This is a genomic window from Undibacterium sp. GrIS 1.2, from assembly GCF_040544435.1.
Classification (GTDB): Bacteria; Pseudomonadota; Gammaproteobacteria; order Burkholderiales; family Burkholderiaceae_D; genus Undibacterium.
The window spans coordinates 1-57,671 of the sequence record NZ_JBEONP010000010.1 but is presented as its reverse complement, the minus strand read 5'-3'; the positions used below and the strand labels follow the sequence as shown (position 1 = coordinate 57,671).

55 protein-coding genes, 1 tRNA gene and 1 riboswitch (1 of these 57 running past the window's edge) are annotated in these 57,671 nt (G+C 46.0%); of the genes, 45 read left to right on the top strand and 11 right to left on the bottom strand.

Annotated elements, in window-relative coordinates; genetic code table 11:
• The 15 genes from motB to lepB all read left to right on the top strand — a co-directional run.
• Nucleotides 1–472, top strand: the 3' portion of a protein-coding gene (gene motB, locus AAKU61_RS06140) for a flagellar motor protein MotB (RefSeq protein ID WP_322119058.1). It extends 458 nt beyond the left edge of the window; 472 of the gene's 930 nt are visible here — the last part of the coding sequence; its start codon lies off the left edge, out of view; it ends in the stop codon at nt 470–472.
• Between the two features lie 49 nt (nt 473–521).
• On the top strand, nt 522–1,070 hold the full coding sequence (locus tag AAKU61_RS06135; protein ID WP_354330530.1) for a chemotaxis protein: 549 nt from the start codon (nt 522–524) through the stop codon (nt 1,068–1,070).
• A 53-nt stretch (nt 1,071–1,123) separates the two neighbouring features.
• A complete protein-coding gene (locus AAKU61_RS06130; protein ID WP_322119056.1) occupies nt 1,124–1,489 on the top strand; it encodes a response regulator in 366 nt (121 codons plus the stop codon).
• Nucleotides 1,490–1,539: 50 nt separating this feature from the next.
• The gene (gene cheA, locus AAKU61_RS06125) at nt 1,540–3,591 is read left to right on the top strand and encodes a chemotaxis protein CheA (protein WP_354330528.1); all 2,052 of its coding nucleotides are present in this window, start codon (nt 1,540–1,542) and stop codon (nt 3,589–3,591) included.
• 39 nt (nt 3,592–3,630) lie between these two features.
• Nucleotides 3,631–4,143: a chemotaxis protein CheW gene (locus AAKU61_RS06120; RefSeq protein WP_322119054.1), complete on the top strand. Its 513-nt coding sequence runs from the start codon at nt 3,631–3,633 to the stop codon at nt 4,141–4,143.
• A gap of 91 nt (nt 4,144–4,234) precedes the next feature.
• Nucleotides 4,235–5,941, top strand: coding sequence for a methyl-accepting chemotaxis protein (locus AAKU61_RS06115; protein WP_354330526.1), 1,707 nt, complete (start codon nt 4,235–4,237; stop codon nt 5,939–5,941).
• A gap of 207 nt (nt 5,942–6,148) precedes the next feature.
• Nucleotides 6,149–7,042, top strand: coding sequence for a CheR family methyltransferase (locus tag AAKU61_RS06110; protein ID WP_354330524.1), 894 nt, complete (start codon nt 6,149–6,151; stop codon nt 7,040–7,042).
• 3 nt (nt 7,043–7,045) lie between these two features.
• Nucleotides 7,046–7,654, top strand: a complete 609-nt coding sequence (gene cheD / locus AAKU61_RS06105) for a chemoreceptor glutamine deamidase CheD (RefSeq protein WP_322119051.1) — start codon at nt 7,046–7,048, stop codon at nt 7,652–7,654.
• Between the two features lie 40 nt (nt 7,655–7,694).
• Nucleotides 7,695–8,771, top strand: coding sequence for a protein-glutamate methylesterase/protein-glutamine glutaminase (locus tag AAKU61_RS06100; protein ID WP_354330522.1), 1,077 nt, complete (start codon nt 7,695–7,697; stop codon nt 8,769–8,771).
• Nucleotides 8,772–8,870: 99 nt separating this feature from the next.
• The gene (gene cheY, locus AAKU61_RS06095) at nt 8,871–9,266 is read left to right on the top strand and encodes a chemotaxis response regulator CheY (protein WP_354330520.1); all 396 of its coding nucleotides are present in this window, start codon (nt 8,871–8,873) and stop codon (nt 9,264–9,266) included.
• 239 nt (nt 9,267–9,505) lie between these two features.
• Nucleotides 9,506–10,720: an EAL and HDOD domain-containing protein gene (locus AAKU61_RS06090; RefSeq protein ID WP_354330519.1), complete on the top strand. Its 1,215-nt coding sequence runs from the start codon at nt 9,506–9,508 to the stop codon at nt 10,718–10,720.
• A 687-nt stretch (nt 10,721–11,407) separates the two neighbouring features.
• Nucleotides 11,408–13,411: a transketolase gene (gene tkt / locus AAKU61_RS06085; protein ID WP_354330518.1), complete on the top strand. Its 2,004-nt coding sequence runs from the start codon at nt 11,408–11,410 to the stop codon at nt 13,409–13,411.
• A gap of 11 nt (nt 13,412–13,422) precedes the next feature.
• A complete protein-coding gene (locus tag AAKU61_RS06080; protein WP_354330516.1) occupies nt 13,423–14,013 on the top strand; it encodes a GNAT family N-acetyltransferase in 591 nt (196 codons plus the stop codon).
• Nucleotides 14,014–14,180: 167 nt separating this feature from the next.
• Entirely contained in the window at nt 14,181–15,194 is a 1,014-nt protein-coding gene (gene gap / locus AAKU61_RS06075; RefSeq protein WP_354330514.1) for a type I glyceraldehyde-3-phosphate dehydrogenase, read from the top strand.
• Between the two features lie 132 nt (nt 15,195–15,326).
• Entirely contained in the window at nt 15,327–16,010 is a 684-nt protein-coding gene (gene lepB / locus AAKU61_RS06070) for a signal peptidase I (RefSeq protein ID WP_354330513.1), read from the top strand.
• Between the two features lie 170 nt (nt 16,011–16,180).
• Here the strand turns inward: lepB and AAKU61_RS06065 are convergent, their stop codons facing one another.
• Nucleotides 16,181–16,789, bottom strand: a complete 609-nt coding sequence (locus AAKU61_RS06065; RefSeq protein ID WP_354330511.1) for a TetR/AcrR family transcriptional regulator — start codon at nt 16,787–16,789, stop codon at nt 16,181–16,183.
• Nucleotides 16,790–16,927: 138 nt separating this feature from the next.
• Here AAKU61_RS06065 and AAKU61_RS06060 point away from each other — a divergent pair, with 138 nt between their 5' ends.
• A complete protein-coding gene (locus AAKU61_RS06060) occupies nt 16,928–17,677 on the top strand; it encodes an ABC transporter ATP-binding protein (protein WP_354330509.1) in 750 nt (249 codons plus the stop codon).
• Nucleotides 17,674–20,094: an ABC transporter permease gene (locus AAKU61_RS06055; RefSeq protein WP_354330507.1), complete on the top strand. Its 2,421-nt coding sequence runs from the start codon at nt 17,674–17,676 to the stop codon at nt 20,092–20,094. Before AAKU61_RS06060 ends, AAKU61_RS06055 begins: the two co-directional genes overlap by 4 nt.
• 8 nt (nt 20,095–20,102) lie before the next feature.
• On the opposite strand, the gene AAKU61_RS06050 is transcribed toward AAKU61_RS06055, so the two are convergent.
• Together AAKU61_RS06050 and AAKU61_RS06045 are read right to left on the bottom strand one after the other, a co-directional pair.
• Nucleotides 20,103–20,885 carry an IclR family transcriptional regulator gene (locus AAKU61_RS06050; RefSeq protein WP_354330505.1) on the bottom strand — a complete coding sequence of 261 codons (783 nt, stop codon included), beginning with the start codon at nt 20,883–20,885 and terminating at the stop codon, nt 20,103–20,105.
• Between the two features lie 129 nt (nt 20,886–21,014).
• Nucleotides 21,015–21,623, bottom strand: coding sequence for a hypothetical protein (locus AAKU61_RS06045; protein ID WP_354330503.1), 609 nt, complete (start codon nt 21,621–21,623; stop codon nt 21,015–21,017).
• A gap of 253 nt (nt 21,624–21,876) precedes the next feature.
• Here AAKU61_RS06045 and AAKU61_RS06040 point away from each other — a divergent pair, with 253 nt between their 5' ends.
• From AAKU61_RS06040 to cobD, 13 genes are all read left to right on the top strand, one after another.
• Complete coding sequence (locus AAKU61_RS06040) at nt 21,877–22,275, top strand: diacylglycerol kinase (protein ID WP_322118842.1); 399 nt, start codon at nt 21,877–21,879, stop codon at nt 22,273–22,275.
• 321 nt (nt 22,276–22,596) lie between these two features.
• Nucleotides 22,597–23,631 carry a nicotinate-nucleotide--dimethylbenzimidazole phosphoribosyltransferase gene (gene cobT / locus AAKU61_RS06035; protein WP_354330501.1) on the top strand — a complete coding sequence of 345 codons (1,035 nt, stop codon included), beginning with the start codon at nt 22,597–22,599 and terminating at the stop codon, nt 23,629–23,631.
• Nucleotides 23,632–23,658: 27 nt separating this feature from the next.
• A complete protein-coding gene (locus AAKU61_RS06030) occupies nt 23,659–24,420 on the top strand; it encodes an adenosylcobinamide-GDP ribazoletransferase (RefSeq protein ID WP_354330623.1) in 762 nt (253 codons plus the stop codon).
• Entirely contained in the window at nt 24,405–24,971 is a 567-nt protein-coding gene (locus tag AAKU61_RS06025) for a histidine phosphatase family protein (protein WP_354330500.1), read from the top strand. Before AAKU61_RS06030 ends, AAKU61_RS06025 begins: the two co-directional genes overlap by 16 nt.
• A gap of 79 nt (nt 24,972–25,050) precedes the next feature.
• Nucleotides 25,051–25,407, top strand: coding sequence for a PilZ domain-containing protein (locus AAKU61_RS06020; protein ID WP_354330498.1), 357 nt, complete (start codon nt 25,051–25,053; stop codon nt 25,405–25,407).
• Nucleotides 25,408–25,506: 99 nt separating this feature from the next.
• A riboswitch (cobalamin riboswitch) is annotated at nt 25,507–25,779 on the top strand.
• Between the two features lie 105 nt (nt 25,780–25,884).
• Entirely contained in the window at nt 25,885–27,774 is a 1,890-nt protein-coding gene (locus AAKU61_RS06015; RefSeq protein WP_354330496.1) for a TonB-dependent receptor domain-containing protein, read from the top strand.
• Nucleotides 27,775–28,015: 241 nt separating this feature from the next.
• On the top strand, nt 28,016–29,044 hold the full coding sequence (locus tag AAKU61_RS06010; protein ID WP_354330622.1) for a FecCD family ABC transporter permease: 1,029 nt from the start codon (nt 28,016–28,018) through the stop codon (nt 29,042–29,044).
• Nucleotides 29,044–29,838, top strand: coding sequence for an ABC transporter ATP-binding protein (locus tag AAKU61_RS06005; protein ID WP_354330494.1), 795 nt, complete (start codon nt 29,044–29,046; stop codon nt 29,836–29,838). Before AAKU61_RS06010 ends, AAKU61_RS06005 begins: the two co-directional genes overlap by 1 nt.
• 3 nt (nt 29,839–29,841) lie before the next feature.
• The gene (gene cobO / locus AAKU61_RS06000) at nt 29,842–30,468 is read left to right on the top strand and encodes a cob(I)yrinic acid a,c-diamide adenosyltransferase (protein ID WP_354330492.1); all 627 of its coding nucleotides are present in this window, start codon (nt 29,842–29,844) and stop codon (nt 30,466–30,468) included.
• Nucleotides 30,469–30,589: 121 nt separating this feature from the next.
• On the top strand, nt 30,590–31,960 hold the full coding sequence (locus tag AAKU61_RS05995) for a cobyrinic acid a,c-diamide synthase CobB (RefSeq protein ID WP_354330490.1): 1,371 nt from the start codon (nt 30,590–30,592) through the stop codon (nt 31,958–31,960).
• Nucleotides 31,957–32,511, top strand: a complete 555-nt coding sequence (gene cobU, locus AAKU61_RS05990; RefSeq protein ID WP_354330488.1) for a bifunctional adenosylcobinamide kinase/adenosylcobinamide-phosphate guanylyltransferase — start codon at nt 31,957–31,959, stop codon at nt 32,509–32,511. Before AAKU61_RS05995 ends, cobU begins: the two co-directional genes overlap by 4 nt.
• A 129-nt stretch (nt 32,512–32,640) precedes the next feature.
• The gene (cbiB, locus tag AAKU61_RS05985; protein ID WP_503012586.1) at nt 32,641–33,585 is read left to right on the top strand and encodes an adenosylcobinamide-phosphate synthase CbiB; all 945 of its coding nucleotides are present in this window, start codon (nt 32,641–32,643) and stop codon (nt 33,583–33,585) included.
• Between the two features lie 16 nt (nt 33,586–33,601).
• Nucleotides 33,602–34,654: a threonine-phosphate decarboxylase CobD gene (gene cobD, locus AAKU61_RS05980; protein WP_354330486.1), complete on the top strand. Its 1,053-nt coding sequence runs from the start codon at nt 33,602–33,604 to the stop codon at nt 34,652–34,654.
• 91 nt (nt 34,655–34,745) lie between these two features.
• Here cobD and AAKU61_RS05975 read toward each other — a convergent pair whose 3' ends face one another.
• Complete coding sequence (locus AAKU61_RS05975) at nt 34,746–35,921, bottom strand: ABC transporter substrate-binding protein (RefSeq protein WP_354330485.1); 1,176 nt, start codon at nt 35,919–35,921, stop codon at nt 34,746–34,748.
• Between the two features lie 169 nt (nt 35,922–36,090).
• On the opposite strand from AAKU61_RS05975, the gene AAKU61_RS05970 reads away from it, so the two are divergent.
• Nucleotides 36,091–37,257, top strand: a complete 1,167-nt coding sequence (locus AAKU61_RS05970; protein ID WP_354330483.1) for a hypothetical protein — start codon at nt 36,091–36,093, stop codon at nt 37,255–37,257.
• A gap of 331 nt (nt 37,258–37,588) precedes the next feature.
• Here the strand turns inward: AAKU61_RS05970 and AAKU61_RS05965 are convergent, their stop codons facing one another.
• Entirely contained in the window at nt 37,589–39,340 is a 1,752-nt protein-coding gene (locus tag AAKU61_RS05965; protein WP_354330481.1) for a methyl-accepting chemotaxis protein, read from the bottom strand.
• Nucleotides 39,341–40,031: 691 nt separating this feature from the next.
• Between AAKU61_RS05965 and AAKU61_RS05960 the strand changes: the two genes are divergently transcribed.
• Entirely contained in the window at nt 40,032–41,018 is a 987-nt protein-coding gene (locus tag AAKU61_RS05960; protein ID WP_354330479.1) for a fumarylacetoacetate hydrolase family protein, read from the top strand.
• A 91-nt stretch (nt 41,019–41,109) separates the two neighbouring features.
• Here AAKU61_RS05960 and AAKU61_RS05955 read toward each other — a convergent pair whose 3' ends face one another.
• Nucleotides 41,110–43,380, bottom strand: a complete 2,271-nt coding sequence (locus AAKU61_RS05955; RefSeq protein WP_354330477.1) for a patatin-like phospholipase family protein — start codon at nt 43,378–43,380, stop codon at nt 41,110–41,112.
• Nucleotides 43,381–43,625: 245 nt separating this feature from the next.
• Here AAKU61_RS05955 and AAKU61_RS05950 point away from each other — a divergent pair, with 245 nt between their 5' ends.
• The 3 genes from AAKU61_RS05950 to AAKU61_RS05940 are packed head-to-tail and all read left to right on the top strand — an operon-like array spanning nt 43,626 to nt 46,012.
• Complete coding sequence (locus AAKU61_RS05950; RefSeq protein ID WP_354330475.1) at nt 43,626–44,567, top strand: CysB family HTH-type transcriptional regulator; 942 nt, start codon at nt 43,626–43,628, stop codon at nt 44,565–44,567.
• Entirely contained in the window at nt 44,564–45,373 is an 810-nt protein-coding gene (locus tag AAKU61_RS05945) for an HAD family hydrolase (protein ID WP_354330474.1), read from the top strand. Before AAKU61_RS05950 ends, AAKU61_RS05945 begins: the two co-directional genes overlap by 4 nt.
• Before the next feature lie 9 nt (nt 45,374–45,382).
• Complete coding sequence (locus AAKU61_RS05940; protein ID WP_354330472.1) at nt 45,383–46,012, top strand: class I SAM-dependent methyltransferase; 630 nt, start codon at nt 45,383–45,385, stop codon at nt 46,010–46,012.
• Between the two features lie 76 nt (nt 46,013–46,088).
• On the opposite strand, the gene AAKU61_RS05935 is transcribed toward AAKU61_RS05940, so the two are convergent.
• Nucleotides 46,089–46,556, bottom strand: coding sequence for a VOC family protein (locus tag AAKU61_RS05935; protein WP_354330470.1), 468 nt, complete (start codon nt 46,554–46,556; stop codon nt 46,089–46,091).
• Between the two features lie 64 nt (nt 46,557–46,620).
• Between AAKU61_RS05935 and AAKU61_RS05930 the strand changes: the two genes are divergently transcribed.
• Entirely contained in the window at nt 46,621–46,917 is a 297-nt protein-coding gene (locus AAKU61_RS05930; protein ID WP_322118502.1) for an SCP2 sterol-binding domain-containing protein, read from the top strand.
• Between the two features lie 136 nt (nt 46,918–47,053).
• Here AAKU61_RS05930 and AAKU61_RS05925 read toward each other — a convergent pair whose 3' ends face one another.
• Entirely contained in the window at nt 47,054–47,392 is a 339-nt protein-coding gene (locus AAKU61_RS05925; protein WP_323492583.1) for a hypothetical protein, read from the bottom strand.
• A gap of 145 nt (nt 47,393–47,537) precedes the next feature.
• Here AAKU61_RS05925 and AAKU61_RS05920 point away from each other — a divergent pair, with 145 nt between their 5' ends.
• Nucleotides 47,538–47,855, top strand: coding sequence for a 2Fe-2S iron-sulfur cluster-binding protein (locus AAKU61_RS05920; RefSeq protein ID WP_354330468.1), 318 nt, complete (start codon nt 47,538–47,540; stop codon nt 47,853–47,855).
• A gap of 92 nt (nt 47,856–47,947) precedes the next feature.
• Here AAKU61_RS05920 and AAKU61_RS05915 read toward each other — a convergent pair whose 3' ends face one another.
• Both AAKU61_RS05915 and AAKU61_RS05910 read right to left on the bottom strand, forming a co-directional pair.
• Nucleotides 47,948–48,970, bottom strand: coding sequence for a CapA family protein (locus tag AAKU61_RS05915; RefSeq protein WP_354330466.1), 1,023 nt, complete (start codon nt 48,968–48,970; stop codon nt 47,948–47,950).
• Nucleotides 48,967–49,323: a hypothetical protein gene (locus AAKU61_RS05910; protein ID WP_354330464.1), complete on the bottom strand. Its 357-nt coding sequence runs from the start codon at nt 49,321–49,323 to the stop codon at nt 48,967–48,969. Before AAKU61_RS05910 ends, AAKU61_RS05915 begins: the two co-directional genes overlap by 4 nt.
• A gap of 448 nt (nt 49,324–49,771) precedes the next feature.
• On the opposite strand from AAKU61_RS05910, the gene AAKU61_RS05905 reads away from it, so the two are divergent.
• The gene (locus tag AAKU61_RS05905; RefSeq protein ID WP_322118507.1) at nt 49,772–49,975 is read left to right on the top strand and encodes a cold-shock protein; all 204 of its coding nucleotides are present in this window, start codon (nt 49,772–49,774) and stop codon (nt 49,973–49,975) included.
• A gap of 133 nt (nt 49,976–50,108) precedes the next feature.
• On the opposite strand, the gene AAKU61_RS05900 is transcribed toward AAKU61_RS05905, so the two are convergent.
• Entirely contained in the window at nt 50,109–51,014 is a 906-nt protein-coding gene (locus AAKU61_RS05900) for a LysR family transcriptional regulator (RefSeq protein WP_354330462.1), read from the bottom strand.
• A 202-nt stretch (nt 51,015–51,216) separates the two neighbouring features.
• Between AAKU61_RS05900 and aceB the strand changes: the two genes are divergently transcribed.
• From aceB to AAKU61_RS05865, 7 genes are all read left to right on the top strand, one after another.
• A complete protein-coding gene (aceB, locus tag AAKU61_RS05895) occupies nt 51,217–52,803 on the top strand; it encodes a malate synthase A (protein ID WP_354330460.1) in 1,587 nt (528 codons plus the stop codon).
• 483 nt (nt 52,804–53,286) lie between these two features.
• Entirely contained in the window at nt 53,287–53,976 is a 690-nt protein-coding gene (aqpZ, locus tag AAKU61_RS05890; protein ID WP_323492576.1) for an aquaporin Z, read from the top strand.
• 199 nt (nt 53,977–54,175) lie between these two features.
• Nucleotides 54,176–54,742, top strand: a complete 567-nt coding sequence (locus AAKU61_RS05885) for a DUF1415 domain-containing protein (protein ID WP_354330458.1) — start codon at nt 54,176–54,178, stop codon at nt 54,740–54,742.
• A 458-nt stretch (nt 54,743–55,200) separates the two neighbouring features.
• Nucleotides 55,201–56,451 (top strand): aspartate kinase, encoded by a 1,251-nt coding sequence (locus AAKU61_RS05880; RefSeq protein ID WP_354330457.1) that lies wholly within the window; start codon nt 55,201–55,203, stop codon nt 56,449–56,451.
• Between the two features lie 99 nt (nt 56,452–56,550).
• A tRNA-Ser gene (locus AAKU61_RS05875) sits at nt 56,551–56,644 on the top strand.
• 243 nt (nt 56,645–56,887) lie between these two features.
• Nucleotides 56,888–57,121, top strand: coding sequence for a hypothetical protein (locus AAKU61_RS05870; protein ID WP_354330455.1), 234 nt, complete (start codon nt 56,888–56,890; stop codon nt 57,119–57,121).
• Nucleotides 57,122–57,291: 170 nt separating this feature from the next.
• The gene (locus AAKU61_RS05865; protein WP_354330453.1) at nt 57,292–57,591 is read left to right on the top strand and encodes a hypothetical protein; all 300 of its coding nucleotides are present in this window, start codon (nt 57,292–57,294) and stop codon (nt 57,589–57,591) included.
• Nucleotides 57,592–57,671: the final 80 nt, after the last annotated feature.

Here is a 57,671-nt window from a genome sequence, read left to right as displayed (position 1 = left end):
TATTACGACCGACGGTTTGCGTATCCAGATGGTTGACGAGCAAAACAGACCGATGTTTGCCTCTGCAAAAGCTGATTTGCAACCCTATACAAGAGAAATTCTGCATGAGATTGGTAAGGCATTAAACGATGTGCCAAACAGAATCAGTTTGTCTGGGCATACCGATGCCGCACCTTATGGCAGTGGCGAGAAGGGATATAGTAATTGGGAGCTGTCTGCTGACAGAGCAAACGCGTCTCGTCGTGAACTGATTTACGGCGGTATGGATGAAACTAAGGTCCTAAGGGTCGTCGGTTTATCATCATCGGTTTTGTTTGATAAAGAAGATCCTCTTAATCCGATTAATAGACGCATAAGTATCATCGTTATGAATAAAAAAGCTGAACAATCTGCTTCACAAGATGGTGGTTCAATTGAACTGACAAATCCTTCTGAGCCCTCAGCTGAAGTTCCTGTCAAAGTGGTGCAATAGTTACACGGGCATAATCGGATCAGATGAATAGAAAATTGGGATGCTGAATATGTCAAAAAAGAAAGTATTAGGGTCTCATGTAAAAGAGCTCTTGTCTGGCGTCTCAAGTCATGGGAACGAGCATCTGCTCGAAGTAGAGACTGATCTAGTTCAAACTACTATTCTGCTCGCTGAGGCGATCGAAAAACTAGGGGCGAGTTTTTTGGCCTTGCATGCAGCCATCACCAGTCAGCAAGAAGAAATTGACCTAGTTATTTCTTCTGGCGCCGCGCCAGTTGCCAGTATTGATCGACTTAAAGCAATACAAGTTGACATTGCCGTCCATATTAATGCTGCTGTTACTAGCCTTCAATTCCAGGATCTTACTAGCCAGCTTATTTCCCGAACTGTTCAACGCAGTGCCGGTTTGCGAGAGGTTTTGAGTAATCTCGGTTTGGTTGGCGATGGCATTCCGCTTGATAGTGAAACGGATGAAATAGCGTTATTGCTCAAAGATATAACTCAGCGTTTAGAAAAACAAAGCATTGAATTAAAAAGTTTATTGCGTAAAGCTGTAAATCAAAAACATTTAGATAGTGGTGACATTGAGTTATTTTAACTACTCAATGATGATGGGATGCGTGTCCCTTTAATCTGTATAACGGAGTGATGATGGCCAAGACAATTTTAGCAGTGGATGATTCTGGTTCTTTAAGACAAATGGTGGCGTTTAGTCTCAAAGCAGCTGGTTATCTAGTTATTGAGGCGGTCGATGGGCAAGATGGTTTAGAGAAAGCGAGAAATCAAGTAGTTGATCTCGTTTTAACTGATCAAAATATGCCAAGAATGGATGGCTTAACCTTGATTAAGTCCTTGCGTGCTCTGCCAACCTATCAGCGAGTACCCATCCTTATGTTGACTACGGAGTCGAGTGACGATATGAAGGCAAAAGGTCGAGCTGCCGGTGCAAACGGTTGGTTGGTAAAGCCTTTTGATCCTCAGAAGTTAACTGAGGTCGTTAAAAAAGTCATTGGATAAACCTCCTTTGAGACTACTTTTTTAATGCGAGCCAATCACGGAGTACGACAATGACGATTGACATGAGTCAGTTTTTTCAAGTTTTTTTCGACGAGGCAGAAGAGCTGCTTGCGGAGAAAGAAAAACTATTGCTGGCCGTCGATATTTCCTCCCCCGATCCTGAGGATCTGAATGCCATATTTCGTGCAGCACACTCCATCAAAGGTGGCGCCTCTACGTTTGGCTTAACTGATATGACTGAAGTGACACATATACTTGAGTCACTTTTAGATAAGATCAGAAAAGGGGAGATGGCCTTAACATCTGAACATGTCGACGCTTTTTTGATTGCAAAAGATATCTTAAAAATGCAATTGGATGGACATAAGCATGGCAGCCCAGTGGATCAGGATGCCGTAGCAGATGTCAGAATGTTGCTGCAATCTTTGTCGCAAGACGCTGTACCCATTGCTGCGCCAGTTGCTAGTTTTGCGGATAGATCGAGAGATGTAGACCACGAGAACGTAATTTACACGTCTTGTTTTCGGGTAGAGCTACCTCCGATATCTGCCGATGACATTAAAGCTATCGTGTCTGAATTAGGTTTACTCGGATTTATTAGCAAAGAGGAAGTTGAAAAAGGTCGTACGGTCGTTACGTTGAACACCAACGAAAGTCAGGACGACATTGTTGCAATATGTTCTTTTATCTTGAACCCTGATGATTTAAAAATTACTAGAACCGATTTTGTTTCAGCTAAAGCTAGTTCAAAAAATAATCAATCTGACGACGATTTAGGTTATGGCTTTTTCGAGCCTATTGAATCAATGTTTCCTCCTCTGGCGGGTGGTGAACAAGCGCCGGCAGCTACTAATAAAGAGCCTGTATCCGGTTCTAATCTTGTCGGTGCCGATAAGAAAAATTTAGTTAAGAAAGAAGTTGAAAAAGCATCGGTATCTCAGGAGTCGTCGACGATCAGGGTTGGTATTGAAAAAGTGGATCAGCTGATCAATTTGATCGGTGAGCTAGTGATTACGCAAGCGATGTTGGAGCAACGCACCCAAGTACTGGATCCTATTGAGCACGAGCGCTTAGTTAGTAGCGTGGCACATCTGACCAGAAATACGCGTGATCTGCAAGAGGCAGTGATGTCTATACGCATGATGCCTATGGACTATGTTTTTTCCCGTTTCCCGCGAATGGTGCGTGACTTAGCGAGCAAACTAGGTAAGAAAGTTGAGTTCGTCACTTATGGTGCCTCTACAGAATTAGACAAAGGATTGATCGAAAGAATCGTTGATCCCTTAACTCATCTGGTCAGAAATAGCATTGATCATGGTATTGAGATGCCAGCGTCCAGGCTAAAGGCGGGTAAACACGAGGCCGGTAAGTTATCGTTATCTGCAGTTCACCAAGGCGGTAATATTGTCATCGAAGTTAGTGATGATGGCGGTGGATTGCACCGTGAAAAAATACTCGCTAAAGCCAAGCAAAATGGTTTGCCCGTATCTGATGCTATGTCTGACAGCGAAGTTTGGTTGCTTATTTTTGCGCCAGGATTTTCAACTGCGGAGGCCGTTACCGATGTTTCTGGGCGTGGTGTTGGTATGGACGTGGTTAAACGCAATATTACTGCCATGGGCGGCGTGGTCGATATTCGATCAGCTAAAGGATTTGGTACGACCATCACTATCTCGTTGCCGCTGACACTGGCAATCTTAGATGGCATGTCGATTAAGGTTGGTGAGGAAGTTTATATACTACCTCTTGGCTTTGTGATGGAGTCATTGCAGCCTGCGATGCAAGATATCAAAGAAATTATTGGTAAGGGGCGAGTAGTTAAAGTGCGTGGAGAATACTTACCTTTAATTCCTCTATATGAATGTTTTGATATCCAACCTAAATTTACACAGCCTTCTGATGGTATTGCTGTAATCGTAGAAGTTGATGGGAAAAAAGCAGCGCTATTTGTTGATGATTTAGTAGGGCAGCAGCAGGTAGTCGTTAAAAATATTGAATCCAATTATCGTAAAATCCCAGGAATTTCTGGTGCTACTATTTTGGGTGATGGTGGCGTATCTTTGATTCTTGATGTTGCTGCTTTATTGAGATCAGCTAGGTAGTTTTAGTATTTACAGTTAATAACAAGGGGTAGAAATATGATGCAGTCTGCGCAAACATCTGACAATAAAGATGCCAAACTCGATGCTTCGGGATCAGATATAGCTACACACGAATTTTTAGCGTTTACTCTCGGCAACGAGGAATACGGAATTGATATTCTGAAGGTTCAGGAAATTCGTGGATACGAGGCCGTAACACGTATTGCTAACGCACCAAATTTTCTTAAAGGTGTTATCAATCTGCGCGGAATTATCGTTCCGGTTGTTGATATGCGGATTAAATTTAATTTGGGTGAGCCAACTTACGATCAGTTCACGGTCGTTATTATTTTAAATATTGGCGGACGTATTGTCGGTATGGTTGTTGATAGTGTCTCCGATGTGACAACTTTGTTGCCAGAGCAAGTACGACCGGCACCAGAGATGGGAACAACATTTAGTTCAGATTTTCTGATTGGTTTAGGCACCTTAGAAGAGCGCATGCTCATTTTGGTCGACATCGATAAATTAATGTCGAGTCCAGAAATGGGGCTTGTTGATTCTCAAGTTTAGAAGTGTAGACGTGTAATTAAGCACGGTATTTTTGTCTAGTTGCAACAAGTGTCTGTAAAAATTAAACCTAAAAAATTGAGAGACTCGGGCTATGAATTTACGTCATTTTCGAATTGGTGCAAGACTAGGTATAGGTTTTGGCTTCATTATCGGCGGACTGATTATTGTATTGATATTGGCTAGTCTTTTATCTTCACAAAACAGAAATACCATGATTCAAGGCTTAAATACAGCTAGCCAAAAGCAGGCCTTGGTTAATTCTATGAAAAGCTCTTTGCTCGAGGGTGGTATTGCGATGCGAAATATTGGCATTCAATCCGATGTCTCAGAGATGCAGAAAGAAGATGCCAAAGTAAAACTGCAACGCAAACGCTACGACGACGCAAAGGATAAACTTTCAAAGCTTGGGTTGAATGATGATGAGAAGAAAATTCTTGCAGAGATTGCGAGAATTGATCAGGAAATAGACAAACCGTTTAAAGACGCTGTCGGTCAGGCTCTAGCGTTTAATGCTGAAGGCGCAATTAAAATTATCTCCTCGGTTATCGATCCATTAAGTACTAAATCTATCTTGGAAATGAACAAGTTAGTTGATCTGCAGGAGTCTGCATCAAAGCAGGTATTTGAAATCTCAGGTGCCAACAGTACCAAACTAAATTTTTGGTTGTTCGTTGTATTAGCTGGCGCGTTGGTCATTGCTGTGTTTTTTGCATGGATTATTACTAAGAGTATTACGCAGCCTTTAAAAGAAGCTATTTCTGTTACTGAACAGGTCGCATCTGGTGATTTATCTGCCCATGTTAGTGTGAGTGGTAAAGACGAAGTTTCATCTCTTTTATTCGCTTTAAAAGAGATGACAGAAAGTTTGGCTAATACTGTTGGTCAAGTACGAACTGGCACAGAAACGATCACAGTCGCATCCCAAGAGATTGCCTCAGGCAACGCCGATCTCTCCAGCAGAACAGAATCCCAAGCCAGCTCGCTAGAAGAAACTGCCAGCTCCATGGAAGAGCTCACCAGCACCGTCAGACAAAATGCCGATAACGCCCGGCAAGCCAATCAACTCGTTGTCTCCGCCACTGGTGTTGCCGTCAAAGGTGGTGCTGTTGTCAATCAAGTCGTTAGCACCATGGGCTCGATTAAAGAAAGCTCCCGCAAGATTGTCGACATTATCAGCGTCATCGACAGTATTGCCTTCCAGACCAACATCCTCGCCCTCAATGCCGCAGTAGAAGCTGCCAGAGCCGGAGAGCAAGGAAGAGGATTTGCCGTTGTTGCCTCAGAGGTGCGTAATCTCGCCCAACGCAGTGCCAGCGCCGCCAAAGAAATCAAATCTCTGATCGATGACTCGGTCGACAAAGTCAATCAAGGTGGCAAACTGGTAGACGAAGCAGGCAAAACCATGGACGAGATTGTCACCAGCGTCCAGCATGTCGCCGACATCATGAGTGAGATCACCGCCGCCAGCCAAGAGCAAAGTGCAGGGATAGAACAAGTCAATCTAGCGATTACGCAGATGGACGAAATGACGCAACAAAATGCAGCGTTAGTAGAGCAGGCAGCAGCGGCAGCAGAGAGTATGGAGGAGCAGGCGCAGGCCTTGGCGCAGGCAGTTAGCGTATTTAAACTCGTATCAGCGAGTAACGCTCCCCCGGCAAAATCAATGCGAGTGAATCCTGTGGTTCAGAAAAAAGACCTTAAGCCAAAATTAAAACAAATTGCCTCTCGGGCAGAGCCTTCCGTATCAACTGGCAAAAGTGCAAAAAAGGAGAATACGGATGACTGGGAGGAGTTTTAATTTAGTATTTAATAATGACTAAAATGATTAAATTTACTTTTTTTGTTATATCGAATTTTGGTTAATCATAAAAATTAAAACACTTAAGCATCAAAGTGCAAATTTAATCTGATTAACTACCCTAGGCAGGTATATGCATATTTTTCTGAAATTAACTTAATCTAAGATGATGAGTTAATCAATATGCTTAATATTAAGGATAATTTAATGACCAAGTCTGCTGAAAAGGGTAAGAGCGAGACCTCAAAGGAATTTGACTTTAATGCAAAAGACTTTAATCGCGTCAGAGACTTGATTTATCAAAAGGCTGGAATTTCTCTTGCTGATAGTAAACAAGAGATGGTTTACAGCCGCTTAGCTCGTCGTCTTCGGGCAACAGGAATGAACTCGTTTTCTATTTACCTAGATAGCTTGGAGACCGATAATTCTGAAGCTGAGTGGGAGGCTTTTACTAACGCGCTTACTACCAATCTGACCTCTTTTTTTCGGGAGGAGCATCACTTTCCCTTACTTGCCGAACACGTTAAAAAAATAAAAGAACCAATTAATGTCTGGTGTTCTGCTAGCTCTACTGGCGAGGAGCCTTATTCAATCGCAATGACCTTGTGTGAGGCATTTGGTACCCTGAAGCCTCCGGTGCATATTACCGCAACCGACATAGATACCAACGTATTAGCTACCGCCTCAAGAGGAGTCTACAACCTTGATCGCTTGGATAAGATGTCGCCAGATAGAGCGAAGAAATTTTTCCTACGAGGGAAGGGCGCGCAAGATGGATTGGTTAGAGTTAGGCCGGAGTTAAGAGATTTAATCACTTTTAAACAGCTGAATCTGTTAGCAGATGTTTGGCCAATTAATGGTGTTTTTGATGCTATTTTTTGTCGCAATGTGATGATCTACTTCGATAAGCCGACCCAAGGTGCAATTCTAAAAAAATTCGTCCCATTAATGAAATCAGATGGTTTACTCTTTGCTGGACATTCTGAGAATTTTTTGTACGTATCTGATGACTTCAAACTTAGAGGCAAAACAGTCTACGAGCTGGCAAGTGAACATGAAGTACGTAGTAAAGCAGTTTCGCGCCATTCGAACAAAGGTTAAGCCATGAGCCAGTTAAGTGAAGAGCATTTCGCTACGAATATTTATTACGACCGCACCTTTGATTGTGACGCTGCAAAAATTTTGCCTGGTGAGTTTTATTTCACAGGAAAAGATATGTTGATTGTTACCGTTCTTGGTTCTTGCGTCTCCGCTTGCATAAGGGATCGTGTTTCTGGTGTCGGAGGGATGAATCATTTCATGCTGCCAGATGGCGGAGCAGATTCTGATAATCCTGTTTCTGCATCAATGCGCTACGGTACCTATGCAATGGAAGTTCTGATCAATGAATTATTAAAAGCGGGTGCTAAACGCGAAAACATGGAGGCCAAAGTATTTGGCGGGGGTAATGTGTTGCGAGGGTTTACTGCGATCAATGTTGGTGAAAGAAACGCGAAATTTGTGCTCGATTATTTGCGCGCTGAGCGAATGCGTGTCATTGCTGAGGACTTAAACGACATCTACCCTCGCAAAGTATATTTTTTTCCAAAGACAGGTAAGGTTCTTGTGAAGAAACTCAAAGTTGAACACAATGATACGCTGAGGAAACGCGAAAATGATTACGCCAGTCGACTCAAAGCCACACCTGTTAGTGGTGAAATTGATTTGTTTTAAGCAAAAATAATAAGAGACTGTTGTACGCGCGGAGTATGTGATGAAAATTAAAGTATTGATTGTGGATGATTCGGCGCTAATACGGAGCGTTCTCAGTGAGATCATTAGCAGACAGCCCGATATGGAAGTCGTTGGCGTCGCGCCCGATCCGTTGGTCGCCAGGGATTTGATCAAGCAAACAAATCCAGATGTTTTGACGCTTGATGTTGAAATGCCAAAGATGGATGGGCTGGATTTTTTAGAAAAACTTATGCGCCTCAGGCCGATGCCAGTCATTATGGTTTCGTCTTTGACTGAGCGTGGATCTGAAATCACCATGCGAGCGCTAGAACTGGGCGCCGTCGATTTTGTTACCAAACCAAAGCTATCGATTCAAAGCGGTATGTTGGAATATGCAGAACTGATTGCCGATAAAATTCGTGCTGCTTCAAAGGCTCGAATTCGACCACGGGCAGTTCATGCAAGTGATTTGAATAAAGGCGAGTTAACTGCACTGCCAATGGTGAAAAATCCGCTGACCAGTAGTGAAAAACTCATCATCATTGGCGCTTCTACTGGTGGAACAGAAGCGATCAAGAATTTTTTAGTTCAAATGCCCTCAGATTGCCCGGGGATTTTAATCACTCAACATATGCCTGAGGGTTTTACTCGCTCTTTTGCTAAAAGATTAGACGGGCTTTGTAAAATTTCAGTTAGTGAGGCCGCTGGTGGCGAGCGTGTATTGCCAGGTCATGCTTATATTGCGCCTGGTCATTCACATTTGCTCTTGGCCAGGAGTGGTGCAAATTATGTGACCCAGCTAGATGCCGGGCCGGCAGTAAACCGACATCGTCCCTCTGTAGATGTTTTGTTTCGCTCGGCGGCTACCTATGCCGGTAAGAATGCAGTTGGCGTTATTCTGACCGGAATGGGCAAGGATGGTGCGGTCGGTATGTTGGAGATGAAAAACGCAGGCGCCTATAATTTTGCCCAAGACGAAGCAACTTGTGTAGTATTTGGAATGCCTCGTGAAGCAATCGCAATCGGTGCAACACATGAAGTTGGCCCCTTAAATGAGTTGCCAACCAAGGTTTTGCATTATCTTGCGTTACACGGTAGTCGAGCCTTGCGCGTTTAAGTGAGCAAAATTTATATTCTTGTGGATTTTGCTCACCACTTTGTATTAATTTGACCGATAATGTTTATAACTATCCTTAAAGAAATAATGGAGTAATTTATGGCCGATCAGAATCTCAAATTTTTAGTTGTTGATGACTTTTCAACGATGCGCCGTATTGTACGTAATTTGCTTAAAGAGCTTGGTTACTCTAATGTCGATGAGGCAGAGGATGGTGCCATGGGATTAGCCAAATTGAAAAGTGGCGATTTCGATTTCGTGATTTCTGACTGGAATATGCCTAACATGGATGGGTTGACGATGTTGCAACACATTCGTGCTGATCCAGCGCTGGCTAAGTTGCCAGTATTAATGGTGACCGCCGAGGCGAAAAAAGAAAATATTATTGCGGCTGCTCAAGCAGGTGCAAATGGTTATGTTGTGAAACCATTTACAGCAGCGACTCTCGATGAGAAGTTATCGAAAATTTTTGAAAAATTAGGAAAAACTGCATAGCTGAACTTGTATTTATTAAGGAGTAAATATGAGTACAGATATGCACGAAATTATTCCACAAGATGAGCTCTTTACCAGAGCCGGGATATGACTAGGCTGTTGCACGACTGCCTTCGTTATCTAGGTTTAGATAAGTTACTTGAACGAGCTGTATAAAAATTGCTTGATCGCTTTGCTTTTTAACCACTGAAGCTCGTATGTTTTTTTCTGTTTAATCCCACCATACCAATTATTGCCTTATGAGTGACGCAAATTTCATTGTCAGAGAGCCGTTGCTTGATCCCAAACAGCGCGTTATCGGTTTTCAGTTATCTTGGCAAAATCCAAATCAATCTGCAACGCTAAGCGTCGAAGATCTTGATTCCTTGATGGAGTTTGTCGCTCAAAATTTGAACGATGAAGAAACTGGATTTTTGCTAGGAGATAGCGTCTTATTTTTAGAGGCAGCGCCAGAATTATTGCTTACCGACGGCCTGAAATTATTACCACCTAAAAACACGGTATTGATATTGTCAAAACGTGATTTTACTAACCCGACTACCTTAGAAGCGATAAAAGAACTACGTGCTTTGGGTTATGGTATTTGTATGCGTGGCGCTGATCTGAGCACCTTGGAGAGATCTTTCTTCACGCAGATTTCTCATATTGAAGTCCAGTTGAACGCGTCTAACTTTGCATCTCAGGCAAAGGTGTATGCAGCGTTAAAGCAATCCGCCATACATATGGTTGCTCGCAATGTGTCAACTTGGCAGGATTTTGATGCATGCTCTGCGCTTGGCTTAGAGTCGTTCGTTGGTAAGCTACATTTAACGCCTCGCCCTAGCGCGGACAAAAAAGGATTAAATACAGCGCAGACGACCATTTTGCAGTTAATGGAAATGATCAGGAAAAACGCTGACATTCAACAATTAGAATCTGTTGTAAAAAGAGATGCTACCTTAGCGTATAAATTATTGCGGTACATCAACTCTGCTGGTTTTGGTTTGCGTACAGAAGTGCAATCCCTCAAGCATGCTGTGCAGATACTAGGTTATAGCCCTTTATATCGCTGGCTATCTGTATTGCTGGCGACCGCAAGTACCAGCGGTTACTCACCAGTTTTATTAGAAACAGCCATTGTCCGTGGTCGATTTGCAGAGTTACTTGGACAGCCTCACATGTCCAAATCTGAAGCTGAAAATCTTTTCGTTGCAGGTATGTTCTCTTTGCTGGATAGATTGCTGGGCGTGCCTATGGATGAAGTTTTATCAACGATCCAATTACCAGAAGCTGTTACCGAAGCGCTGATTTCCAGAGGCGGAAGCTATGGCCCTTATTTGGCATTAGCCGAGGCTTGTGAGTTAAATAGTATGTTGGTTGGCTCTTTAGCAGAGTCGCTGCGTATTACACCAACAGATGTCAACACGGCACATCTTGCGGCTTTAGTTTGGGCTAAAAACATTGCATCGCTTTAACAGAGACACGCAAAACAAGTCTTAATTACAAATATCTTAATTGCAGAGATGAGGAGCCATGTTTTTCCTCATCTCGCGCAAGCTGTAACACTTCTTTTTTTAAATCAAAATTTTCCAGTAGAACAACGCAAGGCAGTTCGCCAAAGGTGCAATTGTAGGTGTAGCGTTTGTACTTAAACCGTGATGGCGTTAATCCCCTGGGCGCCATACGCTATCTGGGTTGCAAAGAAGTGGTAGCGGTCTAATAGAAAGTCTGAATTTAATATACGCCCCACCATTTTTAATAAATATCTAAAGCTGGACTGATCGTTGGAAAAAGATCAAATTACCTTATCGCAACGAGTTAAAGGTGCGCTTGTATATTCGTTCAACTTGGGCTGATGTTGATGATTTTATAAACTCATATCAAAACTCCCTGACAATAAAATTGTCTTAATGGTATTAACTGTAAAAATTGATAGGAATAAATTGCGAGAGGTGAATATGACAGTTCGCATAGTTCTCCACTCCCGCTCTGTTAAAATAACGGACTTCGCAGAATCTGTTGCATATTTCTAGCCTGTTCGTCGTAGTTTTTCGCTCAGTATTTTCTGCTGGTTGTGTTCAAAGCATGACTCAACAAAGCATTACCTAAGTATTTAAAGCTATAAAGATTTTCCCAGACACTCTTAGCCCAATCTAATCGCCATGACCACATCTATACAGCCAGCTATGCTTACTAAAATGGCCAACGCCATCCGCGCTTTGTCTATGGACGCCGTACAAAAGGCCAATTCTGGCCATCCTGGTATGCCTATGGGGATGGCAGATATTGCCGTAGCACTGTGGAGTGGTCACTATCGCCATAATCCATCCAATCCTCAATGGATCAACCGTGATCGCTTTTTGCTGTCGAACGGCCATGGTTCTATGCTGCATTATTCTTTACTGCATTTGACTGGCTATGATCTCAGCATGGACGAGATCAAAAATTTTCGTCAATTGCATTCTAAAACTGCGGGGCATCCAGAAGTCCACATCACACCTGGTGTAGAGACAACCACCGGTCCGCTAGGGCAAGGGATTACCAATGGTGTCGGTATGGCCTTGGCTGAGAAATTGCTGGCGGCGGAATTTAATGAGCCTGGCTTAAATATCGTCGATCACCACACGTATGTATTCATGGGCGATGGCTGTTTGATGGAAGGTATTTCTCACGAGGCCTGTTCCTTAGCGGGCACCTTGCGTCTGAACAAACTGATTGCTTTTTGGGATGACAACGGTATTTCTATCGATGGTCATGTCGAGGGCTGGTTCACCGATGACACGCCTAAACGGTTTGAAGCGTATGGCTGGAATGTTGTAAGAGCAGTCGATGGTCACAATCCCGCTGCCGTGTCTGCCGCAATTGTTGCTGCCAAGGCCTCTGATAAACCAACACTGATTTGCTGCAAAACGGTGATCGGTAAGGGCTCTCCGAACATGGAAGGCACGCATAACGTCCACGGTGCTGCCTTGGGCGATAAAGAAATCGCTGCAGTTCGCGCCAATATCGATTGGCCATATCCACCATTTGAGGTACCTGCTGACATCTACGCAGCCTGGGACGCAAAAGCCAGTGGTAATAAAATGGAAGGCGAGTGGAATGCGCAATTTGCTGCGTACGCAGAGCAGTTTCCGCACAAAGCGGCTGAACTGACTCGTCGCATGAAGGGTGAATTGCCAGCCAATTTTGACGAAGTCGTCGCTAGTGCTATTAATTCTTGCGTAGAGAAAAAAGAAAACATCGCTACCCGTAAAGCCAGCCAAAATGCGATTCAGGCCTTTGCGCCTTCATTGCCAGAATTCCTTGGTGGTTCTGCTGATTTGACGGGTTCTAACCTGACAAACTGGAAAGAATGTGTTGCGGTACGCGGTAATCAAGCCGGTAATCACATTAATTACGGTGTGCGTGAATTTGGTATGAGCGCGATGATGAACGGTATCGCTTTGCATGGCGGTTACATTCCTTTTGGCGCTACCTTCCTGACTTTCTCTGATTACAGCCGTAATGCGATCCGCATGGCGGCGCTGATGAAAATCCGTACCTTATTTGTCTTTACACATGACTCTATCGGTTTGGGTGAAGATGGTCCTACGCATCAATCAGTTGAGCACATTTCTAGTATGCGTTTGATCCCTAATCTGGATAACTGGCGTCCATGCGACACAGTGGAATCTGCAGCGGCCTGGGCTTTTGCAGTGAAGCGCCACGATGGTCCATCGACGCTGATTTTCTCGCGCCAAAACTTACCTTACCAAGAACGTAGCGCACAGCAAATTGCCGATGTTTCTCGCGGTGGTTATGTATTGCAAGATGTTGCCGATGCTAAAGCCGTGCTGATCGCCACTGGTTCAGAAATTGAACTCGCGGTGAAATCAGCCGCCGAGCTGGCACAGCAAGGCGTACCTGTACGCGTCGTGTCTATGCCGTCAACCGATGTCTTTGATCGTCAGGACGCAGCGTATAAAGCCAGCGTTCTTGGCAACGGCTTGCCACGGATTGCAATCGAAGCTGGTGTAACTGACTTCTGGTACAAATATGTCGGCTTGGAAGGTGCTGTTGTTGGCATCGATATTTTTGGTGAATCAGCGCCTGCCAGCGTCTTGTTTAAATACTTCGGTTTTACAGTAGAAAACGTGATTGCTAAAGTGAAAGCGACTTTAGTGTGAGTAAGCAAAGTATGAGCGACGCCAATATCATTAAGGAAATCAGCTTGCGTCGTGCGACAGTCGCCGATGCGCAAGCGATTGCCGCTGTACGTATAGAGAGCTGGCGTGCTACTTATCGCGGCATCATGCCCGATGAGTATCTCGATGAAATGAAGCTTGATGACAGTACCGCAATCTGGACTCGTATTCTTAACACCTCCGCTGATGAGCTACGTTGCGTATTCGTTGCCATTGCGGATGACGAGATTATTGGGTTTGCCTCCGGGATTCTGTTGAAGGAAGAAAAACAGGGGATGAATGCAGAGTTAGCTGCGATTTATCTGCGCCCGGCTTATCAAGGTTTAGGTATCGGTCAACGGATGCTGCAAAAAGTCTCACGTACTTTGCAAGCCATGGGTGCAAAGAATATGTTGGTCTGGGTCTTGATTGGTAACAAGGCAGCACGCCAGTTCTATGAAACTTTTGGCGGTCAATTTTTGATCGAGCAAAACTTCATCTGGGATGAGCTGGAGCTGCAAGAGGTTGCCTATGGCTGGCCAGATTTGAACGAGTTAACTGAATTGCATTTGACCTCGGCAGAGGTTGCGCCGACTTTGCACTGATCGTCAATTGAAGGCCATAGAACCTTAAATTTAAGTAAAAAAGTGTTCTTGGTTTTTATGAAGGCTTCATACCAGTTTTGTAGTAAACCCCTGCAGTAAACCTTAAACTTATAAAAATTTACACAGATTTATAAAGATTTTTCACTGTTTTTATTGGAGATAAAACCATGACGATTCGCGTCGCAATCAACGGCTATGGCCGTATCGGTCGTAACATTCTGCGTGCCCACTACGAAGGTGGCAAATTCAAAAATGAGATTCAGATCGTAGCGATCAATGACCTCGGCAATGCAGAATCTAACGCTCACTTGACTCGTTACGACACTGCCCACGGCAAGTTCCCTGGCACAGTCACTGTCGAAGGCGACACCATGATCGTCAATGGCGACAAGATCAAGGTATTTGCTGAGCGTAATCCAGCGAATATCCCTTGGGGTGAGTTGAATGTCGATGTCGTGCTGGAATGCACAGGCTTCTTCACAACAAAAGAAAAAGCTTCTGCTCATTTGGCCGGCGGCGCGAAAAAAGTCATCATCTCTGCACCTGGCGGTAAAGACGTTGACGCAACGATTGTGTATGGCGTCAACCACGGTGTATTGAAGGCAACCGATACCGTTATTTCTAACGCCTCTTGCACCACAAATTGTCTGGCACCTTTGGCTAAGCCTTTGAACGATGTGATCGGTATCGTCAACGGTTTGATGACCACCATTCATGCTTACACCAATGACCAGGTGTTGACTGATGTCATGCATGAAGACCTGCGCCGCGCGCGCTCTGCCACGATGAGCATGATCCCGACTAAAACTGGCGCAGCAGCGGCAGTTGGACTGGTGTTGCCAGAGTTGAACGGCAAATTAGACGGCTACGCAATGCGCGTACCAACCATCAATGTATCTGTCGTCGATCTGACATTTATTGCTGCCCGTGATACATCAGTAGAAGAAATCAATTCTGTATTAAAAGCAGCCTCCCAAGGTGCCTTAAAAGGTATTTTGGATTACAACACAGCGCCATTGGTTTCAGTCGATTTCAACCACAATCCAGCATCGAGTACTTATGACGAAACATTGACTAAAGTATCTGGTCGTTTAGTCAAAGTATCTAGCTGGTATGACAACGAGTGGGGTTTCTCTAACCGCATGTTGGATACAACGGTTGCCTTGATGAACGCGAAATAATTTCAGTTTTGTGATAAGCACTAAAAAGCCCCGAACTTTCGGGGCTTTTTTTTGTCTATAGAGTTCAACTGTGTTCCGCTGTGTTTTGCTATATTTCGCTGCCTTGATTGATCTAACTGGAGATGTCCGACGATGTTTAATCCGAAAAAACTAATGGCTGACAATAAAGGCTTCATCCTGTTCATGCTCGGCATGGTGCTGGTGCGCAGTGCGATGGCAGATTTCTATCTGGTGCCTTCCAGTTCTATGTATCCAACGCTGGTAGAGGGTGACAGAGTAATTTGCAATCGTCTGGCCTACGACGTTAAGTTGCCGTTCACCGATGTCGTACTCAAGCAAGTCGCCGATCCGCAGCGCGGTGATATCGTTACTTTTATCTCACCGCAAGATGGTGTGAGATTAGTCAAGCGCCTGATCGCAGTGCCTGGCGATACAGTTGAAATGCATGATGAACAGTTAGTCATCAATGGGGTGCCAGCCAATTACAAAGAAGCATTCGATAGTGCTGAAAATCATCTGACACCAGCTCGTGAATATTCCGGTAAACAGCTGGTGTATCAGGAGACGGTAGGAGATAAACAGCACGGCATTATCATCATGCCAGAGCGCCAAGCCATGCGCTCGTTTGGACCGGTCAAAGTACCTGAGGGTCAATATCTGATGTTGGGCGACAATCGCGACAACAGCAAAGATTCGCGTTACATCGGTTTTGTGAAGCGGGAATTGATCACTGGACGTGTCAGTCGCTTATTGTTTTCACTCGACGGCGATAATTATTATTTGCCGAGATTAGAGCGGGTTGCTGCGAAGACTTAATTTTTGATATTTTTGATGTCTTGATATAGGCAACGTTTATTTTTTTATGAGATAGATTAATGAACAACAAATAACTCCTTTCATCTATACAGATGGAGTGAGTTTTTTTGTATAGTAGCTTGCTGACCTCCTGCCCAGACGGATTCTACAAAGGCTAACGTTGATCAATTTCAAGCCTTGACGCGCTGACCTAGTGTCGCCTCCAGCCCTGGTAAACTTAGTTTCTGAAAGTAATCATTCATTGTATCTGCCGTTATACTGCCGCCACTCTCTAGCCACCATATGCTGAGCGACCAGATTGCACCGACGATATGTTGAATTGCTATCTTAACTTCGATTGACTGTAGATTGCGTTGCTCAACTAATTGCTTTGAAGAGGCCAGATCTTGTCTGACTAACTCTGCCAGCATACGCAAAAAATAACGTTCTACTACAAAAAAATCTGCACGCGCAACGATCGAATCGTAGATCATTCTGTGGCTGATGATGTGTTCAAAAAAATGTAAAGAGAAGGCCAGCGTTGTTCCTGTGGCTTGTCTATGATGTTCACGCTTCACGGCAAGTAAGAGTGTGGACTTAAGTCTACCAATGCTTGCCTTTAATAAATCTTCCTTGCTACTAAAGTGCGCATAAAACGTAGTTCTTCCTATTTTTGCGCGCGTCAGCACGTCTTGGATAGTCATTTCCGCATATCCGATGTCCAGCATCACATGTGGGAAGGCATCGAGTAGTGCCTCTCTGCTGATAGAAGAAACCTCGTTTTCAGGGAGAATCGTCACGGTCAGCAGTTTCCAATTGGTGAGCGAACAAATGCCGTATTTTTGTTCTTCATGATTCCGTTCTGATACCTTATATTAAGTTTCGTAAGAATGCTTTATATCTGTGTAGCAGTCAACAGCCTCCAAGAAGGGTTCTATATGCAAGATTCAAAACAGCATCAATCGGAACAAATAGTTACCAGTTCAGATAAGCAACCCGCGATTGTCAGCTTGCGGGGAGTCAATAAATGTCACAAAAGGTCGGCCACCCAAGCGCAGGCATTAGTTGAAGTGAATTTAGACATCCAACGCGGAGAGTGCGTTGCTGTAGTCGGCAAATCCGGTAGCGGCAAGACGACCTTAATTAATTTGATTACGGGAATAGATAGTCCCACTTCAGGTGAAATATACGTTGATCAACAAGCGATTCAGAGGCTCGATCAGAACCAATTAGCGGTCTGGCGTGGTCGAAATGTTGGGGTCGTTTTCCAGTTTTTTCAGTTACTGCCTACTCTTAGTGTTCTGGAAAATGTGATGCTACCTATGGATTTTTGTAATCGCTATCCTCGCTCAGAAAGAGTTGGCATAGCTTTAGCCTTGCTAGATAAAGTCGGTATTGCGGGGCAAGCCAGCAAGTTACCCTTAGAACTATCGGGAGGACAGCAGCAGCGTGCTGCGATCGCTAGAGCGCTAGCGAATGATCCATCAATTTTAGTCGCCGACGAACCAACCGGTAACCTTGATTCGACTACCTCAGACAAAATTATGCAATTATTTAGCGATCTTGCGGCAGAAGGTAAGACCGTGATTGCCGTCACGCATGAGCGTGATGTGAGTCGATATTTTCGCCGTGTGATTAATTTGGTTGATGGTCGCATTAGCCATAATGTCGCAACGGAGCAGATATGAATACCCGCTGGCATAAACCATGGGGAGATCTGAAAGCTACGCCCGGACGGTTTGTAATGATGGTGCTGGCGATGGCGATAAGTGTGGCTGCATTGACTGCGATGTTATTTAGCTATGTCGTGCTGACCCGTGAGATGACTGAAAATTACGCAGCTGCGCATGCGGCATCTGCACAGATTGTCTTAGAAAATAATGATGCCGAGAGTCGAGCGGCAATAATACAAAGCGTAGTTCATAGCAATACTGAAATTGCGGACAGTGAGATTAGCGCAACACTTAATTTTCTCTTGCAGATTAATCCTGAGCAAGCAGTACCTGCTTTGCTATTTGTTGTGAATGATGTAGCAACAATGCGCCTAAACCGTGTTCGGTTAGACACAGGTCACTGGCCACAAACGGGTGAAATTGTTCTGGAACGAAAAGCCTTGGGCGTTGCCAAGACTGCGCTCGGACAAACTATCCACCTGGGTCGTAAAGAAGGGCCCTTGCATGCATTAAAAGTGAGCGGTCTAGTACACGACTCTGCTTTAGCACCTGCTACACAAGAAGGCGTGGTGTACGGCTACATTTCATTTCAGACTCTGCTGCTCATGCAGGAGCAGGTAAGTGGACACGTCATCAAGCTTGCGGTATCCGGTGACGCTATGAATGCCGTTCATATCGAGCAAGTCAGCGGCGAGCTTGTTCGGGGACTTGCCCGTGCCGGTATTGTGGCACATGAAATTCGTATTCCACCTCCCGGACAGCATCCCCATCAGCGACAAATGACGGGCGCTTTGCGTATGTTATTGATGTTTGGTATTTTGGCGTTAATTTTGGGTTCGGTTTTGGTCGCAACGATTATATGGGGTATGTTAGTACAACAGGTCCGGCAGATAGGCGTGATGAAGGCAATCGGTGCGACCTTTTGGCAGATATTAACTTTGTATGCTGGATTGATATTCGTGCTTGGTTTGTTGGCAGTCGTATTAGGTGTGCCTTTAGGTTACGGTGCTGGCTATTTTTTAATTAAGATGGCCGCGAATAATTTGAATCTGGAGATTACTCATTTTGGAATGCCTTGGTGGATAGTGCTTAGTGAGCTTTTATTCTGCCTGACTTTGCCGACACTGGCAGCGTTATTGCCTATCAAAATCGCGTTGAATAAAACAGTTCGCGATGCCATGGACGACAACGGCATATCATGCTCTGAGAGTAATATTAATTCTGACTTGCTACGGGTGTTGCAGAGACAATATTGGTTGCCGATGACTCTCAATTTAGCCATGCGTAATATGCTGAGAAAACGTACTCGTCTGGCGATGAGCGTGGTGTTGCTGATGATTGCGGGGGCGATGTTTATGGCAAGTCGCACTATGCTGACATCATGGGAAATGTTGGCTAAGCAAGCTGCACAAACACGTTTTTATGATTTGCAAGTGCGGGCAATATCTAGCGACGCTAAAGCAATCAGGATCGCGAGCGCTGTAAATGGGGTAAGTGTAGTAGAAACTTGGCCTTCTTTACCTGCGACGCGGGCGCGCCCTGATAGGATGAATATAGTACAAGCCTACCCTGACGGCGGGCATGGAGGGCTTCGTTTAAAAATGGTACCTGCGCAGACCAGATTACTACGTCCAAAATTAGCCGAGGGGGCTTGGCTGGCGCTGCCGGATACTGATGACGCTGTTCTTAATCAAGCCGCTTACCTTGCTTTTTTTGCAGACAAAAAAATAGGCGAACGCATTCTATTGCAGTTAGAAAATCGGACGCTTAACTTGCGACTGGTCGGGATTATGATAGAGCCAATGACGGCCGCTGCGGTGTACGTCAATCCGGTGATATTTGCGTCTGCAAGTGGTGACGTTGGTAAGCTGAATACTAGCAGCAATCTACGAATTGCTTTTAACGATCATCAACAACTCAAGATGAAAGCGGATCTGGTAGAGCGTGCTTTTGCGGCTGAGGACGTACGAGTAGAGTACATCGTTACTGAAGATCAGATGCGTCGGGCGACCGATGGACATTTGCAAATCATGGTCATGGTGCTATTAAGCATTGCAGTCGTGATGGCGGTAGTCGGCTTAGCTGGCTTGGCTACTACAATGAGTGCCAGCGTGGCTGAGCGCAGTAAAGAGTTCGCTGTACAACGCACCATCGGCGCTAGAGACCGTAGCATTATTGGTCTGGTGATGTCAGAGGCGGTATTGATCAGTCTGACCAGCTATATCTGTGCATTACCATTGGCCTTAGTATTTTCTGCTGCAATGGTGAAAGTAGTAGGTGATTTATCTGCCCAACCTTTGGAGGTCAGTTTCTCTGTTGCAGGTGCGCTCGAATGGTTATTAATACTTATTGTGGGCGCATTAGCTGCTAGCCTAATACCAGCGATTCATGCAGCGAGGCTGACGATAAGCGAGGTGCTGACCTATGGTTAACACTAGGGTTAAATTTCCGATTTAACATAGCCCAAGGTCTCGGAAATTTGCGCTGCTGTCGTAATCAAATCCTCCAGCCACTCTTCTTGCAAGCGGTCGGCTGGTGCGGAAATCGAGAGACCCGCAATCATCTTGCCGCTGTCATCGCGTATGCCTGCTGCCATGCAGCGTACGCCTAACTCTAGCTCTTCATTGTCGCGCGCATAACCATTGTCGCGTACGTCGCTAAGTTCTTTTTCTAGCTTGTGTAAATCAGTGATGGAGTTTTTGTTATGTCCTGCAAGGCCTGTGCGTGTCGCGTAAGCACGGATTGCTTTTGGCTCGTCCAGGGATAAAAATAATTTGCCAGTAGAGGTCAAATGCAGCGGTGCTCTGCCGCCGATTGCGCGTACCACCTGCATGCCGGAGCGCTCTGAAAAGGCGCGGTCGATATACACAATCTGATCGCCTTGGCGCACAGACAAGTTGACTGTCTGGTGCGTCTGGCGATGTAGTGTACGCATAAATTCCAGCGCTGCCTCACGCACGTTTAAACGACTTTTGACGATATTGCCAAGCTCTAAAAGTCGCATGCCCAGTCGATAAGAACCGGCTTCGGCTCGGTCTACAAAACGCGTTGTGACCAGATCATTCAAAATCCGGTGTGCGGTGGATGGGTGCAGACCAGTGACGATGGCAAGTTCTTTTAAGCTTACCGGGTCTTGATAGCGAGACAAGGCATCTAGTAGCGATACCAGACGTTCTATTACTTGAATGGCGGTTTTTTCTGAGCCGGGCGTATCGTTTTTCATATTATGGTTGGTGCATTGCAATAGCTCTTTATACCATAATGTGAAAAGCAAGTCAGCAAATTGGCAGTCTAAGTCGAGGTAAATTGACAACGATTTTTGATCCGCCTCGGTCTGATTACAGGCCAATAATTACCAATTACAGCCAACATCAGTAACAGTGCTCAACGCAATTGGAATCACCGCAAGCAGACCAGCTCCTGCAAAGGCATTACGACAATCTTTCCGCACCGCTTTTTTTACTTTTTCACCGAACTGTTTTTCTACGCTTTGATCACGCGCAAAACCTAGCTGCATTTTTTCGATTTCACTGCGCTTGCCACGGCGATAATCTTCTCTGGCAGTTTGTCTGATATTGTCTAAATCTAGATGTGTGTCATGCGTATCATTCGTTGACGTAGTTATTTTGTCCGCCGAAGTAAGCTCTGCTAGTGGTGTGATGGCTGCCGTAGTCTGTGGCTTGCGCATATCTTCTGTCGCCAGCTTTGGACGATTGCTGGTATCTGCCGGTTTAGTGTTAGTGACTTTGCTCGCTATGACTGGCGACGTTGTTTTAGCTGGTGTCTTAGGTTTTATCTGAACGAAATTCAGATCGATATAAGTGACTGCGGCTTGCTGTACATTTCTTTGCAACGGCGCTCGCACCAATTCAAATCGTATCAGCAGTATCAGGGCTGCATGCGCTGCCAGGATGAGGGCGATGGTGGTCAGGTGCTGAGGAATTTTATGTGCAATCGCCATGTTTTGGTTTTGGTATGGTGAAGAATGCTTAGAGCATATTTTGAGCTTTGCCGCTATTTGAGCATGTCCTCTTAGATTGGTTCTCACAAGACTAAAAGAATTTTCATTTTATCAAGTAATCACGTCAAACTTTTACACTAAGTACGAAATACATTGTCGCAATGTACTGTTAAAATCGGCGCGACTATTGTTTTCTGTTTGTAAGTCATTAGCTTTCATCCATTACTCCCCATTGCCATTTCAGGAATTATTCATGAGCGATCAAGAACAAGCCGTTAGCGAATTTAAAAGTAAGAGCGGTCTTAAACGTATTTTCTCCGCATTTTTTTATTCGATTGATGGATTTAAATCGGCCTGGAAAAATGAGCATGCATTCCGACAGGAACTGGTCTTGGTCGTCATTGGCATCGTCGTTGCGCTGGCGTTGCCGGTGTCGTCGTTTGAGAAGCTGATGATGATTGCCAGCTTGCTGTTGATCTTGGTGGTGGAGCTGATTAATTCAGCCATCGAGGCAGTGGTGGACAGGGTATCGCTAGAGCGTCATACCTTGTCTAAAAACGCGAAAGACTTTGGTAGCGCTGCTGTGCTACTGACTTTTTTAATCTCGGTGGGCACTTGGGGCGTAGTTTTATTTAACCGCTTTTACTACTGATTACTACTAGACCGGTACGCTGATATTTAGCAGATATTTAGACTCAATAATTGTGTGTGGTGGCACAAATATCATATACTCCCCTCAATTTTATTGAAATGGTTCCTATCGTCCAAATATTATATGGGAAATGAAAATATACTATATAGGAGTATATAGTATATTTATGAGGGAAATAAGTAGTCTTTTTCTATTTACTTATCTATTAACTCGCCAATTAGCCAAATTTTCAGAACCTGAGTTCAACACGCCGGGTTGCTTCAGGCAGATTCAGAATCACCTATCTTTAACCAGCTTGCCTACTTATCGCGACTGCCTACCATGACCCATATTCCTCACATAACTTCAACTCACGATCTTGCTTTATCTGACGCATTGACTGCTTGCATCAACAATAAAACCAAGCCTTTGGGCAGTCTTGGTATGTTGGAGCGGCTCGCCAGGCAAATCGGATTGATTCAGCAAACCACTCAACCTGTGCTGACTCAAGCGGCGATTATTGTATTTGCGGGTGATCATGGTGTGGTGGCGGAAGGTATCTCCGCGTTTCCGCAAGATGTCACCTGGCAGATGGTAGAAAACTTTTTGGCAGAGGGCGCTGCGATCAATGTGTTTGCCCGACAAAACGCGATTGCGCTGCATATTGTGGATGCCGGTGTCAAGCATGACTTCGGTGTGCGTACGGGTTTGCTGGATCATAAAATCGCTGGCAGCACGCGTAATTTTGCCAAAGAAGCCGCGATGTCGGCAGAACAGTGTTTGGCGGCGCTGAAGAACGGCCAAGAGATCGTCGCTGCTTTGCCTGGTAACGTGCTTGGTTTTGGCGAAATGGGTATAGGCAACACCACGTCCGCCGCTGCTTTAATGCATCAACTGACCGGCATCCCTGTTGCTGATTGTGTCGGTGCTGGTACTGGGTTGGATGCAGCAGGTATCCGCCGCAAGCAACAAGTGATTGAAGATGCGGTTAAATTGCACGGCAACCAGAGTGATCCTCTGGCAGTATTGGCCTGCTTTGGTGGATTCGAAATTGCAATGATGGTCGGTGCCATGCTGGCTGCGGCAGAGCGTCGCATGGTCTTACTGATTGATGGTTTTATTGTGACCAGCGCATTATTGGTCGCGGCCAGATTGCAGCCAGCTATTCTCGATTATTGCGTCTTCGCCCATTGCTCGGACGAGAGCGGACACGCCAAGATGCTGGCCGCATTAGAGGCGCGTCCTTTGCTACAATTGGATTTGCGTTTAGGTGAGGGTACGGGTGCCGCCTTGGTGTATCCGTTAGTGCAAGCGGCAGTCAATTTTATGAATCAGATGGCGACGTTTGAATCAGCCCAAGTCAGCGAAAAATCCTGATATTAGCCGCGCTACTGTAAAACAATGATGCATCAAATCCGCCTCTTTTTTATTGCCTTGCAATTTTTTACGCGTATCCCGATTCCGTCTTGGGTCGGGTTTGAGGCGGCGTGGTTGAATCAGGCATCGCGTTATTTTCCGGCTGTTGGGTGGGTGGTGGGCTTGGTCACTGCGACGGTGTTTGGTTTGGCATCCCTGGTATTGCCGCAGTTGGTGGCGGTTGTTTTGTCGACCGTGGCGGGCATTATGTTGACAGGTGCTTTTCACGAAGATGGCTTTGCCGATATTTGCGATGGTTTTGGCGGAGGCATGACGCCAGAACGCGTGTTAGAAATCATGAAGGATTCTCGGGTCGGCGCGTATGGCGCGATCGGTATTGGCATGATGCTGCTGACCAAAGTGAGCGTGCTTGCCAGCATGCCTGCGTCGTATGTGATCCCTGCATTATTAGTCGCCCATCCTCTATCACGGTTGGCATCTTGCAGTCTGATTTTTTTGATGGACTATGCGCGGTTGGAAGGGAAAGCAAAACCCTTAGCGCAGCATATGTCGGGGTTGGAATTAGTAGTCGCTTGCGCCACCGTTTTTTTACCGGCACTGGCTTTATTTTATGCGCAGTTGCTACCGTTAAAAAATCTTCTGCTAGGCGCCATTTTGTTATGTCTGGCAAGTTGGTGGCTGGCACGTCTGTTCAAGCGCAGGATTGCGGGTTACACCGGTGATTGTCTGGGCGCGGTGCAGCAATTGTCCGAAGTCGCGTTTTATCTCGGTCTATGCAGCTTTATCTAATCCGTCATCCCAAGCCTGAGATCGCATCCGGTATTTGTTACGGGTGTTCTGACATCCTTAGTTCAGAGGTTGAATGTCAATTGGTATTGCCTGCATTAAGAGCCGCATTACCTGCGGATATTCCAGTCTATTCCAGCCCTTTACAACGATGCGCGCTGCTGGCAAATCATATGCATCCTGCGCCTGTTTTCGACCCACGTTTGATGGAGATGGATTTTGGTGATTGGGAATTAAAGAGCTGGGATCAAATTCCGCGTGCAGAGATTGATGCCTGGGCTGCTGATGTCAGTAATTACCGACCCGGTGGTGCAGAGAACGTGATAGAGATGGCAACGCGCGTGATACATTTTCTGCAAGATGTAAAAAACATAATGATGAATGCAGGACAACAGCATCTTGCAGTAGTATGTCACGCAGGTACGATGCGTTTAATGTTGGCATATCAGCTTGCAATCGATCCTATTGCTTTAGCAAAACGGGTAGAGAGCTATCCACAAACGATAGGTTTTGGCGAATGCAAACAATTGCAACTAGGCGAATGTGAGGTTTAACTCCAATGTTAAAATTGATTAAATCATACTAATTGAATTGTTAATGCTGAAACATGCCGGCTCAGCAAGGAATGTATTAATGATAGAACTACGTAAAAGTCCCAGGGTGAATGTCACTTGGCGAGCGGTAATCAAGCTGGCGAGTGGGCAATTAATGCATGCAAAAATCGTGAATCTTTCAACGGGTGGCGTATTGCTACAATGCCCACAAAAATTGGAAGTCAATGCCGAATATCAAATCATGATGGAAGTACCGGGCATCGATGTAATCAAAAAAGAGCAATTCAAAGTTCCTTGCAAGGCGCTCATACAACACATTATTTTGACCGGTGATTTTTATCGCGTTGGAGTTAAATTTAATGAATTATCTGATCTTCACCAGCGATTGATTGATGCCTGGATATCTAAATCGACGGCAATTCACCACCCCGTCTAAATCGCAGAGTCTCAATCAATAAACGTAATTTCTTGTCCTAGTTAGGACAACTTACTTTATCAAACCCCGCCTTTAGCTTGCTGCAAAACCGCTATCGCCTTAGAATGGCGAAGTTTTGGTGCTCGCAGACATGTCCATGTCTGCGGTTAAACGGGAAACACAATGCAAAGTTTGATTTTTGCAAGCGTGTGCTGCCCCCGCAACGGTGAACAAGCGCTGTATCGAGATTGACTCAATCATGTCAATCATTAGATCGATGATCTGATCAATACAGCCAGCCTCTCGCAAATACCACTATGTCTTGTACAGATATGGGAAGGTCGAAAGGTGATGCTTGTCAGCCCGGATACCGGCCAGAATAAGTGAAGTGTCATCCGTAATTATGCTCATTGATGAGCGTTGGTGAATGCCGATGATGCTTTGTATTCATGCAGCCTGCGGGGACGTTGGCTGCTTGCCCCTTTTTCAATTGTGATCATGACCTCTGCATTCAAACCGCTCGCCATCAGCTTTGCTGTGGCCGCTGCTTTTTCCTCTTCTTCTGTTTTTGCTCAATCGGCTGTTCAGCCCAATGCGAGTCAACAGAATTCCGATAATGCTAACAACGCCGCGAATGTTGTTATCACTGCTGGCCGTCAGGCGCAGGCAGCTAAAGACGTATTGGCTGATAACGTAGTAATTACTGCTGCTGATATCGCCAAATCAGGCGCGGCCTCTGTCGCTGAATTACTGCAACAACAACGTGGTGTAGAAATCACGACAAACGGCGGTGCTGGTACTAATGCTTCTGTGTATATCCGTGGTGCAGGCAATGCTCAAAACGTCGTGTTAGTGGATGGCATACGAATCGGTTCTTCCACTACTGGCGGCGCTACCTGGGCGACAATTCCTTTGGCGCAAATTGAGCGTATCGAAATTGTCTACGGCCCTTTAAGCAGTCTGTACGGCGCTGATGCAATGGGTGGCGTAATACAGATTTTCACTAAAAAAGGTGGTTCTGTTATTACCCCGACAGTGTCAGCAGGATTGGGTAGCTACGGTTTGAAGAAATTGGCCGCCGGTGTTTCTGGTGCGACCGACAATCATTTCAGTTTTGCCCTGAACGCAGCTCATGATGAGGCTGATGGTTTCTCCGCAACCAAGCCAGGCGCAGGTCCGCACTCCTACAACGCAGACAAAGATGGCTACACCTTAGACAGCGTCAGTGGTCGTCTGGGCTATGAGCTTATGAAGGGACACGAGTTGGGTCTGACTTTCTTGCAAAGTCGTTTGAGTGCCCAGTTTGATGCAGGTCCTGGCTACGATGATCGCAGCATCCAAAAGTTGGAAACCTTAGCCGTGTTTAGCAAAAACCGCATCGCGCCTAACTGGCTCAGCACTGTGCAACTGGCACAGACAGCAGATAAAAGTTTTACAGATGCCTCCTATGGTCAAAGCCAGATTGACACGACCCAGACCAGCTTTAACTGGCAAAATGACATCATGCTTGGCAAGGATGTTTTGCAATTAGTTTATGAGCACCGCGAAGAGAAAGTGAACGGTACTACAGTAGAAGTCGAGGGCAAACGTACGACCAATTCGGTAGCTGGCTCTTATGTGTTTAAGCAAGATGCTCATCTGGCCAGCGCCAGCGTGCGTTACGATGACAGTTCACAGTACGGTTCTAAAGCGACTGGCAGTATTGCTTACGGCTATCGCTTAACCAATGCATTGCGTGTGAATGCAAGTTACGGCACTAGCTTCCGTGCACCGACGTTTAATGAACTGTATTACCCAAGTTATGGCATCGCAACTAACAAACCAGAACAGGCAAAAAATGCCGAGATCGGGATGTTCTACGAAGATGATATGACGCAGTTCAGCGCCGTGTATTACTCCAATAAAGTGACAGATTTACTGGTGTATGCCAATGTTTGTCCGGTCCAACAATCGACACATCAGTATGGTTGCGCCTATAACGTCAACAAGGCAACTTTGTCTGGTTTAACTCTAGGCGGCTCTACTCATCTGGGTGATCTGACATTGCGCGGATCATTGGATTTGCAAGATCCAAAAGATGACACAACTGGTTTGCGTCTGGCGCGTCGTGCTAAGCAACACGGTAGTCTGGCAGCTGAATACGCATTGGGTAAAACCAAATTGGGCGTAGAAACGCTATTCTCTGGCCAGCGTTTTGACGATGTAGCGAACAAAAAAGTGTTAGCCGGTTATAGCTTGCTAAACCTGTACGCCACTTATGACGTCGCTAACAACTGGTCTGTGATTGGCCGCTGGAACAACGCGCTGAACAAAGATTATGAACTCGCTAAAAATTATGCAACAGCTGGTTCTAATGTATTCGTTGGCGTGAATTACGGTTTTAAGTAAATCTACATTCAGCTTAAATTAAGTTAAATTTAAGCGTGGAATAAATTAATTTTCCCTTGCCCATTTTTTGCTAGCAGGAGATGGGCAAGGAGTTTAAATATGATGTGCAGCTTGATGTACAGCTCGATATGCAACTTATGCCAATACGGCAAATTGTGACAGATTTTTCCTGTCGATTTCTTCCATAAGGCGGACCGTGACTCTTGCTACTTCTTCCGGCTCCGGCATTGCTTCTTCAGCGATTACCAACAAACAACCTAATTCCTGGCGCGCCTCACGCATCATTGGTATTTTAATTTTTTTGTCGCTCACCAGCATCGCTATTGCTTGTGTGACTGGCTCAGTCTCACTGTCTTTTTCAGAATTATTCCATGGCTTGCTAGAACTATTGAACGGCAAGCCATCAACCCTTGCAGCGACTTTATTAGAGCTACGTTTAAGCCGTGCGATGCTCGGGTTTGTTACCGGCGCGACCTTAGCTTTGGCTGGTGTATTGATGCAAGCCTTGCTGCGCAACCCATTAGCCGATCCTTACGTACTGGGTATTTCTGGTGGCGCATCGGTTGGCGCACTGACCGTTATGTTGTTGATCGGTATGAGCTGGCTAGTCGATTTGGCCGCGTTTGGTGGTGCGATTGCTGTCGCGGCTTTGCTGTTTCTTTTAGCGTATCGCGATCTGCGCGGCAGTGGTAGTTCTGACGGTAGTGCGCCCTTATTATTGTTGACGGGGGTGATCGTTCAGGCTGGTTGTGGTGCCGTGATTACTTTGATGTTGTCCATCGCGCCAGATAGTCGTTTGCGCGGTATGGTGTTTTGGATGATCGGTGATTTATCCAATGCCGACGCACGGATCTTCCCTTGGGTGATCTGGATTGTCGTGTTGTTATTTGCCTTACGTATGGCACGGGCAATTAATGTCGCCGCCATGCATGCAGATAACGCCATGACCTTGGGCATCAATATAGGGAAATTACGTCAGGCCTTATTTTTCTGTGCGGCTTTGTTGACCGCCAGCGCAGTCAGCAGCGCCGGTAGTATTGGATTCGTCGGATTGATTATTCCGCATGCCTGCCGCTTTGCGTGGGGCGCAGATCATCGCTTATTGATTCCTGCTGCGAGTCTGGCGGGCGGTAGTTTTTTAGTCTTGGCTGATACCTTGGCACGTACAGTGGTCGCACCCCAGCAATTGCCAGTTGGCGTGATCACGGCCATTATTGGCGTGCCGCTATTTTTGCTGCAACTGCATCAGTTAAGAAAGCAGGTGCGCTGATGAATGCAGCTCTCCAAACAGTACAAACATTATTAAGTACAACCGGTTTGCATCTATCCGTCGGCAAGCGCGTGCTGGTGACGGAGTTGGAATGGCAAGTCAATACTGGTGAGTGCTGGTGCATCATCGGACGTAACGGCGCCGGCAAAAGTACCTTGCTGCGTACCTTAGCAGGCATGCGTGCCATCGAGCAGGGTAATGTCGCAATTAAAAATAAAAAAATCCAGCAATGGTCCCTCACAGACTTAGCAAAAGAACGTTCCTTTCTGCCACAGGGCAGGGTAGATGCCTTTGGTTATAGCGCTATCGAAACCGTATTGAGCGCCCGCCATCCTTATCATGACGCGCATTATTGGGAGTCAACTAGCGATTTGGAATTGGCGCATCAAGCCTTACAGGCACTCGATGTTGCCGACATGGCAGAGCGCGATGTACGCAGCTTGTCCGGTGGTGAGCGGCAACGCGTGGCGATCGCTGCTTTACTGGCGCAAGATGCCAATTTAATGTTGTTAGATGAACCCGCCAACGCGCTGGATTTGGCGCATCAGGTCAGCGTGATGCAATTGTTTTCCCGCTTATGTCATGAGCAAAATAAGGCGGTCGTGATGGTCAGCCATGATCTTAATCTGGCACATCGGGTCGCCACTCACGCCTTATTGTTGATGGGTGACGGACGCTGGCTGGCTGGTGCCGTCGATGATGTTATGACCGCCGACAAACTCAGTCTTTGTCTCGGTCATCCGCTGGAATTAGTACAGCATGGTGAGCAGACTATTTTTTTACCCGGACACTAAATCATGAATCAAGAAAATAACACGCCGGAAGACAATATCAACACCCGTCATCTGCGCCGCATGCAGCGTAAAAAAGAGTTGATGGATCAAAAGATCGACGCCGCACAGCGTAAGACTGGCGTTGTAGTGATTAATGCCGGGAATGGCAAGGGCAAAAGTTCTAGCGGTTTTGGCATGGTGATGCGGGCGATGGGGCATGGTATGCAAGTCGGCGTGGTGCAATTTATTAAAGGCGCGATGTCGACTGGCGAAGAGATTTTCTTACGCCGTTTTCCAGAGGAAGTCAGCTTCCATGCCATGGGCGAAGGTTATACCTGGGAGACCCAAAACCGCGAGCGTGATATTGAAAAAGCCCAGCTTGCCTGGAAAAAAGCCCAAGAGTTTTTGCGTGATCCCGCAATTGGTATGGTCTTGTTAGATGAGTTGAATATTGCGCTCAAATACCATTATCTCGACGTGCAACAAGTGATTGCCGACCTCGATGCTCGTCCAGAAATGCAGCACGTGATCATCACCGGGCGCGGTGCTTTGCCGGAACTGATTGAGGTAGCCGATACCGTAACCGAGATGCAAGTCGTCAAGCATGCATTTAAAGATGGTATCGTCGCGCAAGCCGGGATTGAGTGGTAAAAATCATATACTCCCCATCTATTTTTATATAAATGGACAGATGTCCAGTAATTACTTGGACAATAAAATATACTGGATATGAGTATATTTATCTACGTTAATTCTGATCTACATAAATTCCATGACTAAACACACCACTTCCGCTCGCGTTGTCCTCATCTCCGCTATCGCTTCTGGTCAAGGCAAAACCACGGTAACAGCGGCATTGGCACGTAAGTTGGTGAAACTGGGGCAGCGGGTGAGAGTGTTTAAAACCGGTCCAGATTTTATCGATCCCATGATGCTGCAACGTGCCAGCGGTGCGCCAGTGTTATCGCTGGATTTATGGATGGTCGGCTTGGATGCGTCGCAAGCCATGCTGGCACAAGCATCGGCTGAGGTAGATGTGATTTTGATTGAAGGCGTGATGGGTTTATATGATGGCAATCCCTCTTCAGCCGATTTGGCACGCGCATTTGGTGTGCCGGTACTGGCGGTGGTGGATGCTTCTGCGATGGCGCAAACCGTCGGTGCTGTGGTGATGGGGTTGCGTGATTTTGGTCCGGTACCGATGGCCGGCGTGATTGCTAATCGGGTAGCATCAGTAGGGCATGCCCGGATGGTGGCTGACGCGATGCAAAAAATTCCGGTACCTGCGATGTCGATGCTGGCGAGCTTGCCACGCCAAGAACAAGCTTTGCCCGAGCGTCATTTAGGGTTGCTCTTACCTGATGAAGTCGCACAAATCGAACAAATTTTAAATGCGCAAGCCGATCAGCTGGTATTGGATTTGGATGCATGGAATGCTTTGCCACTGACGCAATTTGAGCAAATAATCTCGCCTGAAAAAACACCGGCGCTTTTGCAAGGTAAGATCATTGCGATCGCCCGCGATGCTGCTTTTGCGTTTATCTATCCCGCCAATCTAGCATGTCTGCAAGCCCTGGGCGCACAGATAATATTCTTCTTACCGCTGGCAAATCAATCCGTGCCGCCAGATGTAGATGCGGTATATCTGCCCGGCGGCTATCCTGAACTGCATGCAGAAACCTTGAGTCAGGCTGAGCAATGGCAAACGTCGATACGCGCCGCGCATGCCCAAGGAATGCCAATTCTGGCGGAATGCGGTGGCATGATGGCATTGACCGATAAGCTTATTTATCAGGCGAGTGAAGTAATGAACGATCAGCCAAATAGTCCGCAAAATACCGCACAAAAAAACACTTGGAACATGGCAGGCATCATCCGCGGTCAGGTTGTTATGCAAAAACGCTTGGCGGCCTTGGGCGCGCAAGCATGGGTGAGTAAGTATGGTGAATTACGCGGGCATACTTTTCATTATTCGCGCTTTGAGACCAGTTTGGCGCCAGCACATCACACGATAAAGCATGCTAATCAAGAGGCAGGTGAGGCAATTTATCGTGACGGTAATTTGTATGCTTCTTATTTTCACGCTTACTTCCCATCAAATCCAGTCGCCATTGCCCATCTGTTTTTAGGAGAGCCGATATGACGCGCACTCTGGTTTTTGGCGGGGCCCGTTCGGGTAAAAGTGCTTATGCCGAACGCCTGGCAAGTGCTTCTGGCAAACCAGTAATTTACCTCGCCACTGCACAAGCGGGCGATGCCGAAATGCAGAGCAGGATTGCACACCATCAGGTACAGCGCCCGGCTGAATGGGTGACGGTGGAACAAGCTTTATTACTTGCAGATGCGATCACCCGGCACAGCACAGCAGACAATCTCATTCTGGTAGATTGCCTGACCCTGTGGTTATCGAATTTATTATTTGCCGAGCAGATCGACTATCCTGATGTCGGAAAAATTACGCCGCCGGATATTTTTACCGAGCAACGTAGCTTGTTTTTAAAAGCCTTGGAGACTTGCGCCGGAGATGTGATTATGGTCACTAACGAAGTCGGTATGGGCATCATTCCCCAAGGTGCAATTTCGCGCTGGTTTGTTGATGAGGCAGGGCGCTTGAATCAAGCCGTAGCCGCGCAGTGCGAACAAGTGACCTGGGTCGCCGCAGGTTTGCCGTTGCATTTAAAATCAAGAAATTAAACTCGGTTTCTTTAACTCCATATCACTAATGTTACCAATATCAATAACAACGCCAATAACGCCAATAACGCCAATAACGCCAATAACGCCAATAACGCCAATAACGCCAATAACGCCAATAACGCCAATATCATGTTAATGCTGACTTCCAGTCTGGTTTTACTTTGCGTTGCGCTAGGCCTGGCGTTGGACACCTGGTTGGGAGAGGCACGGCGCTGGCATCCGCTGGTAGGTTTTGGCAACCTGGCAAACCTATTTGAATCTTATTTGAATCGTCCCGAGGCCAATCGACTGGTCGGTGCTTTGGCTTGGTGCTTGGTGGTCTTGCCGATTGTTGGTCTGACACAGGCGCTGCTAATCTGGTGTACGCACTTCAACCTTTGGCTGGCTGTGGCAGCGCATGCCGTCTTGCTGTATTTATGCATAGGCTTACAAAGCTTGCGCGACCACGCTGAGCCGATTTTCCGTGCGCTGATCAAAGGTGATTTAGCCGAGGCCCGACTCCGCACGTCTTACATCGTCAGCCGCGATACAGCGCAGGCGACCGAGCAGGATTGTTCTAAAGCGGCGGTAGAGTCCGTATTAGAAAATGGTTGTGACGCCGTGTTCGGCACGTTGTTCTGGTTTGTACTTCTGGGTGGTGCTGGCGCAGTGTTGTATCGTCTGGCAAATACGCTGGATGCTATGTGGGGTTATCGCACGCCGCGCTTTTTACGCTTTGGCTGTGTCGCCGCTCGCATTGATGATGGTCTCAACTGGATACCTGCAAGACTCACTGCGATCTCTTACGCTGTTTTGGGCAATACGCAACTCGCATGGCAATGCTGGCAGAAACAGGCACCTCAATGGCCTAGCCCCAATGCAGGGCCAGTAATGGCAGCCGGAGCCGGTGCGCTGGAGGTCACGTTAGGTGGTCTGGCTAGTTACGACGGCGTGCCAGAACAACGACCAACTTTAGGTGCGGGTAAACCGCCGATGGCGCGGGATATTCCAAGAGCATGGCTGTTGGTGCGCAATGCCAGCTTATTATGGCTGGGTTGTTTGACCATCGCCGCGACTCTGCTGAATAGATAACAAGGCACATTTCGATATGCTAGAACATGGCGGCAATCTACGTGATGCGATTACTCATTTTGGTCGGCCGCTAGCGGAGTGGCTAGATTTATCGACTGGCCTGAATCCGCATTTTTATCCGGTATCGCGAACATTATTGACTGCGAATGCCTGGCACCGTTTACCTGAAAAATCTTTGGCATTAAGCCAGGCTGCCCAAGCATTTTATGGCGCGCCAGCGATGTTTGCCGTAGCGGGAACGCAAGCCGCAATTCAGGCTTTGCCCTATCTTCGGCCAGCATCCAAAGTCGTAATATCGGCCCCGTCGTATGCCGAGCATGCACATCAATGGCGGCAAGCGCATAGCCGGAACGGATATGACGAATATCTACGACATGAGGTTCGTGAGCTAGCTTACGACCAATTAGCAACAGCAATTGCCGATGCGGATGTAGTCGTAGTCTGCAATCCTAACAATCCGACTGGCGCAACTATTACGCCAGATATTCTGTTGGACTGGGCAGCACAACTGGCACGCCGGGGTGGTTGGCTAATCGTGGACGAAGCCTTTGCTGATACGACACCAGCCATCAGCGTTGCTGCCTTTACAGATCGTCCGGGTCTGATCGTACTGCGCTCCATTGGTAAATTTTTTGGTCTGGCAGGATTACGACTCGGCTTTGTCGCCGCACAAATAGATTTGCTCCAAGCTTTAGAAAATCATTTAGGTCCTTGGACCATTAGCGGTCCCGCACAAGCGATTGCCTGCGCCGCATTCAATGATCGCCACTGGCACAGCGCAACCCGTATCCTCTTAGCAGAGCAGGGTGAACGTTTGCGACAACTGCTGCAGTCACATCACATCAATAGTAGCGGCACGGATCTGTTTCAATGGTGTAGTGAGAAAAGTTTAGCCTGTGATGCTGAATTATTTTGGCAGCGCATGGCAGAGCAAGGTGTCTGGCTTAGACTATTCCGCACAGCTGCGCGCGGTGTACGTTTTGGATTGCCACCTGATGAGGCCGGCTGGCAGAGGTTAGAGCAGGCATTGAAAAAGACATTGGCACAGACGGGGGCTCGTCAGACATAAAGTAGTTATCAATACACGAAAAAAAACCTCGCAAAATATTGCGAGGTTTTCGAATTTTGTTCTAAGCACCTGGCGTACCGAGTCGAGACAATTATTTGCCAGTGTCTTTCATGTTCGCAAATTGATCAAACTCGACATTGAATAATTCGCCACCAACTTTTTCAACTTTGCGCACATAGACGGTTTGTATGATATCGCGCGTTGCCGGGTCAATCATGATGGGGCCACGTGGGCTATTGATTTTCATTCCCTTTAGGATTGCCATCGCTTTATCGCCATCGATCTTGCCATTTAATTTCTTTGCTACTTCATAAATGGCGGCCATACCGTCATACGCTGCAACTGCCATAAAGTTGGCGCGACCCGCACCCGGATTGGCTTCAGCAAAATGTTTTAAAAACGCTTTATTCTCAGGCGAATTGTGCGCAGCAGAATAATGGAAAGTTGTAATTACACCTAAGGTTGCATCGCCCATCGCAGGCAGTACATGGTCATCTGTTAAATCGCCAGTGGCGATAACTTTGATCCCAGCCTCTGCCAGACCACGTTCACGATAGCCTTTCATAAATGCCACACCTTGCTCACCAGCCGGGACAAAAATAAATACCGCTTCTGGCTTTGCGTCTTTAATTCTTTGGATATAGGGTGCAAATTCTGGATTGCGCAATGGCACCCGGATTGACTCTACGATAGTGCCGCCACCGCCGATAAAATTAGTTTTAAATGCAGTTTCTGCATCAATGCCGGGACCATAATCTGCCACCAGAGTCACGACTTTTTTAATATTATTTTTTACTGCCCAAGTTGCCATCGGCCCAGATACTTGCGGCAAAGTCATAGAAAAGCGCGCAATATAGTTTGACTTGGTAGTGATGATTGATGTTGCTGCATTCATAATAATCATCGGCTTTTTAGCTTGTTCTGCAATCGGTGCAACAGCCAATGCTTCGGGTGTTAAACCAAAGCCAGCTAAAAAATCTACCTTATCTCTGACAACCAATTCCTGCGCCAAACGTTTAGCTATATCAGGGGCAGGGCCAGTTGTATCTTTGATGATGATTTCAATTTTTTTGCCGGCAACTTTGTCGCCGTATTGATGCATATAGGCTTTGATGCCACCTTCGATCTGTTTGCCGTAATCAGCAAAAGGACCAGAAAATGCTGCGACTACACCGACTTTGATCGTTTCTTGCGCCTGAGCAGACAGACTGCTGGCTGCCAGACACAGCGTACCGAGTAGAGGGATAAGATATTTTTTGAATTGCATGAAGGTCTCCTATGTTGTTGATGCTTTTGCATCCTGATTTTTATGAATTGATATGGTACTGCGATTAGTCATTTAGTGTGTGAAGTGTACGATAGCGTACTGACCCAATTTGGCATGCGATGGCAAGCTAACTCTACAATATAAATAATTCGTTTTAAAAGGATAAAAAATGAAAATGCGTTATCCACTTATTGCACTATCCATCCTGATGGGGTCTGTCAGTTCCGCATATGCGCAAGTTGACATTGATGTTCAATTGCCTGGCATTAGTATAGATATTGATATGTCGTCCTACCCTGACTTGGTTCAGGTACCTGACTATCCGGTTTATTATAATCCCAGCGCTAACGCGAATTACTTCTTTTATGATGGCTTGTACTGGGTCTACCAACGCGATAATTGGTACGCCAGTAGTTGGTATAACGGCCCGTGGGAATTAACGCAGCCTGAATACGTGCCGCTTTATGTTTTGCGTGTCCCTGTGCGTTACTATCGCAGCCCGCCGGTCTACTTCCGTGGCTGGGTATACGATGCGCCGCCGCGTTGGGGCGATCATTGGGGCAACGATTGGGAATGGCGTCACCGCGGTTGGGATCACTGGGATCGTCGGGCAATTCCGCAGCCTGCGCCGCTACCGATTTATCAACGTCAATATTCTGGTAACCGCTATCCTAGAGCGGTAGAGCAACAGCATACAATTCTGGTACAAAACTATCGCTATCAACCGCGTGAAGCAATTACTCAGCAACGTTTTCAGCCACCACGCAATATGGGAAATCAAATGCCCGGTCAGGCACCCAACCAACGTGTTGAGCAGAACGCTAATCCCCGTATTGAACAAAACCAAAGGATGGCACCACCGCAACTACAGCAGCAAGCACCACAGCAACGTGTGGAACAAAACCAAAGGGTGGAACAAAACCAGCGTTTTGAGCAGCAACAACGCGCAGAGCAACAACAACGTACGGAGCAAAATCAGCGCCTTGAACAACAGCAACGAGCCGACCAACAGCGTGCAGAGCAACAACGTAATGAACAGCAACGTAATGAACAGCAACGAGCGGAACAACAGCAACGTGCAGAGCAGCAACGCATGGAGCAACAACCGCGTAACCAGCAGCAATTACGTTCGCCACAACAGCTGCAAACACAACCTCAGGCGATCAGGCCAGTGCAGCCAACGCAAGCAGCGCAACCACCAGCACCTGTGCAGGTACAACGCCCTCCCGAGCAGCGTGAAAACAGGAGCGAAGCGCCAAGAGAAAACAAATCTGAAAAAAGACCGGAAAATGAGCGAGGTCGGGATAATCGAAATGGTGAGCCGGATCGCCGTTGAATAACTACGGATTGAATCAGACCGTAATTTGAAAAAAGCCCCAGTTTATGCAGGGGCTTTTTTTTGCTTATTTTTTCAATTGGCGGATCAAAAAACTTGCTGCCAACGTCGGCTATTCAACTATTGACCACGTCAGTGTTTTTCAGGTCAGCTAGCGATAGCGTATGAAATACTCTTACTGGCTTATTTAATATACTCATCATTAGTATATTTAAGTTGTCCATAGAATCATTGGCTTAGAAGGTAATTTCTATAAAAATTATGGGGAGTATAGGTAATTTTTTGTCAAATCTGGATTGAATCCGTATTCAATCCAGATTCAATGCCGTTGCTAAAACTCTTCCCAGCCCTCAGTAGATTCAGTCTGCATAGATTTCTTTATTGGAGCTGGTTTTGCCGATGATTTAACGGCTAGCTTTTTCATAGTAGCTGGTTTTGCGCTTGATACTCTTTCCGGCGTTTTGCTGATTGCAGAGGTGGTATTGGTGGCTCTGGTCGATTTTGGCGCGCTGATGTTTGGCGTCACAGAAGCTGAGGCGCTACTGAGTTTAAATACGCTGACCGCATTGGTCAGGGCTGCGGCTTCTTCTTTCATGCTCTCGGCGGCGGCGGCGGCTTGCTCGACCAGTGCTGCATTTTGCTGTGTCATTTCATCCATCTGTGTGATGGCCTGGTTGACTTGTTCAATGCCAGAACTTTGCTCTTGGCTGGCCGCAGTGATCTCGGCCATGATGTCGGCGACATGGCGCACAGACTCGACGATTTCGCCCATAGTCTGGCCAGCCTGATCGACTAGTTTGCTACCATGATCAACTTTTTCTACTGAGTCACTGATCAGTTCTTTAATCTCTTTTGCAGCACCTGCGCTGCGCTGAGCAAGGTTGCGGACTTCTGATGCGACCACCGCAAAGCCGCGTCCTTGTTCACCAGCACGGGCAGCTTCTACGGCGGCGTTTAAAGCAAGGATATTGGTCTGGAATGCAATGCTGTCAATCACGCCAATAATGTCCACAATCTTGCGCGAGCTTTCTTTAATCGATCCCATGGTTTCAACCACTTGTCCCACCACTTCGCCGCCTTTGATCGCAACGCCACTGGCAGAAATGACTAATTGATTTGCCTGTCTGGCGTTGTCGGCATTCTGTTTGACGGTGGAGGTGAGCTCTTCCATTGAGGACGCGGTTTCCTCCAGTGATCCGGCCTGTGATTCGGTACGTGCAGACAGATCCGCATTGCCGGATGCGATTTCGCCTGATGCCGTGGCGATGGTTTCTGTGCTCCGGTGTACCTGGCCTATGGTCATCACCAGGCTATTGTTCATGTCGGCTAAGGCGCTGAGCAGTTGTCCGGTTTCGTCACGTGATTTGACTTGGATGCGGTGGGTTAAATCGCCTTCTGCCACCAGGCGCGCAACAGACACCGCTTCTCCCAACGGTCCGGTAATCGAGCGCGTAATCCAGATGGCAAAAAATATCCCAGCAATCAGACCAGCAAAACCCAGACTTAATACCAGCGTACGTGAGAAAGAAATATCCTCGGTGATTTGGACACCATTAACATCCATCTCTTTATTTTGTTCTTGAATAATCGTATTCAAATCAGTCAACAAAACCTCCAAGGCCGGGAAGGTCTGGTTACTCATCATCTTGGCAGCGTCATCACGCTGATCCAGCTCGATCAGGTCGGCAACTTTAGAAAACGACGCAACGAAGGCAGTACGGGAGACCAGCATTTTTGCCAATACATCCTTAGCGCTTTGGCTAGTCGCCAGTTTGGTCAGCTGGTCTGTCCACTCGACAATCTGTTTTTTATTTGCATCTATTGAGGCATATTGTTTTGCCCGTGCTGCCGGGTCGGACATGATAAATAATTCCATCGTCCGGCTACCGTTTTCCCGCATTTTGGCGTCAATTTTAAAAGCCAGTGCAGCACTTGGCCAGTTCTCGTTGACGATGTGTTTGTTCGCACTGCCGATGGAGGTTAAACGGATTGCGCTGATGGCGATCAGCAAGATCAGTACGATCATCAAAGAACCAAATCCAACCGCGAGGCGAGTACCGATTTTGAAGTTATTGAAGTTCATTGTTCTTCCTTTTGGCTCACCACAGCTAACAGTAGCGGTGGGAGTGGTTCGCTGGAATCAAAACACTTTAGACAGGCATGAGCGTGCAAATTGAGAGTACGGCTTCAGGTAAAGATTAAGGTAAAAATTGAATGCCAAGACTGACGCAAAACGGCTCTGGTGGCGTGAGTCTTAAATACAAAACTATGTTGCCACAGAATTTGCCTGATTAGATGTTGATTATGCTAAGTCGTGAAATTGATTCGAAACTTACACAAAAATTATATTAAATTCTGATGTGAAGTAAAGCTAGATTATTTACTTGCCGAGAGCAAATTGCTATCCAATAATGATCGACCTTAATATACTCCCCATTATTTTTATAAAAAATGCTTGATAGTCCAATTAATGTATGGACGACTAAAATATACTCAGTGAGTGTATGAAAAATGGAAATAATAAAGAAGAAAAAATAGGTAGAAATTCAAGGGAAAAATAGAGCCCGAATATCTTATCAAGCTGGATTGCGATACCGTCATTAGTTTGCATAAATGACATTCATGCAAGCTTGGCTAGGATACTCAAATCGGGGTTTTATCAGCACTGCCAGTGTAAAATGGTGCAACAAATTTTGCTGATACCAGTATGACTATTCATGCAGTGTCGGTTCAATCTTCTCAAAATACAAACGAAAAATACAGACGAATAAATTATGAAACTTGCGACCCTTAAAGATGGTTCTCGTGATGGTCAGTTATTGATTGTTTCACGCGATTTAAAAACTGCCATGATTGCCGATGGCATTGCGCCTACCTTGCAACGGGCTTTAGATGACTGGGGCTTTATTGCGCCGCAATTGGACGAGGCCTATGAACGCTTAAATGCGGGCAGGGCGGTGAATACGTTTGATTTTGATGCCGCTAATTGCATGGCACCTTTGCCGCGCGCTTTCCAGTGGGCAGATGGATCGTCTTATGTTAATCATGTGGAGTTGGTGCGTAAGGCACGTAATGCGGATATGCCAGATAGTTTTTGGCATGACCCTTTAATGTATCAGGGCGGGAGTGATGATTTTATTGGCCCCAAAGACGATATAGAAATGCTGTCAGAAGAGTGGGGCATCGATTTTGAAAGCGAGGTCGCTGTCATCACTGGCGACGTCCCGATGGGCGTCAAGGTGCAGCATGCAGCAGAGCATATCCGTTTGCTGATGCTGGTCAATGATGTCTCATTACGTAATTTGATTCCAGCGGAATTGGCGAAGGGATTTGGATTTTTTCAATCCAAACCTGCCTCAAGTTTTTCGCCAGTTGCGGTGACGCCAGATGAATTGGGCGATGCCTGGAAAGACGGCAAAGTGCATTTACCGTTGCGTTCGACCTTAAATGGCACGCTGGTTGGTCAGCCCAATGCGGGTGTTGATATGGTGTTCTCTTTCACCCAATTGATTACGCATTTATGCAAAACTCGCAAGGCACGTGCGGGCACGATCGTTGGCTCCGGTACGGTGTCGAATAAAGATGCCAGCAAAGGGTATAGCTGTATTGCCGAAAAACGTGCATTAGAAATGATCGCTGGCGGAGAACCGATTACGCCGTTTATGCAATTTGGTGACAGCATTAAAATTGAGATGCTGGATAAAAATGGTAAGTCGATTTTCGGCGCTATTGAGCAGAGTGTGGTCGAATACCATCGCTAAATATGCAGCATGAATATGTGATTTGAATATGCAACGTAAATAAGGCGGACAAATTAATTTGTCCGCCTTATTTATTTGTTCGCTCTATTGATTATTGTCTGCCAAGTTGGAAAAAGATATTTCTGGTACCCGCAGGTGCAACAGCAACACCCAGATAAATCGGCCCCATAAAACTATTAAATCCAACAAATACGCTGGCGCTTTTTCGCAATGAAGGGAAAGATATTTCACTGCGCGAATTCCAGACATTACCTGCCTCAAAAGAGGTACCTAAGAATAAATTCTGTCCCGCCATCTCAAATTTTACGGCGCGTAAAAGATACGTCACACTGCCATACAGCAGGTAATTGCCCGCAAACTGATCTGGCTGATAGGCCGATAATTGCTGGAAGCCGCCCAGCGTAGTGCCGATGCCGCGGATTTCTGTGTCGTTCTGGAATAAACCTGCACCGCTTAACTTTAAGTTGATGCTCTGATTGTCGATACTCTGCGCCCAGATGCTATCGAAAGTAAATTCCTGATAATTGCTACGACTTTTATCTACGCCGACAAACAGGCTGGAAGCCAGTTTATAACCATCGCGTGGGAAGGCAGAGTCACTTAATTGGTCAATCACAAATGAGCTTTTGAAACCCGCTTGTTGAAGATTTGCGCTAGGTAAGGGCTGAGACCCCAAGCTGCCATCGCTATTTTGAACTAATAAACCACCCAGCTTAGGACGAACGCGGTAGCGGGTGCCAGCGATACCGAAGCGGACTTCACCCAAGGTACCTAACTCACCTAATGGAATGCCGACATCCAGGCCGAGCTGGATTTTTTGCAGATTGTATTCAGCAATCCTAACATCATCGCTATACAGATTACGGGCATTTTGTCCCAGTTCAATATATGGCGACAGGTAGGAGCCTTCACGCTCAAAAATAGGTTGGCGCAATTCAGACCGAACGCGAATCAGACTGCCAAACTCTGCATCATTGCGCCACTCTAATCCGCTATCTGTCAGCCAAGGGCGGCGATGCCCGACTTGCAGACGGAATCCACCGGCACCTTCAAAGCCGCCAGATAGCGCTAACCCAAAACGTAAGAAATGCGGGCCCCAATTTCTGCCGTTAGCGTTGATCTGCACGCCGTACTCGCCATTACGTTGTATTAGCTGGTGGTTGATGCTATCAAATTCTCGGGTGATATTTAACACTGCTAATTTACGGTTGATCTCTTCGGCGTTATATTTGCTACCGATTTTGATGGATACCTGACGGCGGATATCCATTTCTGGTATCGCACCGTCAGTCACTACATCGACAAAAGCGATATCAATACTAGGTAAGGGCGGACGTAAGCGTGTTTGTTGTTTGGCCGCATACAGATGCGGTTCTAAACTTAATGACAGTAATTTTTCTTGGATGGCTTGCGCTGCATTTTGCCCAATCACGGATGCTTCGGCCGAGCGGCCAAAATCCATAAAACTGATCGACCCTAAATCAGGTTCGATCAAAATATCAGAGTCCTTTAGGCCCGCTTTTTGCATTTCTACATTTTGCTCAGTCAAGATATTGATCATCTGCTGACTGACATTAAACAAGCTTTGCAATTTATCGCGTGGTAGCAGCGGCGTACCAATATTGACAGCGATGACGATATCTGCCCCCATACTACGAGCGATATCTACTGGCAGATTGCGTACCAGACCACCATCAGTGAGCAAGCGGCCATTGACTTCTACCGGCGCAAAAACGCCGGGTGCGGCCATACTGGCACGTATCGCGGTGTAGAGTGGACCTTTGTCAAAGACCACCATTTTCCCGGATTCAAGATCGGTAGCAACTGCACGAAATGGGATTGGCAATTTATCAAAGTTGATATCAGGCTGAATATGCACAGTCCAGTTCTGCAATAACTCTAAAAATTGGGTTGCCTGCACCGCACCGCTAGGTAAACGCACTCCGCTGGCGCTCAGACCTAGTGTGGCTCCCAGCGGATATTGTGTATCTTCTTCTCGCAAGGCTTCTGGTAACATGCGCCTTTGCACCCGGTCCAGCGCAATATCGTCTAGCTTTAATGCTTGTAATCTTTGTTCGATCTCGGTTGCAGATAGTCCTGCTGCATACAGACCCCCAACTACCGCGCCCATGCTGGTACCGGCTATGCAGTCAATCGGTACATTCAGTTCTTCCAGCGCTTTAAGCACACCCACATGTGCAAAACCACGTGCGCCTCCGCCTGATAGAGCGACACAGATTTTGGGTGTTTTTGTAAGCGGTTTGGTGGTGGTGAGGCGCTCGGCGAGTGCGCTTTGACTAAAAAGCGAGGTCAAGCTGATCAGACAGACTACGGCAAGACAAAGTTTTTTTGCGGTTGGCATGGGATTGTTTTTGGAAATTAAGCAGAATTAGGCGGAGCGGACGAAATAGTACGATACCTAAGTTTGTATTGCATAGCTGCCGATCTGCTTGAATAGAATATATACTACGGTAAGCATTATTTTACTGCGCAAAAATGTCATTTAACTGCCAATTCACCCGTTTAGCAGACGTTTTGTAGCAAATCTCCCGATTTTTTTGCCGTTTTTTGCGCAAAAAATATGATCCGAAATACCAAGGTATATTCATGAACTTACACCAACTGCGCTTTGTTCGCGAAGCTGTCCGGCAAAATTTTAATCTGACCGAAGCCGCCAAAGCGCTGTTTACTTCACAACCTGGTGTTTCTAAAGCGATCATCGAATTAGAAGAAGAGTTAGGCGTCGATATCTTTACTCGTCACGGCAAGCGTATCCGTGGTTTGACCGAGCCTGGCCGTGAGGTATTGAAGTCAGTTGAGCTGATCATGCAAGAGATTGATGGTCTAAAACGCATCGGTAAAGAATATGCCGCTCAAGATACGGGGAGTTTTACGATTGCAACAACGCATACGCAAGCACGCTATGCCTTGCCAAAAGTAGTGCAGGCTTTTATGCAAAAATATCCCAAGGTCAGACTCTCGCTGTTGCAGGGTAATCCAAAGCAGATCGCAGAAATGGTGATGCGAGATCAGGCAGATCTGGCGATTGCGACCGAGGCAATTGCCGGGATTGATGGCTTGATCTCCTTCCCTTGTTATCAATGGGAGCATATGGTGGTGGTACCACCTGATCATCCTTTGCTCAAGACAAAAAATATTACGCTGGAAGAGATCGCTCATTTTCCGCTGATCACCTACGACAGTGCCTTTGCAGGCCGTAGCAAGATCGATCATGCTTTTGAAATACGCAGTTTAAAACCTGATATTTTGCTGGAGGCGATTGATGCCGATGTCATCAAAACCTATGTAGAACTGGGAATGGGTGTCGGTATTATTGCGGGTATGGCGTTTGATGCAGAGCGTGATAAAGATTTGCGTGCGATCCCGGTTGGACATTTATTTGGAATGAATGTGTCGCGTGTGGCAGTCAAGCAGGGTGCATATTTACGAAGTTATATCTACACCTTTATCGAACTGATGACGCCCACTTTAAACCGCAAGTTGATTGATCAGGTGATGCAAGGCGGTAAAGATACCTACGATTTATGAGCCACCAGTTGACTTCACGCTTACAGCCTTTAGCTACCTGGTCGCAGCATGAGCGCAAACAGATAAAAGGTATTCTGACCGATATTGACGATACCTTTACGACACACGGTAAACTAACGCTAGAAGCTTTAGATGCGATACAACGCGCCAGACAAGCAGGTTTAAAGGTGATTGCGGTAACGGGTCGGCCAACGTACTGGACTTTACCTTTATTGCGCTTATGTAGTTTTGATGCCGTGATTGCGGAAAATGGTGCTAGTGCTTTTTGGCTAGATCAGCATGGACGACAACAATCGATGTTCTATGTTGATGCCGCCACGCGACTTCAACACAAACAACAATTGCAGGCATTTGCGGTCACAATGACAGCACATTTCTCCAAAGTGCAGGTGGCGGAAGACGCCCCGCAACGGGTGGGCGATTTGGCATTTGATATCGGCGAATGTATTTCACCATTAGCGTTGGATGAGTTGAATCAGGTGGTTGCTCTGATCCGCTCAAACGGTTTGCACGCAACCACCAGCAACATCCATGCTCACGCATCGGTGACACCGTTTTCTAAACAAAGTATGAGCCAGCAGGTATTACAGGATGTATTTGGCGTCAGTGATGAACTGGCAAAGCAACAGTATGTATTTATTGGCGACTCTGCCAACGATGCCAGTATGTTTGCACATTATCCGCATGCGGTCGGCGTTGCTAATGTGCGTAAATATGTAGACCGGTTTGACGCGCATCCTGCTTATATTACCGAGCAAGAATACGGCGCAGGATTTGTAGAATTAATTAATACCCTATTGAACTGAAAGAAAAATATGCGCGACTATTACGCACAAAGAGCGAAGAATTACGACACCATTTACGCCAAACCAGAGCGTCAAAACGATCTGCAAGAATTGGCCGAACGGGTCAGTGTAGTACTAGAGAATCACACAGTATTAGAGGTCGCTTGCGGCACCGGTTATTGGACCGAGCGTTTTGCAACCAGCGCACAATCAGTCTTGGCAACGGATATCAATCAGATCATGCTGGATATTGCTCAAACTAAAAATCTACCTGAAGGCAAAGTCAAATTTGCGATTGCTGATGCGTTTGATTTACCTCAGGGTGACTATAGCGCTTGCTTTGCGGGCTTTTGGTGGTCGCATGTAAAAAAAGAAGAGCAGGCTGATTTTTTGAAAAAGCTACGCGCTAAAGTCGGACAAGATTGTGTTTTGGTATTGATCGACAATAATCATGTCGAAGGCAGCAGTCTGCCAATTGCCCGCACCGATAGCGAGGGCAACACTTACCAACAGCGCATGCAAGAAGATGGCACTCGTGTAGATATCGTGAAAAATTTTCCAACGGATAGTTTTATGCGCAAAAAATTTGCTTCATTTGCTAAAGATATCCGCATACGCCGGAACGATTATTTTTGGATGCTGACTTGTGTGCTGCGGTAGTTAAATTTTAGTGATGATCTGCTGACGAATAAAAATCTTAATCACTATATTGACCTTGTGTGATTATTTATGTCACCTACTGCCATGGGTCATAAGTCCCTATATTCCACAAGTGACCTTCCAGATCGAAGAAGCTAAAGCCTCTGCCACCGTATTCTTCATCTTTAATATCGATGACAATACGTGCTCCGACTTTGATCGCTTTGGCATAGATTGCATCTGCGTCGCGGACTACGATATAAGTTGATTGCGTTTGCGCACCGCCTAGCTCATCCGGTTGCTTTATCAATTGGCCGTAGGCGTTGTTATCGTTGATATCCTTATTCGCCGAACCCAGCATGATCATGCTGCGTCCCAGCGTGAGCTGAGCGTGGGCGATACGGCCGTCATCTTGCGGGACTACCAGATGTTTGCTCAATCCAATAACTTCACAAAGCCATTCAATTGCTACGACCGCATCGCGGTAACGCAGGCAGGGGATGATGGCACTATTTTTTTCTTCAGTTATTTCTTCGGTCGTTTTGCGGGCCATTTTGTTGATCATTTTGTTCTCTGTCATGGTAAATTGCGCAAGGTTTTAATTTTCAATTTCTTCTAGGAGATTTTCAATGGATTTACAAGCATGTACCGATGCGATTCGTGCAAAAGTAGGTGATGATAGCGGCTTAAATGCCTTATTGAAATTTGATTGCGGTAACGATGGTGTTGTATTTGTTGAGGCAGTTACCGTGCCGAATAAGGTCAGCAACGATAACCTGGATGCAACTTGCACTGTGACACTCGCTTTAGAAAGTCTGAGTGCCATGTTGACCGGAGAATTAAATCCTGTAAATGGCTTTATGTCTGGCAAGCTCAAAGTCACTGGCGATATGAGTGTGGCAATGCGCTTGCAAAAAGTGCTGTAACGCTTGCCGTTTAGTTTTTTTAAGTTCAAAAAAGGATGTCCAATAATAATGCGGCTTTCCAGTCAATATCTGGCCAGAAGCCGCATTATTATTGGACATCTTATTTAGAAAACTTCTTCGTCATTCAGACATTCATTTACACCAGAGATACCGCACCTAATACCAAGGCAGAACTGCCGTCGGGGTATAGCGCGTCGTAGCATCGGGTGCAGCAGTCGCAAAACAAATGGGCGCGCTTGACGTGACGAAAGCGTAGTATCAGTTGTAACGCTACGCCGTTGCAATGAGGGCAAACTTCGCGCATGGTGCCGGATGATTGCGCATCGTCAGACAAATAGCCTTGCTCTAGCATGACACCATCAATCACATCGCGCGGATCAATTTCTATCAGGGTAAAAAATGGTGCTCTGGTTCCTCTGCGCTCGTTGTAGGATAAGCTGTCTTCAGATTGCATGTAGGATGGTGAACTAATCATTTTTTTGCTCCTTTGGAAACAATTGCTAGTGATCTGATAGCGATTGATGAAAATGTTGCCTGAGCTTTTAATCTAGTCAAGATTACTGGATAAGACAAGGAGTCATCAGGTAAATAAGCATCCTTCAGGATTTAACAGGTGGAGAATGAGCGATACAGAACAAGGTTTTCAGGTACATCTGCTAAAGCAAGATTTGGTCTTTCCGATAAGATCGTCGATGAGTGTATTAGAGGCCGCACAACTTGCTGGTATCAGCTTGCCTAGTTCATGTCGAAATGGTACTTGCCGTGCTTGCCTTTGCCATATGCTAAGCGGTAGCGTCGATTATCGTATTGAATGGCCTGGATTGTCGTTTGATGAGAAATCAGATGGTGCGATTTTGCCCTGCGTGGCGCAGGCAAGATCTGATCTTGTACTGAATGTGACGTATGCAGTTTCGGTTGCAGGTCATACAGATAGTTAGTTGGCTATGAATGCCGTCAGCCAGATAGTCTGGCCAACGGCATGCTGTAATTATCAGATGTAATTACATTGTTTAGAGATTGCTACCGCGACCTACTGTTTGGCCTGTTGCGTTTGTCCAGCATCATAAGCGCATGGAGTTACTTTGTTGTCAGTCCGGTTCCAGCATGAGGTTTGCGCATCGACAACTGGATGTGGGATTCCGTCTTCATCAATTTTTGCTAAACGCGTATCCCAAGCCTGTACACCTTGACGATTGACATGCAATCGCACTACCCAACCTTTTGTTTGCGCCTCGTTGTCTAGCGCATCAATCATAAAATTTCCTATGCTATAAATGATAGGCTTGCCTTGGTAATGTTCCACGTCTTGTATTACATGTGGATGACCACCGATTACGGCATCCGCACCGGCTTTAATCATGATGTGAGCCAACTTACGCTGACGATCACCTGCAAGTAACTCGTTTTCCCAACCCCAATGCATAAATGGGATGACCAGATCAGCTTTGTAAACAGATCGTGCTTTGCGTATATCATCTACAACTTGTTCATCCTCGCTCCACGCAATACCCGCAGCTTTGGCATCCGCTTCAAAACTACGTGGCATAAATTCGTTATAAGCGAGGAAAGCGATACGTAATCCTTTGCGTTCTATAATTAATGGCGTATGTGCTTCGTGTAAATTTTGGCCACCACCAAAATGCGGTATCTTCTGCTGGTCAAGCAGCCCCAGCATTTCGCTAAATGCCTCCCTGCCAAAATCACCAGAGTGATTATTAGCAATGCCGACGGCATCAAAGTGACGTTTTAAGACAGCAAGACTGCGTGGATGTGCACGGAAATTGAAATTTTTATCTACTGGGTTGCCAACAGTGGCGACTACACATTCAAGATTGCCAATACGTATATCGGCATTCGCCAGAATAGGGGCGAAATCTGCAAATGGATCGCGCCCGTCTTCAATCATTTTCCCCGGTTTGCCATCGAGAACAATGTCACCTGCAAATAAGATACTGACCAGCCCGTCTTCTGGGCTTTTATCTTTAGCCCAGCATGGATTACAAAACGCTAAGCCAGCAACCATAGCGAAAAAAATATGAACGCTACGCATCATGGCTTTGCTCCTTGCAGTGTGCAGTGGTACTGCAATTCACGTTCCACTTCACCCGCATACAGGCTGTTAAGCGGGGTTAGCGGGGTAGGTGAGTCAGAATAGCTAAATGGCGGTAAATAGGTCGCTTGGTGAATAGGCACATCATAGTGGCGCCCTTGGAAGTACACATACAACTTGATGTAATCAATCGGTTTTGCATTCGGAAGCTTCGCTCCGACCATCACTGCTTTAAACAAAAAGCGACCACCGATATCAACCGACTCCACGGCGTAAGGATCACTCACCGACTTTGTCTCCACTATTTGGGTGCTACCTGCATAAGTGACTTCACAACGTAAAACTGGTGTTGCCATCGCGACATCGCAGCAAAAAAATAATCCAGCCGCTAATAAAACGGGAAAGCTCTTCTTTAAAATCTTTGCTGAATTGAAGTGTTCGGAATGGTTGGGGCTTGAGCTTGATAGCATTATTGATTTGATCTGATCGAAGATTGGTAACAGGAAGAAAGCGTGCAGATTTGCTTTGAGTAATCGCTATAGTCTAACGAATTTTACTTTCCCTTAGTATTAGTTTTGGATTGCAAGCAATTTAAGTATCCAACGTCGGAGCGCCGCACTTATTGTGTATAAAAGCATTTTTTGTGTTGCTGCCATCAATTTATTTTACTTTGTCTAAAATTTGTAGGTATAATCAAATAATCGTTGAGATTCTAGGTGGTAGTGCAGTATCAGTCTGTCATTTCTTCTTGGTTGAAACGATTTACCGGGCATTCGCCCACATTAACTGAAATAGGAAATTGTAATGGCAACAGGTATTGTAAAATGGTTCAATGATTCTAAAGGTTTTGGTTTCATTACTCCAGACGAAGGCGGCGAAGATTTGTTCGCTCATTTCTCAGCGATCGTATCATCCGGCTTCAAATCTTTGAAAGAAAACCAACGTGTTTCTTTCGACGTAACAACTGGCCCAAAAGGCAAACAAGCTTCTAACATTCAAGGCATCTAATCTCTGATTAGAACGCTGAATGTGACTTGTTAAAGTCGTTAAGTAAAAATCCTCGACATGTCGGGGATTTTTTTCGTCTTGTTAAAAATCTCCGACTTTCATCGCCGCTTTTCATTCTTATCTCATTTTGTTGTCAGGTCTTGTGCCAATAGTTTGGTTTGCTATACGCATGACGTAAGAAATCAACGAAGGCTCGTATTCGCAGTGGTAAATGACGGCGTTGCGCAAAAATAGCGTAGATATCATTGCCCGGTGCAGTGAAATCATCGAGCACGGTAACCAATTTGCCGGACTCAATTTCTGTACCGACTTCCCACATCGAGCGCCAAGCCAGGCCTTTGCCTGCGAGTGCCCAATCATGCAATACCTCGCCATCATTACAAACCATATTGCCATCGACTTTAAGGACGACATTTTTCCCGTTTTGCCGAAATGTCCATCCACGCTGGCTGCCATCATTATTAAAAGCCAGGCAGTTATGATGGCTTAATTCATCCAAAGACATGGGCGCACCAAATCGCTTGATATAGGCGGGGGAGGCGACAACTACCCGTTTATTGTCGGCTAATTTAACCCCGATCAAATTGGAATCTGTTAACGATGCGATACGTATCGCAACATCAACACCTTCGCCGATCAAATCTACCACCCGGTCATTCAGGCTGAGGGTCAGCTTAACATCTCTGTGTTCGCTTAAAAAAGAAGGTACCAGCGGTGCGACATGTTGCCGGCCAAATCCTGCAGGCGCAGAGATCGTCAGTTGTCCGCTGGCTCGTGCACTGCGTTCGGATACCGATGTCTCGGCTTCCTCCAGCTCTGCTAATATCCGCTGGCAATCCTCTAAAAACGCAGCACCCTCATTGGTCAATGCGATTTTACGGGTGGTTCTTTGCAATAATTTGACGCTTAGGCGCTCTTCTAATGCATCCAGTCGACGACCTATCATCGCTGGTGCAACGCCTTCTGCCCGAGCTGCAGCGGACAGGCTACCGCGTGTTGCGACTTCTGCAAATGTGGAGATTTGTTTGAATTGATCCATGTGATCGCCATTAAAAATGAGTGATTACTAAGCCACGATGCGTAGTCATATATGACAAATATAAATGATGTTTGAGGGTTTTGTCATTTATCTTTAACTAAAACGCAAAGATAAAATGATAAAACATCTTGTTTATTCAGGTTTTTGCTGAATATACTTTGCATCCAGATCTCGACTTTTACTTTAATCAACGGAGAAACGCATGACACAAATCAAATTGCCAACCGGTATGGAAATCAAGGGCGAAATCAAACCAGGCTTTGAGCAAATCCTGACCTTGGAAGCCCTGGAGTTAGTCGCTAAACTGAGCCGTGCATTTGAGCCGCGTCGCCAAGAATTGCTGGCCGCACGCGCCGCACGGGTGCTGCGTTTAGATGCTGGTGAATTGCCAGATTTTTTACCAGAAACCAAACACATCCGCGAAGGTAACTGGAAGATCGCCCCTATTCCTAAAGCTCTGGAGTGCCGCCGGGTTGAAATCACCGGGCCGGTAGAGCGCAAGATGGTGATCAACGCACTGAATTCCGGTGCCGACAGTTACATGACGGACTTTGAAGATTCCAATACGCCAAACTGGGACAACCAGATCAGTGGCCAGATCAATATGCGCGACGCCGTGCGCCGCACGATCAGCTTGGAACAAAATGGTAAAAGCTACAAACTCAACGATGCGATTGCGAACTTGGTAGTGCGTGCCCGCGGCTGGCACTTGGACGAAAAACATGTGTTGGTTGACGGCAAACGCATCTCCGGCGGTATTTTTGATTTCGCCCTGTTTTTGTTCCATAACGCCAAAGAACAATTAGCTCGCGGCGCTGGTCCTTACTTTTATTTGCCAAAATTAGAGTCCCATTTAGAAGCGCGTTTGTGGAACGATATTTTTGTTATGGCACAAAACGAGATCGGTTTGCCACAAGGCACGATCAAGGCAACCGTATTAATTGAAACCATCGTTGCTGCATTTGAGATGGATGAGATTTTGTACGAATTGCGTGAGCACAGTGCAGGTTTAAACGCAGGTCGCTGGGATTACATTTTTTCTTGCATTAAAAAATTCAAGAATGACAAAAATTTCTGCCTCGCAGATCGCGCTAAAGTCACTATGACAGCCTCGTTTATGCGCTCTTATGCATTGTTGTTGCTGAAAACTTGCCACAAACGCAATGCACCGGCAATCGGCGGCATGGCAGCGTTGATTCCGATCAAAAACGATCCGGCAAAAAATGATGTTGCAATGGGCGGCGTACGAGTTGATAAAGCGCGCGATGCTACTGATGGTTACGACGGCGGCTGGGTTGCTCATCCAGGTTTGGTTGAACTGGCGATGACCGAGTTCAAAAAAGTATTGGGCGACGCTCCAAATCAAATTTCTAAACAGCGTCCTGATATTGAAGTTACTGCCAAAGACTTGCTCAACTTCCAACCAGAAACACCAATCACCGAAGCTGGTTTGCGTTACAACATCAACGTCGGTATTCATTACCTTGGCGCCTGGCTGGCTGGCAACGGTTGTGTGCCAATCCATAACTTGATGGAAGATGCCGCTACTGCTGAAATCAGTCGTTCACAAGTTTGGCAGTGGATACGCTCCAGCAAAGGCGTGTTCGAAGACGGCACAAAAATCACCGCTGATATGGTGCGCGCGATGATTCCCGAAGAACTGGCCAAAGTGAAGGACTTGGTCGGCTCCGGTGCAAGCTATGACCGCGCTGCGACGATTTTTGAAGAGATGTCGACTTCAGATTCGTTTGCAGAATTTTTGACCTTGCCGTTGTACGAAGAGATTTAAATTGCTCGCAGCGGGAGTTTCGTTGCGTCAAAATTGATCAAAAAAGTAGTTATTCAGCTACCTAAAAACGACCCGTAAGTTATACGGGTCGTTTTTTTATTTTAAACAATATAAAAATATACTCCCCATAAAATCCTCAATAAATCCTTTAATGTCCAATGATTATATGGATTATTAATATATACATGCCCGGAGTATATTTTAATCGATTATTAATTAGTTCAGCGTTTGTAGAAAAAACAAGCAAGATTGATATCCAGTATCTCTGCCTTAGTCCGATAGCTGCGAACTCTCTGCCATCTTTCATAATTTGCTAAAGAAGTTTAAATCTCAGAAAAAATCAGCAGGAGATGACAAATTTTAACAATAAGGCAAGTTTAATTTGTTATATTTATGCCCACTGTGTTTGCCTGGCAATTCTTCAACTGGCGAATGCATGACGATTGATGGTAAATCCCTCTTCATAGAAAAGTGAGTATAAAAATGAAACAATATGGCGCGGAGTTTTTTGGGACTTTCTGGCTGGTCTTAGGTGGTTGTGGTAGTGCCGTGTTGGCGGCCACGTTTCCCGGTGTTGGCATTGGTTTGCATGGCGTATCGCTGGCTTTTGGCTTGACGGTATTAACTATGGCATATGCGATTGGTCATATTTCAGGGTGTCACTTAAATCCAGCGGTATCGATAGGTTTGTGGGTTGGTGGCCGTTTTCCTGCGAATAAATTGCTGCCTTATATCGTGGCACAAGTGTTGGGTGGTATCGTTGCCGGTGGAGTTTTATATCTGATCGCCAGTGGTAAGCCAGGTTTTGATGTATCTGCCGGTTTTGCCTCTAACGGCTTTGGCGAGCACTCGCCAGGCGGCTATTCTTTGCAAGCAGCCTGGCTGACCGAGGCTGTGATGACGATGATGTTTTTGGTGATCATCATGGGCGCTACGGATGCGCGCGCGCCAAAAGGTTTTGCGCCGATTGCGATAGGTTTGGGGCTGACACTGATTCATCTGATCAGCATTCCGGTCACGAATACCTCGGTCAATCCAGCGCGCAGCACTGGCGTGGCGATTTATGTCGGCGGCTGGGCGATCCAGCAACTATGGTTGTTCTGGGTTGCACCGATTGTTGGTGCAGTGATCGGCGCGGTGACTTATAAAATGATCGCTGGCGATAGTAAATAAGCGGATTAAGATCATTTGGCTTAACGCCGCATTAATGCCGTATTGATGCCATATCATTGCTGCATTGCATTTTGATAGCCATCACTTGCTGATCAAAACTAAGCAAGGTTCTTGAGTAGTTTGTTTTATCTTTATGGTGCAATGCGCCATGAAATAATTGCATGCTATTCTTGAGCCTTCTTTTATTTCAGATATCACCATGCCTGAACAATTTATCAGTAGTACCGACGTGATTATCAACACTGAGCGGTGGTTAGAAAAGGCAGTGATCGGCCTGAATTTATGCCCTTTTGCCAAAGCAGTGCAGGTCAAACAGCAAATCCGCTTTACCGTGAGCGAAGCGCACACGCCCGAGGAATTGTTAAAAGAACTGATCAACGAATTAGAGCTGTTAGCAGAAGCCAATCCTGAAAAAATTGAGACCAGCTTGCTGATTCATCCTTATGTGTTGACTGACTTTTTAGACTATAACGACTTTCTCGATGTGGCTGACGCCGCACTGCATGAACTGAATCTGGAAGGCATCATCCAAATTGCCAGCTTCCATCCAGATTACCAATTTGCCGATACCGAATCTGACGATATTGAGAATTTTACGAATCGCTCACCGTATCCAACACTGCATTTATTGCGAGAAGAAAGCATCGACAAAGCGGTTGAGGCTTTCCCCGACGCAGACGCGATTTATGAAAAAAATATTCAAACGATGCGCGACTTAGGTCATGAAGGCTGGCGCAAATTATTTTCTGCTTATCGTAAAAAATGATTTGTCCGGTAATAATTGATGATCTTCGGCATTGATCTGCAATCTTTTTTTTATATCGATATGCGTAAAAGTAATTTGTCTCGTTCGTTTTTTTGATTGAATCAGGTTAATCATTTAACTCGGTTTATTTAGTATACTGGGTTGGTGTATATAGTTATTTTTCATCGTCCTCCATTAAAATATGGAGGATAGCTAGGTGATTTTATATACTCCCTGTATTCTTCGTTATTAGAGAGTTAAATCAATTCTGTCTTTACATCAGATGCCGAGATTAATTTCAGCTAGCTTGGTGGTTTTGTAAACACTCTGATCAAATTTTCATATCTCAATCTACATCAGGCCAGATAGTATCGCTGGATCTGCTTAAAAAATAGGCAGGTCAGGCTTGTTATTTTGCGTAGCAGCATGTAGAGTAAAGGGTTGTTTTTCCGCATTTTTCACCCTTTAGGTTTTTATCTATGGCTCTAATCGTCCACAAATACGGCGGTACTTCGATGGGTTCGACAGAACGCATCAAGAACGTCGCCAAGCGCGTCGCCAAATGGCATGATGCAGGCCACCAGATTGTTGTGGTGCCGTCCGCCATGTCTGGTGAGACCAACCGCATTATCGGCCTCGCCAAAGAAATTATGGATCAACCTGATCCGCGCGAACTCGATATGATCGCCTCTACCGGCGAACAAGTTTCTGTGGGTCTGCTGGCGATGGCGTTGCAAGCCATCGGCAAGCAAGCAGTATCTTATGCTGGCTGGCAAGTCGCGATTAAAACCGACTCTGCACACACAAAAGCACGCATTGCATCGATTGACGACACCAAGGTGCGCGCTGATCTGGACGCGGGCAAGATTGTCATCATCACCGGTTTCCAGGGTGTTGACGAAAAAGGCGATATTACGACGCTGGGACGCGGCGGCTCTGATACCTCTGCCGTTGCAGTTGCCGCAGCCCTCAAAGCCCAAGAGTGCCTGATTTATACCGACGTCGATGGCGTCTACACCACCGACCCGCGCGTGGTGTCGGATGCCCGCCGTCTGAATACAGTCACGTTTGAAGAAATGTTAGAAATGGCATCGCTCGGTTCTAAAGTGCTGCAAATTCGCTCAGTCGAATTTGCCGGTAACTACCGCATGCCAACCCGTGTTTTGTCTTCATTGACAGACCCATTAATTCCGCTGGAAGAAGAAATGAATTCCGGCACCCTGATTTCGTTTGAGGAAGACACCAACATGGAACAAGCAACCATCACCGGCATCGCGTTTAATCGTGATGAGGCAAAAATTACCGTTTTCGGTGTGCCGGACAAACCAGGCATCGCCTACCAAATCCTGGGTCCGATTGCGGATGCCAATATCGAAGTGGATATGATTATCCAGAACCAATCGGTAGACGGCAAAACTGACTTCACTTTCACCGTGCCGCGTGGCGAATACGCCAAGGCCATGTCGGTATTAGAAGCAAGCGTTAAAGCTCACATCGGCGCAGGCAGCATCATTGGTGACCCAAAAGTGTCTAAAGTGTCCGTCGTCGGTGTCGGTATGCGCAGCCACGTTGGCATTGCTTCGCAAATGTTCCGCACTTTGTCGGAAGAGAGCATCAATATTCAAATGATCTCTACGTCAGAAATCAAGATCTCAGTTTTGATCGACGAGAAATACATGGAATTAGCAGTACGTTCGCTACATAAAGCATTCGGTTTGGAATCTGCGTAAAAAAATAGTCCTTGTTTGGTTCTAGTGGTTGACCAAATGAAAGCTAGCGGCTATTATCTCGGTCTCTATTGTGATTGAGTTAAAGAGTTGCAATAGTGTGGAGGCGTGGCCGAGTGGCCGAAGGCACTTCCCTGCTAAGGAAGCATATGGGCTTAAACCTGTATCGTGAGTTCGAATCTCACCGCCTCCGCCAAAGAATATGTGCCCACTTAACGAGAGTTAAGTGGGCATTTTTCTTTTTGGCTTTCTGGTGTGCCATTCGGTATACCATCTCGTGTTGGAACGCGTTCGACGATTTTTGCAATCAAACTGAGCTTTTGGTTACATCGGCAGTAAATACAAAGAAATAATCTTGAATAAGTGCTGGTAGGACATCATTAAATACTCTGCAGTATTTTCTCTAGAGAATAACTGAAAACATACAAAGGATAGCGCCATGAAAATTCGAAATTACGTAATGGTCGCTATCTTATTTTGCATACTCGGAGGTGTGATATTCGGGATTGCCGGGCAGAAGGCGGAGAGGGGGATTCGTTTGAAAATTGATCCAATTACGAAATTTATGTTCTCACCCGAAATTAATTATTTTTCTACCAAGGCGTATATAAGCACTAATGAAGTGTTGAGCTTCTTACAGTTTTTTGCTTTAAATTTAGATCTTTATTATTAATACTCCTGGTAGGTATATCTAAGCTATCCTTAGATTAATTGGACATTAGGAGGAGTTTTCATAAAAATATTGGGGAGTATATGACTTCTCATGTTGTTTTTATATAAATCACGCATCAGCGTACAGAGTCTTTCTCATTGTAGTCATTCAACATTACAACAAAAAAATCTATGTCAATTCTTGTCCCTATGTCATCTGATGCTTTTACGCGTTATGTCGAAAGCGCCATCATTTCTTATGCACAGCAAAATATAAAATCAGGTCGCTGGCCCGTAGAAACCGCGATGACGCAGTCACGTGTTGAGCACGAAAAGTTGCTGCCTCAGGGATTGCAGACGCCGGACAACTATTTGTTTGAAATCCGTGGCATCAGCGGCAATAGTGACTTCACTGTCGGCACACTTTGGCTGGCAGTGATTGAAAAAGGTGGCGTGCGCAGTGCGTATATTTACAATGAGACCTTTGCATGACAGCCTTAATCAGAGCCGTTTCAGCAAAGGTTGAATTTTTAAAAAATAAAATGATGCTTTTTTAGTGATTTTGTCTTCAG

Coding starts and splice junctions, on each gene's coding strand:
- aceB (WP_354330460.1), top strand. CDS start 51,217: ATGACACAAATCAAATTGCCAACCGGTATGGAAATCAAGGGCGAAATC.
- AAKU61_RS05935 (WP_354330470.1), bottom strand. CDS start 46,556: ATGATCAACAAAATGGCCCGCAAAACGACCGAAGAAATAACTGAAGAA.
- AAKU61_RS06055 (WP_354330507.1), top strand. CDS start 17,674: ATGAATACCCGCTGGCATAAACCATGGGGAGATCTGAAAGCTACGCCC.
- cheY (WP_354330520.1), top strand. CDS start 8,871: ATGGCCGATCAGAATCTCAAATTTTTAGTTGTTGATGACTTTTCAACG.
- cobU (WP_354330488.1), top strand. CDS start 31,957: ATGACGCGCACTCTGGTTTTTGGCGGGGCCCGTTCGGGTAAAAGTGCT.
- AAKU61_RS05915 (WP_354330466.1), bottom strand. CDS start 48,970: ATGATGCGTAGCGTTCATATTTTTTTCGCTATGGTTGCTGGCTTAGCG.
- AAKU61_RS05880 (WP_354330457.1), top strand. CDS start 55,201: ATGGCTCTAATCGTCCACAAATACGGCGGTACTTCGATGGGTTCGACA.
- AAKU61_RS05930 (WP_322118502.1), top strand. CDS start 46,621: ATGGATTTACAAGCATGTACCGATGCGATTCGTGCAAAAGTAGGTGAT.
- AAKU61_RS05925 (WP_323492583.1), bottom strand. CDS start 47,392: ATGATTAGTTCACCATCCTACATGCAATCTGAAGACAGCTTATCCTAC.
- AAKU61_RS06130 (WP_322119056.1), top strand. CDS start 1,124: ATGGCCAAGACAATTTTAGCAGTGGATGATTCTGGTTCTTTAAGACAA.
- AAKU61_RS06060 (WP_354330509.1), top strand. CDS start 16,928: ATGCAAGATTCAAAACAGCATCAATCGGAACAAATAGTTACCAGTTCA.
- cobT (WP_354330501.1), top strand. CDS start 22,597: ATGACCCATATTCCTCACATAACTTCAACTCACGATCTTGCTTTATCT.
- AAKU61_RS05970 (WP_354330483.1), top strand. CDS start 36,091: ATGAAAATGCGTTATCCACTTATTGCACTATCCATCCTGATGGGGTCT.
- AAKU61_RS06005 (WP_354330494.1), top strand. CDS start 29,044: ATGAATGCAGCTCTCCAAACAGTACAAACATTATTAAGTACAACCGGT.
- AAKU61_RS05900 (WP_354330462.1), bottom strand. CDS start 51,014: ATGGATCAATTCAAACAAATCTCCACATTTGCAGAAGTCGCAACACGC.
- cobD (WP_354330486.1), top strand. CDS start 33,602: ATGCTAGAACATGGCGGCAATCTACGTGATGCGATTACTCATTTTGGT.
- aqpZ (WP_323492576.1), top strand. CDS start 53,287: ATGAAACAATATGGCGCGGAGTTTTTTGGGACTTTCTGGCTGGTCTTA.
- AAKU61_RS05870 (WP_354330455.1), top strand. CDS start 56,888: ATGAAAATTCGAAATTACGTAATGGTCGCTATCTTATTTTGCATACTC.
- AAKU61_RS06135 (WP_354330530.1), top strand. CDS start 522: ATGTCAAAAAAGAAAGTATTAGGGTCTCATGTAAAAGAGCTCTTGTCT.
- AAKU61_RS05910 (WP_354330464.1), bottom strand. CDS start 49,323: ATGGCAACACCAGTTTTACGTTGTGAAGTCACTTATGCAGGTAGCACC.
- cheD (WP_322119051.1), top strand. CDS start 7,046: ATGAGCCAGTTAAGTGAAGAGCATTTCGCTACGAATATTTATTACGAC.
- AAKU61_RS06110 (WP_354330524.1), top strand. CDS start 6,149: ATGACCAAGTCTGCTGAAAAGGGTAAGAGCGAGACCTCAAAGGAATTT.
- AAKU61_RS05865 (WP_354330453.1), top strand. CDS start 57,292: ATGTCAATTCTTGTCCCTATGTCATCTGATGCTTTTACGCGTTATGTC.
- AAKU61_RS05885 (WP_354330458.1), top strand. CDS start 54,176: ATGCCTGAACAATTTATCAGTAGTACCGACGTGATTATCAACACTGAG.
- AAKU61_RS06115 (WP_354330526.1), top strand. CDS start 4,235: ATGAATTTACGTCATTTTCGAATTGGTGCAAGACTAGGTATAGGTTTT.
- tkt (WP_354330518.1), top strand. CDS start 11,408: ATGACCACATCTATACAGCCAGCTATGCTTACTAAAATGGCCAACGCC.
- AAKU61_RS05940 (WP_354330472.1), top strand. CDS start 45,383: ATGCGCGACTATTACGCACAAAGAGCGAAGAATTACGACACCATTTAC.
- AAKU61_RS06100 (WP_354330522.1), top strand. CDS start 7,695: ATGAAAATTAAAGTATTGATTGTGGATGATTCGGCGCTAATACGGAGC.
- AAKU61_RS05960 (WP_354330479.1), top strand. CDS start 40,032: ATGAAACTTGCGACCCTTAAAGATGGTTCTCGTGATGGTCAGTTATTG.
- AAKU61_RS06040 (WP_322118842.1), top strand. CDS start 21,877: ATGAGCGATCAAGAACAAGCCGTTAGCGAATTTAAAAGTAAGAGCGGT.
- cobO (WP_354330492.1), top strand. CDS start 29,842: ATGAATCAAGAAAATAACACGCCGGAAGACAATATCAACACCCGTCAT.
- lepB (WP_354330513.1), top strand. CDS start 15,327: ATGTTTAATCCGAAAAAACTAATGGCTGACAATAAAGGCTTCATCCTG.
- AAKU61_RS06090 (WP_354330519.1), top strand. CDS start 9,506: ATGAGTGACGCAAATTTCATTGTCAGAGAGCCGTTGCTTGATCCCAAA.
- AAKU61_RS06020 (WP_354330498.1), top strand. CDS start 25,051: ATGATAGAACTACGTAAAAGTCCCAGGGTGAATGTCACTTGGCGAGCG.
- AAKU61_RS06120 (WP_322119054.1), top strand. CDS start 3,631: ATGCAGTCTGCGCAAACATCTGACAATAAAGATGCCAAACTCGATGCT.
- AAKU61_RS05920 (WP_354330468.1), top strand. CDS start 47,538: ATGAGCGATACAGAACAAGGTTTTCAGGTACATCTGCTAAAGCAAGAT.
- AAKU61_RS05950 (WP_354330475.1), top strand. CDS start 43,626: ATGAACTTACACCAACTGCGCTTTGTTCGCGAAGCTGTCCGGCAAAAT.
- AAKU61_RS05995 (WP_354330490.1), top strand. CDS start 30,590: ATGACTAAACACACCACTTCCGCTCGCGTTGTCCTCATCTCCGCTATC.
- cheA (WP_354330528.1), top strand. CDS start 1,540: ATGACGATTGACATGAGTCAGTTTTTTCAAGTTTTTTTCGACGAGGCA.
- AAKU61_RS06050 (WP_354330505.1), bottom strand. CDS start 20,885: ATGAAAAACGATACGCCCGGCTCAGAAAAAACCGCCATTCAAGTAATA.
- AAKU61_RS05975 (WP_354330485.1), bottom strand. CDS start 35,921: ATGCAATTCAAAAAATATCTTATCCCTCTACTCGGTACGCTGTGTCTG.
- AAKU61_RS05905 (WP_322118507.1), top strand. CDS start 49,772: ATGGCAACAGGTATTGTAAAATGGTTCAATGATTCTAAAGGTTTTGGT.
- AAKU61_RS05965 (WP_354330481.1), bottom strand. CDS start 39,340: ATGAACTTCAATAACTTCAAAATCGGTACTCGCCTCGCGGTTGGATTT.
- AAKU61_RS06080 (WP_354330516.1), top strand. CDS start 13,423: ATGAGCGACGCCAATATCATTAAGGAAATCAGCTTGCGTCGTGCGACA.
- AAKU61_RS06045 (WP_354330503.1), bottom strand. CDS start 21,623: ATGGCGATTGCACATAAAATTCCTCAGCACCTGACCACCATCGCCCTC.
- AAKU61_RS06015 (WP_354330496.1), top strand. CDS start 25,885: ATGACCTCTGCATTCAAACCGCTCGCCATCAGCTTTGCTGTGGCCGCT.
- gap (WP_354330514.1), top strand. CDS start 14,181: ATGACGATTCGCGTCGCAATCAACGGCTATGGCCGTATCGGTCGTAAC.
- AAKU61_RS05955 (WP_354330477.1), bottom strand. CDS start 43,380: ATGCCAACCGCAAAAAAACTTTGTCTTGCCGTAGTCTGTCTGATCAGC.
- AAKU61_RS06025 (WP_354330500.1), top strand. CDS start 24,405: ATGCAGCTTTATCTAATCCGTCATCCCAAGCCTGAGATCGCATCCGGT.
- AAKU61_RS06030 (WP_354330623.1), top strand. CDS start 23,659: ATGCATCAAATCCGCCTCTTTTTTATTGCCTTGCAATTTTTTACGCGT.
- AAKU61_RS05945 (WP_354330474.1), top strand. CDS start 44,564: ATGAGCCACCAGTTGACTTCACGCTTACAGCCTTTAGCTACCTGGTCG.